Source organism: Streptomyces sp. NPDC030245 (genome assembly GCF_055572995.1).
Window position 1 is genome coordinate 112,102 of the sequence record NZ_JBVICF010000002.1, and the last position, 56,053, is coordinate 168,154.

The 56,053-nt window shown below is 69.5% G+C and carries 49 protein-coding genes and 5 pseudogenes (2 of these 54 running past the window's edge); 32 read left to right on the plus strand and 22 right to left on the minus strand.

Going from position 1 to position 56,053, the window contains the following annotated elements; genetic code table 11:
• On the plus strand, positions 1–188 hold the 3' end of the coding sequence (locus ACZ4Z4_RS05125) for a VOC family protein (protein ID WP_468322393.1). 343 nt of this gene lie to the left of the window's left edge; 188 of the gene's 531 nt are visible here — the last part of the coding sequence; the start codon falls outside the window, past its left edge; its stop codon occupies positions 186–188.
• Between the two features lie 1,148 nt (positions 189–1,336).
• Here the strand turns inward: ACZ4Z4_RS05125 and ACZ4Z4_RS05130 are convergent.
• Entirely contained in the window at positions 1,337–1,804 is a 468-nt protein-coding gene (locus tag ACZ4Z4_RS05130) for a DUF5959 family protein (RefSeq protein ID WP_468322396.1), read from the minus strand.
• Between the two features lie 179 nt (positions 1,805–1,983).
• Between ACZ4Z4_RS05130 and ACZ4Z4_RS05135 the strand changes: the two genes are divergently transcribed.
• From ACZ4Z4_RS05135 to ACZ4Z4_RS05170, 8 genes are all read left to right on the plus strand, one after another.
• A complete protein-coding gene (locus ACZ4Z4_RS05135; RefSeq protein WP_468322398.1) occupies positions 1,984–2,388 on the plus strand; it encodes a hypothetical protein in 405 nt (134 codons plus the stop codon).
• Positions 2,389–2,642: 254 nt separating this feature from the next.
• The gene (locus tag ACZ4Z4_RS05140; protein WP_468322401.1) at positions 2,643–3,164 is read left to right on the plus strand and encodes a hypothetical protein; all 522 of its coding nucleotides are present in this window, start codon (positions 2,643–2,645) and stop codon (positions 3,162–3,164) included.
• Entirely contained in the window at positions 3,161–3,595 is a 435-nt protein-coding gene (locus ACZ4Z4_RS05145) for a hypothetical protein (protein WP_468322404.1), read from the plus strand. The genes ACZ4Z4_RS05140 and ACZ4Z4_RS05145 overlap by 4 nt, the downstream gene beginning before the upstream one ends.
• 177 nt (positions 3,596–3,772) lie before the next feature.
• On the plus strand, positions 3,773–4,831 hold the full coding sequence (locus ACZ4Z4_RS05150) for a DUF6461 domain-containing protein (protein ID WP_468322407.1): 1,059 nt from the start codon (positions 3,773–3,775) through the stop codon (positions 4,829–4,831).
• 637 nt (positions 4,832–5,468) lie between these two features.
• Positions 5,469–6,365: a D-alanyl-D-alanine carboxypeptidase family protein gene (locus tag ACZ4Z4_RS05155; RefSeq protein ID WP_468322409.1), complete on the plus strand. Its 897-nt coding sequence runs from the start codon at positions 5,469–5,471 to the stop codon at positions 6,363–6,365.
• Positions 6,366–6,472: 107 nt separating this feature from the next.
• Positions 6,473–7,417: an endonuclease/exonuclease/phosphatase family protein gene (locus ACZ4Z4_RS05160; RefSeq protein ID WP_468322412.1), complete on the plus strand. Its 945-nt coding sequence runs from the start codon at positions 6,473–6,475 to the stop codon at positions 7,415–7,417.
• A 103-nt stretch (positions 7,418–7,520) separates the two neighbouring features.
• Complete coding sequence (cseB, locus tag ACZ4Z4_RS05165) at positions 7,521–8,270, plus strand: two-component system response regulator CseB (protein ID WP_468322415.1); 750 nt, start codon at positions 7,521–7,523, stop codon at positions 8,268–8,270.
• A gap of 10 nt (positions 8,271–8,280) precedes the next feature.
• On the plus strand, positions 8,281–9,552 hold the full coding sequence (locus tag ACZ4Z4_RS05170) for a sensor histidine kinase (protein ID WP_468322418.1): 1,272 nt from the start codon (positions 8,281–8,283) through the stop codon (positions 9,550–9,552).
• Positions 9,553–9,653: 101 nt separating this feature from the next.
• Here ACZ4Z4_RS05170 and ACZ4Z4_RS05175 read toward each other — a convergent pair whose 3' ends face one another.
• Positions 9,654–9,848, minus strand: a complete 195-nt coding sequence (locus tag ACZ4Z4_RS05175) for a hypothetical protein (protein ID WP_468322420.1) — start codon at positions 9,846–9,848, stop codon at positions 9,654–9,656.
• Between the two features lie 405 nt (positions 9,849–10,253).
• On the opposite strand from ACZ4Z4_RS05175, the gene ACZ4Z4_RS05180 reads away from it, so the two are divergent.
• The 5 genes from ACZ4Z4_RS05180 (at position 10,254) to ACZ4Z4_RS05200 (ending at position 16,835) form a co-directional block, all read left to right on the plus strand.
• Positions 10,254–11,489, plus strand: coding sequence for an MFS transporter (locus ACZ4Z4_RS05180; RefSeq protein WP_468322423.1), 1,236 nt, complete (start codon positions 10,254–10,256; stop codon positions 11,487–11,489).
• A 239-nt stretch (positions 11,490–11,728) separates the two neighbouring features.
• Positions 11,729–12,277 carry a DUF4262 domain-containing protein gene (locus ACZ4Z4_RS05185; protein ID WP_468322425.1) on the plus strand — a complete coding sequence of 183 codons (549 nt, stop codon included), beginning with the start codon at positions 11,729–11,731 and terminating at the stop codon, positions 12,275–12,277.
• Positions 12,278–12,494: 217 nt separating this feature from the next.
• Positions 12,495–13,661 carry an esterase-like activity of phytase family protein gene (locus ACZ4Z4_RS05190; protein ID WP_468322427.1) on the plus strand — a complete coding sequence of 389 codons (1,167 nt, stop codon included), beginning with the start codon at positions 12,495–12,497 and terminating at the stop codon, positions 13,659–13,661.
• 352 nt (positions 13,662–14,013) lie between these two features.
• A complete protein-coding gene (locus tag ACZ4Z4_RS05195) occupies positions 14,014–15,516 on the plus strand; it encodes a phosphatidylinositol-specific phospholipase C domain-containing protein (protein ID WP_468322430.1) in 1,503 nt (500 codons plus the stop codon).
• Between the two features lie 305 nt (positions 15,517–15,821).
• Positions 15,822–16,835, plus strand: coding sequence for a sporulation protein (locus ACZ4Z4_RS05200; RefSeq protein WP_468322432.1), 1,014 nt, complete (start codon positions 15,822–15,824; stop codon positions 16,833–16,835).
• 358 nt (positions 16,836–17,193) lie between these two features.
• Here ACZ4Z4_RS05200 and ACZ4Z4_RS05205 read toward each other — a convergent pair whose 3' ends face one another.
• Entirely contained in the window at positions 17,194–18,747 is a 1,554-nt protein-coding gene (locus ACZ4Z4_RS05205; protein ID WP_468322434.1) for an alpha/beta hydrolase, read from the minus strand.
• 229 nt (positions 18,748–18,976) lie between these two features.
• Here ACZ4Z4_RS05205 and ACZ4Z4_RS05210 point away from each other — a divergent pair, with 229 nt between their 5' ends.
• The 3 genes and pseudogenes from ACZ4Z4_RS05210 to ACZ4Z4_RS05220 form a co-directional block, all read left to right on the plus strand.
• Positions 18,977–20,233, plus strand: coding sequence for a M20 metallopeptidase family protein (locus ACZ4Z4_RS05210; RefSeq protein ID WP_468322437.1), 1,257 nt, complete (start codon positions 18,977–18,979; stop codon positions 20,231–20,233).
• A gap of 390 nt (positions 20,234–20,623) precedes the next feature.
• Positions 20,624–21,004, plus strand: coding sequence for a hypothetical protein (locus ACZ4Z4_RS05215; RefSeq protein WP_468322440.1), 381 nt, complete (start codon positions 20,624–20,626; stop codon positions 21,002–21,004).
• Positions 21,005–21,163: 159 nt separating this feature from the next.
• Positions 21,164–21,825, plus strand: a pseudogene (locus tag ACZ4Z4_RS05220) (hypothetical protein); the annotation flags it as partial.
• 159 nt (positions 21,826–21,984) lie between these two features.
• Here the strand turns inward: ACZ4Z4_RS05220 and ACZ4Z4_RS05225 are convergent.
• The gene (locus ACZ4Z4_RS05225; RefSeq protein ID WP_468322442.1) at positions 21,985–22,572 is read right to left on the minus strand and encodes a hypothetical protein; all 588 of its coding nucleotides are present in this window, start codon (positions 22,570–22,572) and stop codon (positions 21,985–21,987) included.
• A gap of 350 nt (positions 22,573–22,922) precedes the next feature.
• Here ACZ4Z4_RS05225 and ACZ4Z4_RS05230 point away from each other — a divergent pair, with 350 nt between their 5' ends.
• Genes ACZ4Z4_RS05230 through ACZ4Z4_RS05240 form a run of 3 tightly spaced genes read left to right on the plus strand, consistent with a single transcriptional unit; the run spans position 22,923 to position 23,716 of the window.
• Positions 22,923–23,204 carry a hypothetical protein gene (locus tag ACZ4Z4_RS05230; protein ID WP_468322445.1) on the plus strand — a complete coding sequence of 94 codons (282 nt, stop codon included), beginning with the start codon at positions 22,923–22,925 and terminating at the stop codon, positions 23,202–23,204.
• Between the two features lie 42 nt (positions 23,205–23,246).
• Complete coding sequence (locus tag ACZ4Z4_RS05235) at positions 23,247–23,480, plus strand: hypothetical protein (RefSeq protein WP_468322448.1); 234 nt, start codon at positions 23,247–23,249, stop codon at positions 23,478–23,480.
• Positions 23,481–23,497: 17 nt separating this feature from the next.
• The gene (locus ACZ4Z4_RS05240; protein ID WP_468322450.1) at positions 23,498–23,716 is read left to right on the plus strand and encodes a hypothetical protein; all 219 of its coding nucleotides are present in this window, start codon (positions 23,498–23,500) and stop codon (positions 23,714–23,716) included.
• A gap of 905 nt (positions 23,717–24,621) precedes the next feature.
• Here ACZ4Z4_RS05240 and ACZ4Z4_RS05245 read toward each other — a convergent pair.
• A complete protein-coding gene (locus ACZ4Z4_RS05245; RefSeq protein ID WP_468322453.1) occupies positions 24,622–24,768 on the minus strand; it encodes a hypothetical protein in 147 nt (48 codons plus the stop codon).
• A gap of 338 nt (positions 24,769–25,106) precedes the next feature.
• On the opposite strand from ACZ4Z4_RS05245, the gene ACZ4Z4_RS05250 reads away from it, so the two are divergent.
• On the plus strand, positions 25,107–26,027 hold the full coding sequence (locus ACZ4Z4_RS05250; protein ID WP_468322455.1) for a sensor histidine kinase: 921 nt from the start codon (positions 25,107–25,109) through the stop codon (positions 26,025–26,027).
• Between the two features lie 21 nt (positions 26,028–26,048).
• On the opposite strand, the gene ACZ4Z4_RS05255 is transcribed toward ACZ4Z4_RS05250, so the two are convergent.
• Positions 26,049–26,882: a hypothetical protein gene (locus ACZ4Z4_RS05255; RefSeq protein WP_468322457.1), complete on the minus strand. Its 834-nt coding sequence runs from the start codon at positions 26,880–26,882 to the stop codon at positions 26,049–26,051.
• 182 nt (positions 26,883–27,064) lie between these two features.
• Between ACZ4Z4_RS05255 and ACZ4Z4_RS05260 the strand changes: the two genes are divergently transcribed.
• Positions 27,065–29,029 (plus strand): sensor histidine kinase, encoded by a 1,965-nt coding sequence (locus ACZ4Z4_RS05260; protein ID WP_468322460.1) that lies wholly within the window; start codon positions 27,065–27,067, stop codon positions 29,027–29,029.
• Complete coding sequence (locus ACZ4Z4_RS05265; protein WP_468322463.1) at positions 29,026–29,706, plus strand: response regulator; 681 nt, start codon at positions 29,026–29,028, stop codon at positions 29,704–29,706. Before ACZ4Z4_RS05260 ends, ACZ4Z4_RS05265 begins: the two co-directional genes overlap by 4 nt.
• 8 nt (positions 29,707–29,714) lie before the next feature.
• Here ACZ4Z4_RS05265 and ACZ4Z4_RS05270 read toward each other — a convergent pair whose 3' ends face one another.
• From ACZ4Z4_RS05270 to ACZ4Z4_RS05280, 3 genes and pseudogenes are all read right to left on the minus strand, one after another.
• Entirely contained in the window at positions 29,715–30,581 is an 867-nt protein-coding gene (locus ACZ4Z4_RS05270) for a phenylalanine 4-monooxygenase (RefSeq protein WP_468324123.1), read from the minus strand.
• A gap of 270 nt (positions 30,582–30,851) precedes the next feature.
• Positions 30,852–31,240, minus strand: a pseudogene (locus tag ACZ4Z4_RS05275) (response regulator); the annotation flags it as partial.
• The gene (locus tag ACZ4Z4_RS05280; RefSeq protein WP_468322466.1) at positions 31,237–32,292 is read right to left on the minus strand and encodes a sensor histidine kinase; all 1,056 of its coding nucleotides are present in this window, start codon (positions 32,290–32,292) and stop codon (positions 31,237–31,239) included. The gene ACZ4Z4_RS05280 and the pseudogene ACZ4Z4_RS05275, both read right to left, overlap by 4 nt.
• A gap of 219 nt (positions 32,293–32,511) precedes the next feature.
• On the opposite strand from ACZ4Z4_RS05280, the gene ACZ4Z4_RS05285 reads away from it, so the two are divergent.
• The 3 genes and pseudogenes from ACZ4Z4_RS05285 to ACZ4Z4_RS05295 form a co-directional block, all read left to right on the plus strand.
• Complete coding sequence (locus ACZ4Z4_RS05285) at positions 32,512–33,204, plus strand: ABC transporter ATP-binding protein (RefSeq protein ID WP_468322468.1); 693 nt, start codon at positions 32,512–32,514, stop codon at positions 33,202–33,204.
• On the plus strand, positions 33,201–34,562 hold the full coding sequence (locus ACZ4Z4_RS05290; RefSeq protein WP_468322471.1) for an ABC transporter permease: 1,362 nt from the start codon (positions 33,201–33,203) through the stop codon (positions 34,560–34,562). Before ACZ4Z4_RS05285 ends, ACZ4Z4_RS05290 begins: the two co-directional genes overlap by 4 nt.
• A gap of 198 nt (positions 34,563–34,760) precedes the next feature.
• Positions 34,761–35,199, plus strand: a pseudogene (locus tag ACZ4Z4_RS05295) (NF041680 family putative transposase); the annotation flags it as partial.
• 308 nt (positions 35,200–35,507) lie between these two features.
• Here ACZ4Z4_RS05295 and ACZ4Z4_RS05300 read toward each other — a convergent pair.
• Both ACZ4Z4_RS05300 and ACZ4Z4_RS05305 read right to left on the minus strand, forming a co-directional pair.
• Positions 35,508–36,410: an alpha/beta fold hydrolase gene (locus ACZ4Z4_RS05300; RefSeq protein ID WP_468322473.1), complete on the minus strand. Its 903-nt coding sequence runs from the start codon at positions 36,408–36,410 to the stop codon at positions 35,508–35,510.
• Between the two features lie 326 nt (positions 36,411–36,736).
• Positions 36,737–38,293 (minus strand): class I adenylate-forming enzyme family protein, encoded by a 1,557-nt coding sequence (locus ACZ4Z4_RS05305; protein ID WP_468322476.1) that lies wholly within the window; start codon positions 38,291–38,293, stop codon positions 36,737–36,739.
• A 588-nt stretch (positions 38,294–38,881) separates the two neighbouring features.
• On the opposite strand from ACZ4Z4_RS05305, the pseudogene ACZ4Z4_RS05310 reads away from it, so the two are divergent.
• Together ACZ4Z4_RS05310 and ACZ4Z4_RS05315 are read left to right on the plus strand one after the other, a co-directional pair.
• A pseudogene (locus ACZ4Z4_RS05310) lies at positions 38,882–39,157 on the plus strand (RICIN domain-containing protein); the annotation flags it as partial.
• Between the two features lie 102 nt (positions 39,158–39,259).
• A complete protein-coding gene (locus ACZ4Z4_RS05315; RefSeq protein ID WP_468322478.1) occupies positions 39,260–40,486 on the plus strand; it encodes a beta-ketoacyl-[acyl-carrier-protein] synthase family protein in 1,227 nt (408 codons plus the stop codon).
• A 569-nt stretch (positions 40,487–41,055) separates the two neighbouring features.
• Here ACZ4Z4_RS05315 and ACZ4Z4_RS05320 read toward each other — a convergent pair.
• Together ACZ4Z4_RS05320 and ACZ4Z4_RS05325 are read right to left on the minus strand one after the other, a co-directional pair.
• Positions 41,056–41,420: pseudogene (locus ACZ4Z4_RS05320) on the minus strand (transposase); the annotation flags it as partial.
• A 795-nt stretch (positions 41,421–42,215) separates the two neighbouring features.
• Positions 42,216–43,163, minus strand: coding sequence for a pirin family protein (locus tag ACZ4Z4_RS05325; protein ID WP_468322481.1), 948 nt, complete (start codon positions 43,161–43,163; stop codon positions 42,216–42,218).
• Between the two features lie 110 nt (positions 43,164–43,273).
• On the opposite strand from ACZ4Z4_RS05325, the gene ACZ4Z4_RS05330 reads away from it, so the two are divergent.
• The gene (locus tag ACZ4Z4_RS05330) at positions 43,274–43,771 is read left to right on the plus strand and encodes a carboxymuconolactone decarboxylase family protein (RefSeq protein WP_468322484.1); all 498 of its coding nucleotides are present in this window, start codon (positions 43,274–43,276) and stop codon (positions 43,769–43,771) included.
• On the opposite strand, the gene ACZ4Z4_RS05335 is transcribed toward ACZ4Z4_RS05330, so the two are convergent.
• From ACZ4Z4_RS05335 to ACZ4Z4_RS05350, 4 genes are all read right to left on the minus strand, one after another.
• The gene (locus tag ACZ4Z4_RS05335) at positions 43,764–44,501 is read right to left on the minus strand and encodes a YoaK family protein (protein ID WP_468322486.1); all 738 of its coding nucleotides are present in this window, start codon (positions 44,499–44,501) and stop codon (positions 43,764–43,766) included. The two genes, ACZ4Z4_RS05330 and ACZ4Z4_RS05335, sit on opposite strands and share 8 nt — an antisense overlap.
• A complete protein-coding gene (locus ACZ4Z4_RS05340) occupies positions 44,482–45,012 on the minus strand; it encodes a DoxX family protein (protein ID WP_468322489.1) in 531 nt (176 codons plus the stop codon). The genes ACZ4Z4_RS05335 and ACZ4Z4_RS05340 overlap by 20 nt, the downstream gene beginning before the upstream one ends.
• A gap of 10 nt (positions 45,013–45,022) precedes the next feature.
• Positions 45,023–45,685 (minus strand): hydrolase, encoded by a 663-nt coding sequence (locus tag ACZ4Z4_RS05345; RefSeq protein ID WP_468322491.1) that lies wholly within the window; start codon positions 45,683–45,685, stop codon positions 45,023–45,025.
• 91 nt (positions 45,686–45,776) lie between these two features.
• Entirely contained in the window at positions 45,777–47,690 is a 1,914-nt protein-coding gene (locus tag ACZ4Z4_RS05350; protein WP_468322493.1) for an amidohydrolase, read from the minus strand.
• Between the two features lie 284 nt (positions 47,691–47,974).
• Between ACZ4Z4_RS05350 and ACZ4Z4_RS05355 the strand changes: the two genes are divergently transcribed.
• A complete protein-coding gene (locus tag ACZ4Z4_RS05355; protein WP_468322496.1) occupies positions 47,975–48,970 on the plus strand; it encodes an alpha/beta hydrolase in 996 nt (331 codons plus the stop codon).
• Between the two features lie 66 nt (positions 48,971–49,036).
• Positions 49,037–49,759 carry an alpha/beta fold hydrolase gene (locus ACZ4Z4_RS05360; protein ID WP_468322498.1) on the plus strand — a complete coding sequence of 241 codons (723 nt, stop codon included), beginning with the start codon at positions 49,037–49,039 and terminating at the stop codon, positions 49,757–49,759.
• 60 nt (positions 49,760–49,819) lie between these two features.
• Here ACZ4Z4_RS05360 and ACZ4Z4_RS05365 read toward each other — a convergent pair whose 3' ends face one another.
• Positions 49,820–50,983 (minus strand): low temperature requirement protein A, encoded by a 1,164-nt coding sequence (locus tag ACZ4Z4_RS05365; protein ID WP_468322501.1) that lies wholly within the window; start codon positions 50,981–50,983, stop codon positions 49,820–49,822.
• A 5-nt stretch (positions 50,984–50,988) separates the two neighbouring features.
• A complete protein-coding gene (locus tag ACZ4Z4_RS05370; RefSeq protein WP_468322503.1) occupies positions 50,989–52,356 on the minus strand; it encodes a dihydrolipoyl dehydrogenase family protein in 1,368 nt (455 codons plus the stop codon).
• Between the two features lie 241 nt (positions 52,357–52,597).
• Between ACZ4Z4_RS05370 and ACZ4Z4_RS05375 the strand changes: the two genes are divergently transcribed.
• The gene (locus tag ACZ4Z4_RS05375) at positions 52,598–53,203 is read left to right on the plus strand and encodes a Dps family protein (protein ID WP_468322506.1); all 606 of its coding nucleotides are present in this window, start codon (positions 52,598–52,600) and stop codon (positions 53,201–53,203) included.
• A 22-nt stretch (positions 53,204–53,225) separates the two neighbouring features.
• Here the strand turns inward: ACZ4Z4_RS05375 and ACZ4Z4_RS05380 are convergent, their stop codons facing one another.
• The 3 genes from ACZ4Z4_RS05380 to ACZ4Z4_RS05390 all read right to left on the minus strand — a co-directional run.
• Entirely contained in the window at positions 53,226–54,833 is a 1,608-nt protein-coding gene (locus tag ACZ4Z4_RS05380) for a chitobiase/beta-hexosaminidase C-terminal domain-containing protein (RefSeq protein ID WP_468322508.1), read from the minus strand.
• 164 nt (positions 54,834–54,997) lie between these two features.
• Positions 54,998–55,900, minus strand: a complete 903-nt coding sequence (locus ACZ4Z4_RS05385) for a SigB/SigF/SigG family RNA polymerase sigma factor (RefSeq protein WP_468322511.1) — start codon at positions 55,898–55,900, stop codon at positions 54,998–55,000.
• Between the two features lie 88 nt (positions 55,901–55,988).
• On the minus strand, positions 55,989–56,053 hold the end of the coding sequence (locus ACZ4Z4_RS05390; RefSeq protein ID WP_468322514.1) for a VOC family protein. The gene runs 721 nt beyond the window's last position; the window shows 65 of its 786 coding nt (coding positions 722–786); its start codon lies beyond the right edge, outside the window; the stop codon is at positions 55,989–55,991.

Consider the following 56,053-nt stretch of genomic DNA (forward strand, 5'->3'; position numbering starts at 1 on the left):
ACGCCCATGTAATCGACCACGGATACTGCGTCTCGCTGTACATCACGGATCCCAACGGGCTGATACTGGAGTTCGCTGTCGACCACCCCGAGGTGGAAAAGATCGACGCCGAGCGGCGAGCCACAGCACACGAGGACCTCTCCCGCTGGCTCGCCGGCGACCACACCAGCAACAACCGCTGGCGCTGACCGCTCCTCCAGCTTGGCTTTGAACCGGGACCACCCGCCGCAGAGCAGGCTGAGCGCCAGAGAGCCCACGAGCAACGCATGCGCACGCAGCTCGCTGAAGCGGAGGGAACTCCGCGCTACTCGGCATGTCGCTCCGGAACAGCGTTACGAGGCTCTTCGCGCTCACGCCGGGCTGCGCCGTGGTCCGTACCCCTCCACCCGCCAAAGCGGGCAACCAGGCACCGGGCGCGCGATGTACTAGGCCGAGAGCCCGTCGCAAGATGGGCGCCTGGTGGCCAGTCAGTGCGCGCGGCGAACGCCACGGCGGCGACGAGGGACTTTGGGCCGCCTCGGCTCCAGCCCCTCCACGTCGTGTACAGGGGCATCACCGTAGTCGGGCGCCAGGAACAGGCCTTGCCATTGCGGCTTGGGCCCCGCTGCAACCGGGCGGATGACCGGCTCCACTCGCCGTCGCTGCATTGCCTCGTGCATGTAGTACACCTCACTCGCCTACGAACTCGTGCGACCACGGGTCATGTCACGTGGCCGGGACGAGGGCTGGACGGCAGCCCATCATCAATGTCCCGTCATACCCGCGATCTGGCATCGCTCACATGGCCGACACAACCGATCCCGTGCTCGAACGACGGCCCGACGCACCTCACGGCCCGGCGGACCGCTCGTATACGTGATGGCGGGAGCGGTCTACGAGCGTGCACAGGCCCGGTGCGACCCTGCGGAGCAGGCTCCCTGACCACCGCATGGGTGCCGGGGACCCATTTGACGACCTCGACGCCTCCATATGTGAGCTCGAAAACTGCCTGGGGCTCGGCCGCCAACTCTTGGCGGCCCGGGCTACGCACCCGACTAGGCGGCGGCCTCACCACGGCGCGCCTGAACGTGCCGCTTCAGCGAGCGGCAGCGGGATTGACTCGGCCTTCCGGCGTCTGACCCGCGACGCCCCCCGCACCGCACCTTCGGCCACCCCGACAGCGTCGGCGCTGCCCTGCTCGACACCGCCACACTCCTCCCCACCCCGGCCGCTGTGGCTCTGGCTGATGTCACCGCGGCGGACGCGAAGGGAAGCTACCGAGCGGAACATGTCTTTCAGCTTGCCGCAGCGGACTCTGCCACCCCCGGTCGTGGAAACGCCCTCCGGAACAGTCCGTTCAGGCAGGGTGCTCGCACCCCATGAGGCGAGCAGTTTCCGCCAGCATCCCCCGGTGGTGTGCGAGCCAGTCGTCCGGCAGGTCGACGGGAACCCGGACCGTGACCATGGACGTGGTGACGTCCTCGACGATCACCTCAGGACAGCCGCGCTCGCCCCGGAGCCGCAGGGAGAGCGTGGGTCCGCGTTCGGCGCTCATCCACGCGGCGTCCTCACCGGCTTCGAGCCGATCCAAGACGCGCCCCCACTGCAGCAGCCTCGACGGCCACAGGGCGAACTGCAGGCGGCCACGGACGAAGTGCGTCTCGACGACGATCTCTGCCGAGCGCATGTGCGATTGCCCCGGGTACGTTCCGAGGACGGTGACGCGGATGCTGTTGCCCTCTTCGTCGGCGAAGAGGATGAGGTCCCTGGGGAAGGAAGTGGCGTCGCCGGTGGTGCTATCCGCACTGGGTCCGGGGCCTGTCATGGTCGTCCTCTCCTGCTCCGCGGCCGTCTCCCGCGGAGCAGCGTTTCGGTAACGGGTATTGGTTGTGTGCTGAGAAGCTTTCTGCGCAGGCTGGTATCTGGCTGATGAGTGGCCGGGCGTGATGCAGATCAGTCGCAACCGATGTCTGCGGGGGGGGGATCCGAATCAGAGGGAGACCTGTGCTGTTCTACGAGAGTCGCACGACTCTCCCCACCAGCGAAGACGTCCCCATCACGCACGTGTACTTCCGGGCAGCAGCGGAACCCACGGCGCTGCGCCACACGCAGCGCCTGAACGACGAGGCGGTACAGCGGTTCCTCGATGCCCGGGAGGAACTGACGTGGACCACAAAGCACCTCGGACTGCCGACCGCTGACCGCGAGGGCATCAGCCGCTTCGCCGAGGGCATGACGTGCCTCATCAGCGGGGTACACGACCTGCACCTGGAAAGCTCCCGTTACACCGCAACCGCCGGGCGCTTCTCGCCGTTGGAAGCCGGATACGTGGACGACATGCGCCTCGGTGACTTCTATCCCGCTCAGCGCCGCCTGGGCCGCCGGCCGGTCGGCGCGGGCGGCGTGTGAGGACATCAGGTATGCCGGGCGGTGCTGTGCGGCAGGCCCCGGTCGGGCGCGCGCCCCTGGGCCGGGGTCTTGCTGTCTTACGACCGTCCCCTCGCAGCTCAACCGAGTCCATCCGGCGCCCCCGCCACACAGCACAGCAACGGATAGCGGTACGTGGCGACGAGAGGGTTGACGGTACAGGGGTGCGGCAGGAACCCGGCAAGCCGTCGTCACGCACTACGCTGACATCCCCTTCCCACAGTCCAGGGAGCAGCGTGCCGCCGTCCTTCGTCCACCGGATAACCAAGTACGACCCCGCCGACCGCGATGAGCGCGGGCACTACCACGGTGCTGAGGACACGGTGAGCGACCACGGGCCGGTCGAAGCGGCGTACTTGGAGGCGGTCGCCGCCTTCGCGCAGGAGTCGGGCATCAACCGGCTGGAGATCCGTGAACCGGAGGTCACGGGCTTCGTCAACTTCGGTCTGGAGGCGCCCGTCGAGGGCCACGGCCTGGCCGGGCTGTTCCCGCCCGATCTCACCGGCTACTACGACGGTGCCGAAGTCTCCGTGCCGGTCGCGCTGGAACTGGTCCGGGCCATGCTCCGTGACCAGGGCGCCTGGTGCCGGCTGGAGCAGCAGGACACCTTCACCGTGCACGTCGGGTGGGACCAGTACCTGTACGTCGGCAGCGACAGCCCTGTGCATCAGCCGTTGCCCGGACCCGCGAGCTGGGCCTGTTCGCGGAGCCGATCACAGCGTCGCCGTACGCCGCAGATCTTGAGGAACCAGAGGTGATCCAGGCCGCGGACGAGGAGTTCTGGGAACGAGTACGCGCCGAACTGGCCCCACCGCAGGTAGGTCTCCTCCTGGAGGAGACCTACCTGCGCAATGCCACCCGCTGGCACCGTCTCACCGAGACCAACCTCGATGCCGTCCGCGCCGTGCTCGGCCCACGTGCGCTCCTGACCGTCTGGCCCGACCTCACCCCTGATGTCGATGCGGTCCTGGCCACGCTGCCCGAGGACGAATCCGTGGACTTCGTGTGGGAGGCAAAGGACGGAACGCTCCACCACGTGACCGTCGACGAGACCCGCCACCAACAGCTCACCACTTGGGCGGCAGGCGCGAGGGCGGCTTGCTTCCTGCCTCTGGCCGTCGACGAACGCCACCCACTGCTCCACGCTGCTCTGCCCGACAGTGACGGCGTGCTGCGTGCCAGGTGGTGACCTGATCTCCCATATTCCGTCTACGAGGCCGTCCCACATGACTACGCGCTCGCGGATTCGGCTTGCGAGACTCGCGAACTACGGTGCTCCGTCACAGCACCCCGCCGTCGACGAGTGGAGCGGACACGGTGCGCCCGGCCGGGCCCAGTTGTCAGTGGGAGCGGCAACAATCCCCCTATGACCTCACCCCAGCGTCTCGACGAGTTTCTCACTGACATGCACTTGGAGGAGGCGGCCACGTTCACGGCCGTGCACGGCGCCGACGAGGACGCCGTGATCCGCCTCTTCGGCGGTGACCCCGGACGAACCCGCCCCCTGAGCCTTGAGGACTTGGGCGAGTACTACGACGGGGGCTTAATCCTGGTCTCCCGGTCAGGACCGGCAGTCGTCGTCGTTGAACACAACGACTATCAAGGTGCGCGCGAGGAAGTGCTGCGCCCGCTGTCCCGCCTTGGCCGTACAGCCAGTGCCTACTGGAATGTCAACATGGCCTGCCGCCTGAGCCTGGCCGAGAACGGCCTGATCTCCTCCTCCTTCGACACGCTCGATCCCGAGAACGCCCACGGTGCGCGCCCCGGCGCCTGGCGGCCTCTGCTGCACGACCTTGACCTGGAAGGCAGGCGCGGCTGCGGAGCGAGCCTGGCAGCCGTCGAACGCGCCACGGGCGCACGGTTCGATCAGGCGTGGGTACAGGGCGCGCACCGCGCCGTACAGATCACCCCGGTGCCTGACTACCTGCTCGGGCAGGAGCTCATCCACTCCCCCCTGCTGAAGCGGGAGCCCTTCCTCACCTACCTGGCAGCTCTGGGGCCCGCCATGCTGGGGCGGATGCGCCGCCACGCCCTGGACCTGGCCCTGGCCCACGCCGACCTGCGCGAGCATCCTCTGACCCTGGCCGCCCTCACCGTGGACGCCCTCCCGGCCGCGGCGCGCGAGCGGCTGCGCGAGGACCTCGCGGCCGCCCACGACCAGGCGCTCCAGCGGGCGTTCGCGATGCTGGACAAGGAGCCTGAGGACGTCGAAGTCGAGTGGGAGCGTCCATCACATCTGGTCTTCCGCCAGGCCATCGTCTTCAACGCCCTCGCCGAGTGCGTCGCCGCCAACCTGCCCACCCCGGCCAGCCACCTGCCGGACGTCCTCAGCGACCTTGTCTCGGCGATGACCGGGGACGGTGCGCGGGTCCGTGAGTTCTCGATGGTGCAACACCTCCACAACGCAGCACAGCGCACAGCATGACAACTGGTGCACCATGCGACCCGGGCAGTCGGCCCGCGAGGGATGGCCGCCCGACCTGACCGGGCACCACGACGGGCCGGCTGGGAGCAGACTCGTCCGCATCCCCGGTGTGACGGCGTAGGCGGACGCTCTACATTCCGCCCTGTGTGGGACGGGCAACGGCACATGTCCGGATCCTCTCCACCACCGCCGCGTGGAGGGACACGAGGGCGTGTGCCGTTGAGGCTTCGAGCCGCTGGCCCTGAGCGACGACGGCACAGTCGTCGAGATCAGGATCGCCTCGACCCACTGACAGCGCGAACATCGACGCGGCGCAGGGCTGATACGCGGCTGATACACAACCGCGCGGCAGCGGAAGCTCCGCCCTGACGGCCCGGAAGCCGCCTTCCCCAAGGCTGTGCACGTACCCGATGTCCGGTGTACGCGTACCTGGCCTTGGGAGGCGGTTGACGTGTTCGTACGTGCCCACTGTGCTGTCCGCACTGTGCTGGGGGGACCTTCGCGGGGCCGCCGGCGTACGACGTGGGCCCTGACCGCTGCGCTGCTCGTCGGCTGCACCGGGGGGCTGCTCGCTTTCGTCGGCGAGAGTGACACCGGCGCGAGTGGCCGGGGAGGCGTTGTCGCACGGCATTCCTCGATGCCACGGGGTGTCGCCGACCGGCTGGAACTGCCGTGGCCCAAGGAGGGACAGGCGGCCATCGCGGTGGAGAAGGTCGGGGCCCTCGGCGTCGAGGGGGCACAGGCACGGCAATCCGTGCCCATCGCCAGTCTCACCAAGGTGATGACCGCGTACGTGATCTTGAAAGACCATCCGCTGAAGGACGGCGACGACGGGCCGGTGATCAAGGTCGACGAGCAGGCCGCTGCCGAGGCCCACTCGCTCAGCGAGTCCACCGCCCCCGTACGCCAGGGGCAGAGGCTCTCCCAACGCAAGCTGTTGGAGCTGATGCTGCTGCCGTCCGGGAACAACGTCGCCCGGCTGCTGGCCCTTTGGGACTCGGGAAGCCAGCAGAAGTTCACGGCGAAGATGAACGCCGCCGCAGCCCGGCTCGGGATGGCGGACACCACGTACACCGGCGCCAGCGGTTTCGAGACCACCACCCGGTCCACCGCCGCCGACCAGCTCACACTCGCCCGCGAGGCGATGAAGGACCCGACACTGCGTGCGACGGTGGCCCTGCGCAGCACGAAGCTGCCCGGGCACAACGAACCGGTGCTGAACACCAACAAGCTGCTGGAGCGGCCCGAGGTGATCGGTCTGAAGACCGGATCGAGCACCCCGGCGGGCGGCAACCTGATGTGGGCGGCCGAGATACCGGACGGCAAGAAGCACCATGTCGTGTACGGCGTCGTCCTCTCCCAGCGTGTGGGCACCTCCCCGACCGAGGGAAATCAGGCGGCCCTGGCCGGTAGCGGCCGACTCCTCGACGCCCTTCAGGAGCGGCTGCCCGCCGCCCTCGCGGCGAACGGCGACAGCGAGGGCTGGGCCGGGGACGGGGACAGGAACGGGCACAAGAACGGGGGCGGTCGTTGATGAGCGAGAACACCGTCACCAGCAGTACCGACTCCCGTCGTCCCACGGCAGACCCGGTCGACATACCGCACACGGGTACATGGCGCACGGGAATATGGCGCACATGTATGTGGCGCACCCGCACATGGCACACAGGTACGTGGCGACGAGGTCGGCTCGTCGCCGCTGCCGCCGTACTCTGCGCCCTGCTCATGGTCCTCAACACCCACATCCCGAACAACGTCGGGAACCTCGGCAGTCTGCTCCAGACCGTGCTGCCCTGGACGGGCCTGAGTGTGGTGGCGCTGTTGGCGGCCGCCGTGGCGCGTCGCTCCGCCCTCGCGGCCGCCGCCGTGCTGATCCCCGCCGTCACCTGGTGCTCGCTGTTCGCGGGCACGTTCCTCGACAAGCGTTCCAGTGGCGGGGACTTGGTCGTGGTCAGCCACAACGTGCACGAGGGGAACCGCGATCCGCGCGGGACCGCGCGGGCGCTGGCCGCCTCGGGTGCCGATGTCGTGGCCCTGGAGGAACTGTCCCGGCCCGCCCTCTCGGCGTACGAGGACGAACTGGCGCACGCCTACCGCTACTCCGAGGTGCGCGAGGGCGTCGGGCTGTGGAGCAAGCACCCGCTCAAGGCCGTGCGACCGGTGGAGATCATGCCCTGGACGCGGGCCCTGCGCGCCACCATCGAGACCCCGAAGGGGCCCGTCGCCCTCTACGTCGCGCACCTCGCCTCCGTGCGCGTCCTGCCGAGCTCCGGATTCACCACGGAGCGCCGCAATGAGGCGGCGGGAAAGCTGGCCGATGCCGTACGGGCTGAGCGGCTCGCACGGGTCGTCGTGGTCGGTGATTTCAATGGGGCGGCCGAGGACTCGGCACTGGACCCCCTGACCCGGCAGCTGCGTTCGGTGCAGCGGGAGGCGGGGGCCGGGTTCGGCTTCACGTGGCCCGCCTCGTTCCCCTTGGTTCGCCTCGACCAGATCATGGTCAAGGGGGTCACTCCGGTCTCCTCGTGGACCCTGCCCGCCACCGGCAGTGATCATCTTCCGGTCGCGGCCTCTCTCGGTCTGTGACGCCGCCGCCCTTACGCAGCACGCGGCCTGCCGCGGGGCGGGGCCCCACGTAGCTACGCTTCGATCATCAGTCAGTCGCCAGGAACGTTCGGAAGGTAAGTCCTTGCCCCAACCCCCCGTCCCGAGCACGGTCAGCGTGCTCGTGGTCGAAGATGACGCGGTCATCCGCCGCGCCGTTCAACTGGCCCTCGAACGCTACGGGTACGAGGTCTCGGTCGCCGAGGACGGCCTCGGGGGCCTTGAGGCGTACCGGGCAGGACAGCACGATCTGCTCATCCTGGACGTGATGCTGCCGGGCCTTGACGGCATCGGCCTGTGCCGGCGCATCCGCGACGAGAGCCTCGTACCCATCTTGATGATGTCCGCCCGCGGCGACGCCCTCGACGTCGTGTCCGGTCTTGAGGCAGGAGCGGACGACTACGTGGTCAAGCCCGTCGACATCGGCATCATGGTCGCCCGAATCCGAGTGCTGCTGCGTCGTGCCACGTTCCACCCGGGGGCCGCCGGGCCCGGCCCCGGTGCCGGACCCGGACCCGATGCCCATGCCGACAGCGGTTCCGGGGACGGCCCGCTCGTCTTCGGTGACCTGTCCATCGACCTCCGCGGGCTGACCGTGAGCCGAGCCGGGGCGGTTGTCCCCCTCACCCCCACCGAGCTGCGCCTGCTCCTGACGTTCGCCGAGCACCCCGGCATCGTGCTCGACCGGCGCCGCCTGCTGCGCGAGGTCTGGGACTACGGCTGGGAGGGCGACACCCGCGTCGTCGACCTGTGCGTGGTGCGGCTGCGCAAGAAGATCGGCGCGGACCGCATCAAGACCGTCCGCGGCTTCGGCTACAAACTCGAACGGTCCTGAAACGGCGCCCATGGGATTCCTCAACCCCCGCGCCCTGCGCTGGAAGATCGCCGCCCTGACCGCGGCCGCCTGCTGCGCGGTCGCCACCGTCATCGGCCTGCTCGTGCACCAGTCCACGCAAGACCACGGGCAGCGGGCGGGGCGCGACCGGGCTGTCACTCAACTGCACGCCGCCGAGCAGGAGTACGCCCGTACCGGCGAAAGGCCCGCCGCTGCCGACCTCATGACGCGGGGCGAGGTGCCGGGGCCCCTGGCCCGCGACCTCGCGGGGCTGGGCCGGAGCGGCGAGTACGCCCTCTGGTACGACGAGAAGCCACCGAACTGGTACTGGATGTGGGCGGCCGTGCCCGTCGGCGACAGGGTGCTCGTCGTACGCACCGACATGAGCGCCGAGGTGCGCAGCCTCCAACTCCTCGACCGCAGCATCGTCAAGGCCGTACTCGCCGCGCTCGCCGTCACCGTCCCCCTCGCCGCGCTCGCCACCGAGCCGATCAACCGGCGGCTGCGGCACGGCGCCCGCACCGCCCGCAGGATCGCCGACGGTGACCTCGACGCCCGCATCGGGCACCGCGGGCGGGCCCGTGACGAGATCACCGAGATGTCCACGGCCATGGACGTCATGGCCGCCGCTCTCCAGCAGAGGCTGGAGTCGGAACGGCGCTTCACCGCCGACGTGGCCCATGAACTGCGTACCCCGTTGATGGGCCTCGTCACCGCCGCCGGCCTGCTCCCCGACCACGACGAGGCCGCGGACCTGGTACGCACCGAGGTGGACGCGCTGCGCGGCCTGACCGAGGACCTCCTGGAGATCTCCCGCCTCGACGCAGGTGTCGAGCACGCCAGGCTCGACGAGGTTCCCTTGGGCGAACTGGTCACCGACGTGGTCCGACGCCTCGGCGGCGTCGACGAAGTGAGTGTCCGGGACGCGCACGTCGTGCGTACCGACCCGCGCCGGGTGGAACGCGTCCTCAGCAACCTCATCACCAACGCGCAGCGGCACGGCGCTGCCCCCGTCCAGGTCACCGTCACCGGGGCTCGGATCGCCGTACGCGACCACGGTCCCGGCTTCCCCGCCGAGCTGCTGGACCACGGGCCGCAGCGCTTTCGCACGGGCGCCGCCGAACGCGGACGCGGCCACGGGCTCGGACTGACCATCGCGCTCGGCCAGGCAGCGGTACTCGGCGCGCGGCTGACCTTCGCCAACGCCGCGGATGAAGGGGCGGACGCCGCAGACGGAGGGGCGATCGCCACTCTTGAACTAGCCCACTCCCCCAGCAGCTGATCCTGCGCGCCCACCCCGCCCGTGCGCGGCCCTGAGAGGGTTTCTCGGCGTTCGGCGGGGTAATTGCGCGTTCATCGCGTCCCAGACGGGACGGCCGAAGGTCAGTCGTGCGCCCTCGTTGCGAGCTTCCATCCGGTGCCGCTGCATTCCCGGTGCGGCGGCGGGAACCGGTGACCGCGGACATCGGTGCTGTACCGGTGGTGCTGCCCGCACTCGCACTCGTAGATCCCCGACTCGGGCACGATCTCGCCCGGTTTGAAGATCCGCTCGGTCTGTGCGTCGTTGCTGTCGCTCATGACTCCGGTCTAGGGGCCATGGCAGCGCGGCGCGACTCAGCGGGCGCCGGATGGGGCTGGGGCTGCGGGGTGACCTGGCCGCGGCACCGAGGGTGCATGGCCTGTGCAGCGCCGGTTCACCCGCCGCCTCACCCTCCGCCCCCCTGGCCACCCCCGTCCCACAAAAGGTGGCGGATCATGAAGGACGGGGAGCCATCGATGATCCGTCCTCGCGCCGACCACCGGTACTGGCTCCGGTGGGCATCTCGGTGACCTGGAGGGTGCCGCTGGCGCGTGATAGCCGCCCTCTCCAGTCCTCGGGAGACGGCTGGAGTCAACCAGCCGAGGCAAACCTCTTGCTCTTGCAAGTAATGTGCAACAAGCTGAGCGGACCCTTACCGCCCGACGAGGATGTGGAGCCCTGTCATGCCCCGCCTGATGCCCGACACCAGGCCACAACGCGTCCTCGCGGCCTCGAACTTCATCTACACCGTCGGCAGCGGCCTCTACCTCACCGCCGGAGTGCTGTTCTTCACCGAGGCGGTTCACCTCCCGGCAGGCCAGGTGGGGCTCGGGCTCGGCATCGCCGGTTTCCTCGCACTGGCCCTGGGCGTCGCGGTCGGCCATATGGCCGACCGGCACGGAGCACGCGGCATCTACGCGGCCACCTTGGTGGTCCAGGCGCTGGCCACGGCCTGCTTCGTCCTGGCGGACAGCTTCTGGCCGTTCGTCCTCGCCGTCTGCGCCGCCGCCGCGGCGAAGGCAGCCGGAATCGCCGCCCGCTCGCCGCTCATCAGGCACTACGGCGGCGACCGGCCGCAGGAGTTCCGGGCCTACCTCCGCGCCGTGACCAACGTCGGCATCTCCCTCGGTGCCGTACTGGCAGGCTGGGTCGTCCAGGCGGGCACGCTCACCGCCTACCAGCTCATGGTCATCGGCAACGCGATCGCCTTCGTGGTCGCCGCCGCGATCCTGGTCCTCCTGCCGCCCGTCGCGCCCGTCCCCGCCACCGGTGGTCCTCGCTGGATCGCCCTGCGAGACCGCCCCTATCTGCTGCTGACCGCCCTGGACGGCATCATGGCCATCCAGTTCAAGGTCCTCACCGTGGCCATCCCGCTCTGGATCGTCGGCGCCACCACCGCCCCGCACTGGCTCATCTCGGCCACCATGCTCACCGGCACCCTCATCGTCGTCGCCTTCCAAGTCCGGGCCAGCCGCAACATCGATTCCCCCGCCGCCGGCGCACACGCCTACCGCCGGGCAGGCGTGGCCTTCCTCATCGCCTGCGCACTGATCTCACTGTCCGCAGGCATACCGGCATGGGCCGCCGCAACCCTGCTCATCACCGCAGTGGTGATACACACGATCGGCGAACTATGGCACTCCGCCGCGGGCTTCGAGGTTTCCTTCGCTCTCGCCCCGCAGCACGCCACCGGCCAGTACCTGGGCGTGTTCGGCCTCGGTGCCGGCCTCGCCGAAGCCCTCGGACCAGGACTGCTCATCGCACTCTGTATCACCTGGGGCCGCCCCGGGTGGTACGTCACGGGAGCCATGTTCGCGTTGGCGGGCTTGGCTGCACCACCCGCTGTCCGCTGGGCACAACGCCACCAGCACCCTCAGCACACGCAGCTTGCACCTACCGAAAAGGCGTCAACCACCTGATCGACCCGAGACAACAGCTCAACTCCCGCCCAGCGGAGCCACATCAAACCGCCCTCCCGAGCGAAACGTGGGGCCGGTCGGAGTTGCCTCGACGGGTCGATAGAGGAACGGGTCGATAGAGGAACGGGGCCGATAGAGGCTCTGCCACAGATCTTGAGGAGCGGTCGCGGAGGGCTTTCTCAATGCTCGATCGGGGGCCCGACCGATCAGCTTGCATGGTCGCCTCGTAGCCTCCGTGTATGACTGTGGATCCGTTCGAGTGCCGCTGTGTTCTCTGCCATGACTACGGCGACCGTGGCGAAGCCGACCGGATGGACCTGATGATCAACTCGCACGTGCAGCAGCACGGCTGGCATGTGGTCATGGTCCCCGAGGACGAGGTCGGCCCGGGATTCGCGTACACCATCGGCCTCGCGCACACTCACGGTGTGCCTGAGCTCGCCATGTTCGGGCTCGACGTCCACGCCATGCACCGCATGCTCAACACCCTCGGCGACAAGGCTGCTGCTGGCTGCTTCCTGGAGAGCGGCCAGGAACATCACGACGTCGTGGATGGCTATCCAGTCGCTCTCAAGAGCGCGGACCGGCGTTGGTACCGGACCTTCTTCGGGCGGACCATCGCGTTTTACCGGCGACCCCCTCTGCCTGTCCTGCAAGTTGCGTGGCCCGATGTGGAAGGGTGCTTCCATTGGGAAGAGCAGGCGGTCCAGAGGCACCGTGAGTCCCAGCCGCAACTATGGCTGCCGCCCGCTGATCACCCTGCCGGGGTCTGGACCGCAGAACTCTGACCACCGTGTGAGAACTCCCAGTGACCACCGTATGAGAACTCTCAGTCCAGCTCGTCCTCATCGACTGCCACAGGCAGGTAGCCGTACGGGCGAGGCGCCTGGCGGTGCCGTGTCAGGCCAACGCCTTCCGGAGCCAGGGCCTTTCGGCGCGGCTCGTGCGACAGCCGTACCCGATCGGGTGACTGTGCCCTGCTGGGTTCCGGGCCATGATCGTCTGGTGAGCTCTCCTCTGACGCGCCGCGCGTGCGCCGTAGCCCTGCTACTGACCTCGGCCCTTGCCCCCGCCGTTACCGCCGCCGCCCAACCGGACGGTTCGGAGCGGGGGTTGGGGCGCCCGGTCCAGGCCCGCCTGCTCGGTGAAAAGACCGTTCCCCACAAACTCGCCTTCCAGAACACAACGGTCGGCGGCCTCTCCGGTGTCGACCGCGACCCGTGCACCGGCGAGTACGTGTTCATCAGCGACGACCGTTCGTACCTCCAGCCCGCCCGTTTCTACACGGCCAGACTGGACGTGGACGCCGACGGCGTGCACGCCGTCGACTTCACCGGCACCCGTGCCTTTCTCCAGCCCGACGGCTCGGTCTACCCGGCGCCGACCGCGGGCGACGGCAAGGCCGTCGACCCGGAGGAGATCCGGGTCGACCCCCGCAGCTGCACCTACTGGTGGGCGCAGGAGGGCGACCGGCCCAAGACGGAAGGTCCGCCGGTCCTCCAGCCGTCCATCCAGTACGCCTCCACCTCCGGTGAACACCTGGGGCAACTGAAGCTGCCGGCGAACTACGAGATCACGATGGAGGAGCGCGGACCGCGCCGGAACCAGGCGATCGAGGCGATCACCTTCGGCGCCAAGGGCAAGGTGCTGACCAGCGCGGTCGAGGGTCCGCTCCTCCAGGACGGCCCGGAGCCGGACATCGACAACGGCGCGCTCGTCCGCGTCACGCAGCAGAACCGCGACGGCCGGGTGCGCGGACAGTTCGCCTACCCGCTGGAGAAGATCTTCGCCGAGAACGACCCCGACAGCCCCTGGGGCCCGGACACCGGTGTCCCGTCCATCCTCGCCTTCCCCGACCAGCCCAACCGCTACCTCGTGCTCGAACGCACCTGGGTCGCCGGCGCGGGCTACAAGATCCGCCTCTTCGACGCCACCACCCGCGGAGCCACCGACGTGCGGCAGATGGAGTCGCTGGCCGGGCAGTCCGTCACCCCGATGCGCAAGAAGCTCGTCGCGGACTTCGACACCCTGGGGCTGTCCACGGTCGACAACACCGAGGGCATGACGTGGGGCCCGGAGCTGCCCTCCGGCGAGCGGCTGCTGATCCTCGTCAGCGACGACAACTTCGCCAAGGAGGCGGTCACACAGATCGTGGCTCTCGGCATTCGCTGAGCGGCGTCCCGACCAGTTCACCCGTTCTGTGCGGGGAAGGGTGCCCACCCCGGGTGCAAGCTCGGGCTCGGGCACCCTACTGGTTGTCGCCCCCCCGCATATACGCCAGCGCCGACTGCCGCAGCTGCTAACGGCCGAACCGGTGCACGAACCGCCTGTGTACCGCATCCAGTTCAGACGGCCGGGTACGCGAGCCGTGTAAGGCTGACGTAAGCGAAACGTGAGAGAAACGTGAGTGACAGGGCTGAAGCTGGGCACATATCGCCCCGCTCTGGACAGGAGTCCCATGCCCAGCCCCACCCCCCGCGCAGTCGGCGCCGGATCGCGCAGACGGTCCCGCACACTGGCAGCTTTGATCACGGCCAGTGTCGCGCTGGGCGCGGCGCTTCTGACGCCCACGGCCGCAGGGGCGGCCGGGTCGACCAACAAGGACGCCTTCAACAACCTCGGGCAGCCGGACCGGGCCGAGTGGATGTCGGGGGTCTCCAGCGAGACCAGGCTGTCGGCGATGTCCATCCCCGGCACCCATGACACGCTCTCCCTCCACGGCGGGTCGGGCGTGCAGACGCAGGAGGACTACGGCGACAGCGGGAAGACGCTGACGGCGCAGTACGAACGCGGGATCCGTGCCCTCGACATCCGGGTCCGCGTCGTCAACGGCGGCCAGGACTTCGCGATCCACCACGCCGCGTTCTACCAGAACGCCAACTTCGACGACGTCCTGGAAAAGACGCAGTCCTTCCTCAAGGCTCATCCGACCGAGACGGTCGTGATGCGACTGAAGTCCGAATGCCCCTACTCGGGTGCCAGCGCGTTCGAGTGCGAGCATGACCCGGACACGATGACCCCGCAGAACGTCAAGGACATCTTCCACATCTACGCCAACAAGAAGAAGTACGCCAACCTGTTCTGGGGGCCCTCGATCAAGGGCAGCGGCCCGGCGACCATCCCCAAGCTCGGGGAGGTACGCGGCAAGCTGGTCCTGGGCAGCTTCGACAGCGTCGGGGACTCGGGCTACGGGCTCGCGGGCTTCAACGACCGCAACGAGGACCACTACAGCGCTTCGGACATCCCGGAGAAGTGGAACTACGTCAAGAAGAACGTCGACGACGCCATGGGCGCCGTCTCCAACATGTACGTGACGTACACGTCCGCGAACAAGGTCCCCGGCGGGGGGTCGCCGCGCTACTACGCCGGCGGCTACACGAAGGTCCAGAACGGGGACTCCACCGAGGTCCCGGGTGTGAACTACCACCTCATGAAGTACCTCAACAAGACACAGGGCCGCGTCGGCATCATCATGATGGACTTCCCCGGCTGGGGCCTGGTGAACGCGATCATCGACCACAACAAGGACGATGCCCGCACCGGCGGCAACCGCATGGTCTGGCAGGTCAAGGGCGACAAGACCTACGTGAACACGCTGTACGGCCGCTGCATGGTGCGGGGCCCCGAGCTCGATGACTCGAAGACCGGCGGTCTCGTGACCCAGCGCGAGTGCCAGTCGAGCCCGCCCGGCAGCCACCAGTGGGGGGCCGAGAAGCCCCCCGCCGGCTACGACGCCAAGGGCCACTTCTGGATCAAGGCGAGCAACGGCAAGTGCCTGACCGTGCCCTACAACAACGGCACCCCGCCGGGCTCCGGAACCCAGATGTTCTGGTGGGACTGCGAGACCCGCTGGTTCTCCGGCAGCCAGATGTGGAACATCGTCCCGGTCAAGGTCACCACCTCGAATGGGGAGCAGCAGGCCTACAAGTTCGTCAACAACTGGACGGGCCTGTGCCTGTCGATGGACCCGGCCACCGCCGGCAAGGCGGGCGGCGCGGTGACCCAGGAGACCTGCCCGAGCAAGTAACTTCGCAGCACGCTTCCCGCTTCCAGGCCGCCCTTCCTTCTCGGAGGGGCGGCTTGTTCGCGTCTACCTGAACCGTCGCGCACCACGCGCGCCCCGCTCGCATCACCGCTGTGCGCAGCAGCCGTCGCCTCGTTCGGCGCGACGAGCATGGCCGCGGCAAAGGTGACCAATTGGCCCCAGCTCGTGGATCGCGCCCTGGAATTGCCCCGGCGCCACCCGGCGTCACGGAAGATCACCTTTAGACTTCTACAGACTTGTAGTGCAAGGCTTCTGATTAACACTCACGTGAAGGAGTGGACGCCGCGATGGTGTTCAAACGGTTGCTCGGCCAGCTCGGTGTAGGTGCCCCCACGGTCGACACCGTGCTCGATCCTGGTGCCGCCCTGCCCGGCCGCACGCTCTCGGGAGAGGTGCTTCTCAAGGGTGGCAGCGCCGACTTCGACATCGAGCACATCGGCCTGGAGCTGGTGGCCCGGGTCGAGGTGGAGCACGAGGAGGGAGAGGGCGAAGGAACCCTCGCCTTCGACCGGTTCAGCGTCGGCGGCGGGTTCCGGCTCGCCGAAGGTGAGCAGCGCAGTGTCCCGTTCAGCGTGACACTGCCGTGGGAGACCCCGATCACCGAGTTGTACGGCCAGGGGCTCGGCGTCGTGCTCGGCGTGCGTACCGAGCTGTCGGTGGCAGGAGCGAAGGACAAGGGCGACCTGGACTCGCTCACCGTGGGCCCTCTGCCCGTGCAGGAGGCGATTCTGGAGGCCCTCGGCCAGCTCGGTTTCGGCTTCAAGTCCGCCGACCTGGAGTACGGCCGCGTTGGTGGCACCGGGCAGCAACTGCCCTTCTACCAGGAGATCGAGCTCACCCCGGCCCCGCAGTACGCCCACGCCGTCAACGAGATCGAGCTGACCTTCCTCGCAGGGCCCGGCAGCATGGAAGTGGTCCTGGAGGCCGACAAGCGCGGCGGTCTGTTCTCCTCCGGCCACGACACCGTCACCCGGTTCACGGTGGACCACCACGAGGTGGCGCGCACGGACTGGAACGACGTGGTCGACGGTTGGATCCGGCAGTTGGTCGAGCACCGCGCGTCCTACGGCTCACATGCCTCGTACGGACACGGCGATCCTTACGGACCCGGATACGACCACGGCGACCCCCACCACGGACACGAGGGCCATCACCGCTCGGGCCCCGGCATGGGCACGGTTGTCGCGGCGGGCGCGGCCGGACTCGCGGTCGGCGTCGTCGGAGGCATGGTCGCGGCTGAAGTCGTGGACGAGGTGGGTGACTTCTTCGAGGGTGATGAAGAAGAGGGGGACGAAGGCTAGGCCGAGGCCACACGGGGTGGGAAGGGCTGAGGCATCTGAGTAACAGCCTCGCAGCAGCGCTGCCGGAAAGCCTCCGGTCAAGGACATGCGTCGCCGACCATGCTGGGCCTGATCACGGCCGCCGACTTCGGGGCGGCGGTGGGCGGGCTCCCTCATGGCTGGTCCGCCGGTTCCGCCGGATCGTCATCGGCGGCGCAAAACGCCCGGCGGCGAGTGTGAGCATCGCAGGGACGGTCAGGCATCGGGTGCAGGGTGACAACCTGACGGGCGCCGCCGATGGTCAGTGGGCGGCGCCACCTGTGAGCTGAGTGGCCGCTCCGTCGTGGGACAGGGAGCGGCCACTCACGCGGTTCACCGGCTACCGGGCGTCGCATATCTGGTCGCGCCGGGGCAGCTTGCCCGTGGCCAGGTAGTCGTTCACCTGCCCGTCCACGCAGGCGTTGCCGTAGTCACCGTAGACACCGTGCTGGTTGGCCCCGGGCACGGTGATCAGCCGGGAGCGCGACCACTGCTTCCGTGCCTGCCGCGCCCCGGAGTAGGTGGTCCGGGTGTCACCCGTGGCGTTGACCAGCAGCGCGGGGACGTCGTTGTCCACGACGGTCGGCGCCTCGGCGGGGCGGTCCCAGAACTCGCACGCCGTGATGTTGTGCGTCAGGGGACTCGCGAAGGGAGCCGTGGCCCGGTCGGCCTGAATGGCGCGCCAGTAGCTCTCGGTCCCACGCCGGGTCGCGACGTCCCCGCAGAGGATGGCCGCCTGTGCACTGCCCTGGTGCGACCCGGCCTTGGTCGTCATCGACGCCAACGCCCCCTTCAGCCAGGGCGTCGGCGTCACGCGCTCACGGTCGGCCGCCCGTGCGAGGGTGCGGGTCGCGGTGGCCAGCTCGGCCCGGGCCGCGTCGAGATCGCTTCCGAGCCCCGAGAAGAAGACGAGCGGCAGGAAGTGTTCGTCGAGGCGGAACGTCCCGACCCGCAGGGGCTTCTCAGCCGCGGCCTCCTCGATCCGGTCCACGGTGGCCAGCACGGCTTTCGGGGTGCGGCCGAGGCCGTACGTCTTGTGGCGCGCCGAGGTCCAGGCCGCCCAGTCGCGCAGGGCCCGTTCATTGGCCGCGGTGGCGTCCTGCAGAAGCGTCTGGCTGTATCTGGCGGGGTCGATCACTCCGTCGAGCACCATGCGGTCGGTGCGGCCGGGGAAGAGCTCGGTGAAGACCTGGCCGAGGTAACTGCCGTAGGAGTAACCGAAGTACGAGATCCGCTTCTCGCCCAGCGCGGCTCTGACGACATCCATGTCGCGGGCGGTGTTGCGGGTGCTGACGTACGGCAGTACGTCACCGTTGGTGCGCCGGCACCGCTCGGCGAGGTCACGCCCACGGGTGACCGACCGCTCGAACCCCGCCCGGTCCGGGCCTGCGGAGAAGACCATCGAGCCGACGTCCCAGCCGCAGTCCAGCGGCGTGGAACGGCCGACGAACCGCGGATCCATGCCGATCAGGTCGAACTTCCCGGCGGCCTTCCCCATGAAGCCGGCCATGCCGGGCGGCATTTCGAGGCTCGGCCCACCGGGGCCCCCGTTGTTGAGCAGCATCGCGCCGACGCGGTGCGCGGGATCGGTGGCGCGCAGACGGGAGATGGCGACGGTGATGGTCCGGCCGCCCGGGTCGGAGTAGTCGAGCGGCACGGTGATGTCGGCACACCGGGCGCCCGCGGCGTCGAGCTTCTTTCCGGCGGTGTCATCGGGGCCTAAGGCGCAGTCCTGCCAGTCGACGGCCTGATCGTAGTACCGGGCGAGAGGCTCGGCCGTGGACGCGGCCGAGGACAAGTCCTTGGACGAGGCCGCGGCGGGCAGCGACCCCGCCCCGACGGCCAGCATCGCCGCGGAGGCAACGGCGACCCGTGAACACACGTTGATTCTCATGCACCGCACGCTAGGCGCGGCGCCACCTCCGGCTCACTGCGGTCCGCCCCCGAATCGTCCTGGGGCCAGCCCCACCCCGCGTGCCGACGCCAGCACCCGGGCCCCCGACTACTCTGGGCATACCGACCCTGTCGGTGGATCGTGCCGGAGCTCAAACCACAACGATTCGACCGCCGTTGAGGGGTGTACTGCCGGGACAGCGCACTGCCACCCGAACCGAGGGAAACCCATGACGCTCCCACTCCACCGGGCCGAAGCCGACGCCGACCTGCTGCGCGAAGCCCGTCTCCTGCTGCCCAGGATGACTGACTGGCGCCGCACCCTGCACCGCGCCCCCGAAGTGGGCCTGGAACTCCCCCACACTCAACGCACCGTCCTGGACGCCCTGGCCGGTCTTCCCCTGACCGTGACCACCGGCAGCAGTCTGAGCTCCGTCACCGCCACCCTGGACGGTGCCCGGCCGGGCCGCACCATCGTGCTGCGTGCCGACATGGACGCCCTGCCCCTGACCGAAGCCACCGGCCTGGAGTACGCCTCCCAATCCCCGGGCGTCATGCACGCCTGCGGCCACGACCTGCACACCGCCATGCTGCTCGGCGCCTGCCGCCTTCTGGCCGCCCGCACCCACGAACTCGCGGGGCGGGTCGTATTCATGTTCCAGCCCGGTGAGGAGAGCGGAGGAGGCGCCGCCCGCATGATCGACGAAGGCCTCCTCGAAACCCCCGACCGCACCGGTGCCGACGCGGCCTTCGCGATGCACGTCACCACACGTTTCGAAGCCGGCACCGTGCACCTGCGCGAGGGCCCCGTCTACGCCGCCGCCGACCTGATCCACATCACTGTCACCGGTCGCGGCGGCCACGCCTCCGCCCCGCACCTGGCCCTGGACCCGGTCCCGGTGGCCTGCCAGATCGTCACCGCCCTGCAATCGATGGTCACGCGCACCGTGGACGTCTTCGACCCGGCGGTGGTCACGATCACCCGAATCGAGGCCGGGACCACCACCAACGTCATCCCTTCGACCGCGCACCTGCACGGCACCTTCCGCACTCTGACCCCCGAAGCCCGCACAGTCGTACGCACCCGTGTCAAACGCGTCGCCCACCACGTCGCCGAAGCCCATGGCGCCCGTGCCGAGGTCACGCTCACCGAGGGGTATCCGCCCGTGCGCAACGACCCCGACTTCACCGCTCTCGCCCGCCGGGCCGCCACCGACCTTCTCGGAACCGGTCCGGTCCACCACCTGGCGGAGCCCGTCATGGGTGCCGAGGATTTCTCCTACGTCCTTGAACGCGTGCCCGGCGCCATGGCCGTCCTCGGCGCCCGTCCACCCGGCGCCCCGGGCCCGGCCGACGGCGCCCCCGACAACCACAGCGACCAGGTCGTCTTCGACGAGGAGACGATGGCCGTCGGAGCAGCGCTTCACGCCGCCGTCGCCGTTCACCACCTGTCCCTGCACCGCAGTCGCGAGAGGGGTCAGCACTGAGAAGCGTCTCTCCCGGCACTGGGCGACACCCAGGCGCGCTGGACCTGCGAGCACAGGACCGTCGGCCGAGCTGATGCGTCATCAGGCAAGTCGTCATTGAGTCAGCATTGGGTTTGCCAGAGCAGGTAGTGAACGCTCGGCTGAGGCCTAGTCGCCCCCACGACCGTCAAGGAACGGCGGCCGCCGTCTCGACAAGCTGGTCTGGCCGTGCGGTTTGAAGGTCACTCCTTTACCTTGCTGGGTTCGCGTAGGGACGCTGGACGCCAACTCGCCCCAGCGCGCTCGAGTTTGATGGCGCCGAGGATATGGCTTGATCTTGTCTCGACCCGGTGAAAGAATGTTCCCACATCTCTTGCGCCCCACATGTTTTCGCAGACAGGGACATTTGTCATGAGCACTCTCGGGATCGCCGGAAAGTCATCCATCGCCGTGGCACTGGCCTGCGCAGCCACGCTGTTGATGCCGGCCACTCCGGCCGCCGCCTCGGACTGGGACCGGAACTGCTACAGCATCTCGGCCCCCTACAAGGGCATCAGCGAGATCATCGGCAAGGCCGGCAAGACCCGCAGCGGCTGCACGAATGCCACCATCTCCCTACAGCGTCACCGCTGGTACGGCTGGGAGGAAATGGACTGGACCACGCTTGACAGCGGCACCAAGATGGCGTGGTGGACCTGCACGGGTTCCGGCACCTACACCTACAAGACCGTCGTGAGCGTCGACTACAACCTCGCCACCTACGAAAGCGCCGAACGTCGGCTGACCTGCTAAGACACCATTCCGAGCTCGGCTACCTCGAAATCGGCCGCCGCGGCTTCGATGTCGGTGGACATGTGTCCAGTGCGGCCCAGGGCAGCAGCCGTCGCAGCCCGCGATGCCACCCTCAGCCTGCGGTGGCCGCGGCGGGAGCGACTGACGTTGCGTCGTTGGCGGGCAGCCGCTCAGCTGCGCCTGACCCGGGCCCGCGCGCTGCACGCCGGGGAGGATCTCAAAGCGGCCACGACGGAGTTCGTCACACTCGCCACCGAGTCGGCGGGCTGGGACGACGATCCGGGGAGCCACGCCATGATCGCGGCGGAGACGGCCATGCTCCTCGCCGAATTCGGTGAGTTCCGCCGGGCGCATGCCAAGGCACACGGCTCCGACGGCCTGGACCAGGCCCTCGTGCACCTCGCCACCGCTGCCCGCATCACGGAGGAGGCCGAGGAGGCCCGCGCGGCCGCGTTCGTACCGCAGGGGGCGCTCGTTGGAGATCGTCCTGGCCTACGAATTCGGTCGGGTCTACGCCTATGCCGAGCGGTGCGAGGAAGCCGTGGCCTCCTTGGACGAGGCAGCCGACCTCCTCAGCGAGCCGACCGCGGACGGGGGCGCGGACGAAGACGGGAGCCGCGCCGAGAAACGGGCGGAGTGTTGGGCGGAGTATGGGCGTGTCGCGGCCGCCGTGGAGGGCTTCCGCCTGGAGCACCGCGGAGCCGCGCCCTGGCCCGCCTGGACTCGGCGATCTCCCGCCTCGCGCTCCCGGGCCACACGGGCCACACGGAACTACGTAATCAGCTCTCCTCGTGGCGGCGCAGCTGCGCGACGAGGAGTGAGCGGCCTCCCGGGTCGGCGCGGATCGGGGGCGGGGCGTACGTGGCCCGCTGCCTGACTCAGGGCGGGGCGACGCCTGACTCAGATCCCAGGCCGTGAACGACGCTGACGTCAGACGCAGCCACACCGTGCCCCGCCGGTCGGGGCAAATGCCCTCGTCGTCAGCTGACGGTCTGGTCGCCGTCCGGCACGTCCTCGACCGTGACCATGTTGCGGGGTTGGGCGAGTCCCTGGGACACCGCATGGGCGATCCCGTCCAGGTCCTGGCCGGTCGGGACCGGCGGCTGCTCCGTGTCGCCGTAGCTCTCGATCGCCTTCACGAAGTAGCTGGGGTGCCAGGCACCCACGGCGCCCCTGACCTCGACCGCGGTCACCGGGCGGTCACCGACGCGGTCCTTGAGCGCGGCCAGGATCCGGTCCGAACGCAGTTCGCCCGGTACCTGGAACAGGCTGGCGTGCGCCCCGACAAGGCCGCCGTCCTCCAGCCGCACAGTCACGGTGAGGCAGCTGGTGACACTCGGGTAGATGAGGGTGCCGCCCTGCGTCACCTCCTTGACCTGGCCCTCCGTGATCGTCACGCGGTGGCCGGGAATCGCGAGCGGGCCCGTCACGTGCGGCCGTACTGCGACGGCTTCCCGGGCGTGGATGGCGTGGGGCGCGTCGGCTTGGGCCACGGTTCCGAGGCCGAGTTGCAGGGCCAGTAGCGTCGCCGACAGGGCCACGGCACGCACCGCAGCGGCCCTCCCCACCCGTCGCCCCTTCGTCGTGGCGGCTCGGGCCGCGGTGCGGTCGAGGGGGTGGCGCGGTGTCACAGACTCTCCAGAGGTGGCGGCTACGGCGGCGCGGCGTGCACGGATGCGGCCGCCGACTGTTCGATCACTGTACTCACGGGTCCGAGGCGGACGTTCGTCCCGGGCAGTCCGGGACATGGGCCCGTGCCGCATGTGTCCTGGACCTCATGACTCCCGCTCCCCGCGCAGGGAGAGTCAGCGGACGCAACACGAAGGAACGCAGGACGAAGGAACGAAGGACGAGGGGCGACGGTTCCGGTCGGCAGGATGGCCGGGCCGGGCCCAACGGCAAAGAAGGAGTGGTTCTCATGGCAGTGGCCAACGCGGTGGAACTGTCCGGCTACATCACGGCGATGGCGGCGTCCGCCCGCATCGCCCAGGCGGTGCTCTCCGCCGGGACCGACCCGATGACAGTGCGGGAGTTCAAGTTCAAGGTGAACATCAGCGCGGACTTCAACATCAACAGCCAGACCGACGTCGGGCTGAACATCTGGGTCCTGTCGGTCAAGGAGAAGCTGACGGTCGACTACAAGAGCCACTGGGGTCTCGAAGTCGACTGCACCATCGTCCCCACCTTCGAAACCGTCTGACCGGGGCTTGCCGTGGCTTCGGAGTACCTTCCGCTCGACCAAGTGATCGAGATCGTACAGAGAGCGGTGCTCTCGGCGGGTGGACGTCTTGACGAACGCCCGGGCAGTGCTCCGTTCGTGCTCGGGGAGTGCAGCGCCGCGCTCTCCTTGGAGCTGCGCACCGAAGGGCGGCAGGCCATGGCTCGCTTCCCCTCCATCGAGGAGAAGGTGCCGCCCGAGTACGTGTCGCAGATCCGGCTCACCTTCCGTGCCGGACTGCTCTTCGAAGACCGCTGACGGAACGGAAGGCAGGTATGACGGTGCAGATACTCCTGGTGGGCCTGCGAGGGCCGGGCGGGTTCCTGCGAGCCGACAGCGTTCCATTGAGCGACAACGACGCGCAGCTGCAACTGGCGGCCGTCGCCGAGGCCAAGAAGGCCGGCCCGGACGCGATGCTGCAACTTCCCTGGCTGGTCGTCACATCGGGCGATGTCGTCTTCGGACGCTTGGTACCAACGGCCGCATCCGGTTGAGGCGACTCGGCGTTGGCGCCGCGCGTCGGCGTTGGCGCCGCGCGCGGCGTTGGCACCGTGTCGGTGTTGCTGGCGCGCCAGTGTCCGCGGCGCATCAGTGTGGGTAGCGCGCAAGTGTTGGCGGCGCGTCAGTTTTGAGACCTGTCACCATCGGGCGCCGCGCCCGGCCGCGGAAGCCGCCGCCGGGCGCCTTCCGCGCGGGCTGCTGACAGTCCGCGTACGCCGCCGGACACTGTGCACGTGCCTTCTCCACCGCGCCCGTCCGACGCGCTGCTGCGTCGCGCGGGATGTGCTCTGGCCGGTGTCGCGCCGGCCGCCGCCGCGCTGACGATCTACCTGGGGCGTGGCTTGCGCTTTCCCGTGGAGGCGGGCGAACAGCCCGTGCCCTACGCTCAGTTGGCGGGCGTCACGCTGGCGATTCCCGCGAGTGTCGTACTGATCCTCGCGCGGCCCCGCAATCCGATCGGCTGGTTGCTGCTGGCCGTCCCGGTGTTCGGCACCGCACAGGACGTCGCCTCCGTGTACGCCGTGCGCGCGCAGGCCAGGCCCGAGGAACGGCTGCCGTGGGGCACCCTGGCCTATTCGCTGGGCAACTCGCTGTGGGTACCGGCGCTCACGCTCCTGGTCGTCCTGGTGGTCATCTATCCAGAGGGGCGGCTGCCTTCCGCCCGATGGCGGTGGGTGGTCGGCGCCCTCCTCCTCGGCGCACAGTCGGCGGCACTGGGCCTCGCCACGGCAGCGCGACCGGCCGCCGAGTCCTACCGAGGCGCCGGGCCCGTGGTCGAGTTGCCGCGACCGTGGGCCACGGGGCTGACTCTCGGCGGTGCCCTCGCCGCGGCCTGCGCGACGGCCGTGGTGCTCGGCGGCGCCTGCGTACGCGTACGACGTGCCCCGTCACCGGAGCGTCAGCAACTGCTGTGGCTGCTGGTCACGTTGACCCTGCTGCTCAGCGTGTCGTTCGTCCCGTTGCTCGGGCCGCTCATGCCCGTCGGGCTGGGTCTGGTCTCGCTGGCCGTGATGGTCGGCGTGTTGTGGTACCGACTGCTGGGCATCGAGCTCATCCTGCGGCGGACGCTGCTGTACGGCGGACTCACCGGCGTGGTCCTGTGCACGTACGCCGCAGTCACGGCCGTGGTCGCCGCGGCCGTACCGATGGGCCCTGCCCCCGAGATCCTGGCCGCGGCCGCCGTGGCCGTGCTGCTCACCCCCGTGCGCGACCGACTCCAGCGGGGCGTCGACCGGCTCGTCCACGGAGCGCGGAACGATCCGCTGTGGCCCTCTCCAGCGGGGCGTCGACCGGCTCGTCCACGGAGCGCGGAACGATCCGCTGTGGCCCTTTCAGCGGTTGGGCGGGCACGTCTCCAGCGGTCTGACCGACATCCTTCCGGCCGTGGTGACGGCTGTCGCCTCCGCGGTGCGCGCGCCGTATGCGGCGCTCAGCACGGCCGACGGCACCCTCATGGCCGAGACCGGGACGAGAACGCCGCTCTCGGTGGTGCGGCCGCTCATCGTGGCGGGCAGCCATGTCGCCGATCTCGTGCTGTGCCCGGCCCGCTCCGACGGCTTCCCGCCCGCCGACGCCCGCATCGTCGAGGCCCTCACGGCCCCGGTGGCCCTGATCGTCCACGCGGACCACCTCAACCAGCAGTTGCGGGCCGCCCGTCAGCACGCCGCGGACGCCTCCGCGGCGGAACGGGCACGCATCCGAAACGATCTGCACGACGGTCTCGGCCCCTCACTGGCCGGTGTCGCTCTGGGGCTGGAAGCGGTACGGACCCACTTCACCGGCCGGACCCACGTCACGGACCGGCCGGCGCCGCCCGTCGAGGAACTCGTCGAGCGTCTGCACGCCGAGGTCGGACGTGCGGTGCAGGAGGTGGGCCGCGTCATCGACGCGCTGCGGCCGTCGGCTCTGGACCTGCACAGCCTGGTGCCCGCGCTGCGTGAGCGGGCGCTGGCCCTGACACAGTCCGCGGGCGGGCGGCTGCAGGTCGTGGTGGAGGCACCCGACGACGTGCCGCCCCTTCCGGAATCCATCGAGACGGCCGCCTACCGGATCGCCGACGAGGCCCTCACCAATGTGATCAAGCACGCCGGCGCCACCCGCTGCCTGGTGCGGCTGACATTCGGAACGACTCTCACCCTCGAAGTGCAGGACGACGGGCGCGGCCTCTCGCCGGCCCGGGTCCGTGCCGGCCGGGTCGGGCTGGCCTCCATGCGCCGCCGCGCCGAGGAACTCAACGGCGACTTTCGCGTCGTCGGGCGGCGCCGCGGCAGCACGGTGCGCGTCGAACTCCCCCTGGTCGTCTGAGCTCCCCCGCCCCCCGGTCTCTCAGTCCTCGCTACCCTCGCGGGAAACCCTGCTCCGCGCACGCCCACGCACACGCGCCCGTGCCCTGACGCCGAGCCGCGCGTCCTCCATCGCGTCGTACCGGTCCTGCGTACGGCCCGCGACCCACAGGCCGACACGGCAGACGAGCCAGGCGAGGACCCCGTATGCCACGGGCACGTAGATGTCCTCGGGCGTGCGCACGACCTGGCCCGGAGCGATGGTCTCCCAGTGTTCGAGGAGCAGTTGGTTGAACGTGAGGACCGCAGCGGTGAAGAGCAGCACGGCGATGCTGAGCGCCGTGAGCGCCCGCGAGCGAAGCCGGTGACCGACCGCCACCGCGATGAGGAACACGACCGGGATGAAGACGGACAGGGCGCGCAGCGCCACGCGTTGCGCGACCTCCGAGGGGTCGTCGGGGACTTCGCCGTTCAGGTAGCCCAGGCTGCCGATGCCCATCCATGTGGTGAGCAGATCGGTCAGCCAGAACGCGGCCGTGGCGAGGACCACGCAGAGCGCCACGGTGGTGGGCGACGGCACGACGGTGCCGGTCCGGACGCCGGTGGTCGTATAAGGGTTGCCGTCCGGGTCCGCACCAGGAGGCACAGGACCGGCGCGCCCGGTGGCACGTTCGCCGTCCCTGCGTGTGGACCACTGGAAGAAGGGAAGCCCGACGAGGAGGGCGGCGGCCGTCCCCGCGACCTCCGCGAACTCGCCCGCGGTCACCGGGCGCAGGGCCCACATGACGCAGGCGCCGACGGCCGACGGGATCAGGGCTTTCAAGGCCGCGCCGACGACTGAGTCCCGGCCGCCGGTGGTGGGTTGAGCTGAAGACATGTGGCGCTTCCCCTCCGTGTCGGTGTGAGGCATGGCGTGGAGAACGCCGACGACCCTGCCCCGCCCGGCCGCGGCCGGGCCCGAGGCTCCGGTCCCGTGCGCGTCGGGAGGACTGCCCGAACAGACCGGGATACCGGCGCCGCGTATGTCGGGCGTGCCCTCGGATGGAGCACACTGAAGGGATGGTCGCGCGGACGGGCGCCTGGGCAGTGGTGCTGTGCAGCACCGCCGCACTGGGGTGCGCCTTCCGGATCGCGATGCTCCCCGGCTCCGAACGGGTCGAGGACCTCGACAACTTCGTGATGTTCATCGGCGCGGTCGGCGTCGAGTGGGCGGTGGCCGGCGCAGCCCTGATCACGCTGCGGCCCCGCAACATCTTGGGGTGGCTGTTCCTCGGGGCGGGTGCTGCGAGCGTGCTCCAGGTGATCCTCGCCGCGTACGGAAGCTACGGCGTCCTGGTGGCGCGGCCCGCCTGGCCGGGTGCCGAGTGGGCCGCCGCGCTGAGCACCGGGTTGTGGGTTCCCCCGGTCCTGGCCACGCCCACGCTCGTGCTGGCCCTCTACCCGAACGGCCGATTGGCGAGCCGGTGGTGGCGGTGGCCGGTCGCCGGAGTGGCGGTGGCGATCACCGTGCCCGTGCTGGCCATGCCGTTCGACCCGACGGCCTATGACGACGTCGTTCCCGGGCATGCTCCTCCGGCGGCCCTGCCGGCCTGGGTGCTCGCTCTCGTGATCGGCGTCGGCTACGTCGCGCTCCTGTCCGTGTCGACCTTGACCATCTGGGTGGGTACTGTCGTCCGGCTGGTGCGTGCGAAGCCCCCCGAGCGGCAGCAACTGGTGTGGTTCGTCTGTGCCGCGGGGCCGCTCCTGGCCGCCGCCTATCTCGATCTGCTGCCGCAGCAGGTCCTGGGCCTGTTCGTCGCACTCATCCCTGTGGTGGTGGCGATCGGTGTCCTGCGTTACCGCATGCTGGGCATCGAGATCGTGCTGCGGCGCAGCCTCGTCTACGGCGCTCTCACCGGTGCCGTGATCGCCCTGTATCTGGCGGTCACCGTCCTCGTCGGTTCCGCTCTGGCCGAGGGCCCGCTGCCCGGAGTGCTGACGGCGGCTCTGGTGGCGGTGTCGCTCACACCGGCCAGGGACCGGTTGCAACGGCTGGCGGACCGTTTCGTGTACGGCGCCCGCAAGGACCCGCTGCATGCCATCGCCCGGCTGGGCGACCAGGTGGCCGTGGCCGGGGAATCGGACCTGCTGCCGGCCGCCCTGCGGGCGGTCACCGACGCCGTGCGGGCGCCCGCGGCCTCCGTGGCGGCGGCGGACGGCCGGACCATCGGTTCGACCGGTGACGCCGGCACGGGCCCGACCTTCCCGCTACAGGTCGGAGGGCGCCTCGTCGGCATACTGCAAGTCGCCGAGCGGGCGCGAACCGACGCGTACGGCGAAACGGAGAACCGGCTGCTCGCCGCACTGGCTTCGCAAGTCGCCGTGCTGGTGCGCGCGCTGGAGCTCACCGAGGCCCTGGAGACGGAGCGTGACCGGGTCGTCGGCGCGACCCGTGCGGAGCGCGACCGGCTCCGGCACGACCTCCACGACGGCCTGGGTCCCTCCCTGTCCGGAATGGGGCTCGGGTTGCAGGCAGCCGTCGACGCCCTGCACTCCGGTGACCGTGCGGGATGTGAGGCTCTGCTCACCCGCATCCGCCGGGAAGTCGTCGTCGCCGTGCAGGAGATCCGCAGGATCATCGACGGGCTGCGCCCCACCGCACTCGACGCCCTGTCCCTCACCGAGGCCGTCCGCCGGTACGCCAAGACCGTCTCCGGCGAACTCCGCGTCGAGGTGACCGGCACCGAACCGTCCGTGATACACCCCGAGGTGGGGACCGCCGCCTACCGGATCGTCACCGAAGCGATCACCAACACCGTGCGCCACGCGAAAGCGCGCCGCTGCCACGTCGTCCTCACCGCCCTCGACGGCGCACTGCACATCACCGTCACCGACGACGGCGCCGGGATGGCCCCGGGCACCCCGTTCGGCATCGGCCTGTCGTCCATGCGCCGCCGCGTCCAGGCGCTGTCCGGCACCTTGCGCATCGAGTCCACGGCCGCCGGAACCGTCCTCACCGCGACGCTCCCCCTGGAGGCCCCGTGACCGCCGTCTCCCCCGCAGTCCGTGTGGTCCTCGGCGAGGACCACCCCATGTTCCTCTACGGCCTCAAGGCCGCCCTCGCGTCCTGTCCGGAGGTCGAGGTGGTCGGAGAGGCGGCGAGGGGGGACGCGCTGCTCACCGTCGTCGACCGGACCACCCCCGACGTCGTCATGACCGACCTGGCCATGCCCGACCTGGACGGCACGGCCGCGACCCGGGCGATCCTGGCCCGCCACCCCCGGGTGGCCGTCCTGGTCCTGACGATGCACGAGGACGACGAGGCGCTCTTCGGCGCGCTGCGCGCCGGTGCGCGCGGGTATCTCCTCAAGGGAGCCGACCGGACGGAGATCATCCGCGCGATCCTCTCGGTGGCGGCCGGCGACGCCGTCTACGGGGAAGCCGTCGCCCGCAGGATCGTCGACTTCTTCACCGGCGCCCACCGCGACTACGCGGCCCAGGTCTTCCCCGAACTCACCGACAGGGAACGGCAGGTCCTGGAGCTCGTGGCGGCCGGCTGCGGCAACTACGAGATCGCGCGACGGCTCGTCCTGTCGGAGAAGACCGTCCGCAACTACGTCTCCGCCATCCTCGTCAAACTCGGCGTCCCCCACCGCGCCGCCGCGGTCGCCAAGGCCCGCGACGCCGGCCTGGGCGCCCCGGAACGAACCGATCGCTCCTAGAGGCCCTTTCAGGACTCCGCCTCCCGTTCGTAGCGCGGCGCGCTCTCGTCGTCGAGCGTGGACAGGAAGCCGCCCAGGGTGTCGGTGACCTCGTCCAGACTGCGAGCGCTGAAGAGTACTGGCTGGTACCCGGAAATGTCGTAGTCGGTGGCCAGCATCGTGCGAATGTCGAGCGGACGGATCCGAGCCTGCCGCAGGCGGCAGATTTCCGCGGATGAGGAGAGCAGAGCCGCCCCGTACGCTTTGAGTGTTCCTCCCTCGTCGAGGACTCCGTACTCCAGGGTGAACCAGTACACGTCGCTGATCATCTGGAGGACGTCCTTGTTCTCGACGCGCATGGCCGCGTCCCCGATCATCCGGTAGATGTCGGCGAAGGCCGGCGATGCCAGGTGGATCCCGTGACCGAAGACGTCGTGGATGATGTCCGGTTCGGGGGTGAACATCGGTACGGCCGGGTGGCGGACGAACTGCACGGCGTGGAAGTAGCCGTCGGCCATGGACCCCAGGAACCTCTTGTTGGCGACCACACCGCCCGCGAGGGTGAAGTCGAAGCCCGTCAACCTCCGCAGGTGCAGCCCGACCTCGGCATGCTGCGGGATGTGGTCCGCAGGAACGGGCGCCTGTTCGCGGGCCTTGAGAGCGGCACGGCAGGCATGCTGACGTTGGGTGTCCCAGAGCTGCTGGTGGACGGCCCGCCAGGTCTGCTGCTCGGCCTCGGTGTAGTCCACTGGTGGTGAGGGGTCACCGACCCGGTGCCCGCGGGCCAGCGAGGCGATGGCCCGACGCCGCAGCAGGTAGCGGGGGTCACTGAGGCCAGGGTGGTTGGCGGCCGCGTCGAGCCGGCCGTCGGCCGCGATCGGAGTACGCACGTGCATGTCTTTCACGAACCGATTGTTTCGGTCGGCGCGCAGCCGGAGCACCTGGACACGCCTGCCCCAACGGTGCATTACCCATGTCCCCTCGGGTCACCCAGCCGTCCTGCTCGACTGCCCCATTCGAAACTCCGGCTGCCACCGTGCCAGGACCGCGTCCTCGATCGCCCGGACCTGCGCCGGGCCCGGGGGAGGGACCGACGCGCTCGTGGCTTCTTCGTCACCCAACGCTGCACGGTGCGCTGCGAGACCTCCAGCACGGCGGCCACCTGCCAGAGCGTCGCGGGTCTGCACCATGCGTAAGGCGGAGACCAGATGTTCGGGGGTGACGTCCTGGAGCAGGAAGCCGCTGGCGCCGGCCGTGAGCACAGCGTAGACGTAGTGGTCGAGGTCGTATGTGGTGAGGATGATGACCCGCGTTGCGGCCGGGCCGGCGTCGCCGATGATGTGCCCGGTGGCCTCGATGCCGTCCATCTCCGGCATCCGGATGTCCATGAGGACGCGGGCCGCGTACGGCGAACCGCTGCGACAGCCTCGGCCCCGTCGGCGGCCTCGGCCGTCACTTCGATGCCGTCCGCAGCCAGGATCATCTTGAAACCGGTGCGTACGAGGGCTTGGTCATCGGCGATGACGGCGCGCAGAGGTGGCCGGTCCGCCGTCATACCGCGCTCCGTGGGATGCGGGCCGTCACCCGGTAGCCGTCGGTCGGCGTCGGTCCGGCCGCAGCTCTCTCCAGACAGGCGGCGGTGTAACCAATGGTGACGGACGCCTGCGCGCCGCGCGCATGTTTGATCGTGTTGGTCAGTGCCTCCTGTACGACGCGATACGCCGCGAGGTCCACCCCCGGTGGCAGCGGATCCGGCGGCAACGACACCCCGACGCTCACGGGCGTACCGGCGGCGCATACTCGTGCGACGAGCGCGTCGAGCTGTGCGAGCCCCGGCTGCGACTCCAGGCCGTCGGGCTTCTCGTGGTCCGGGCCGACCAGCAGGCCCATCACGTGGCGGAGTTCGGCCATGGCGGCCCGACCGCCCGCCTCGACGGCGCGACGCGTGGCCTCCTCCTGAGCGGCCTGTAGTTCTGTCACCCGGTCCCGGCTGGACGCCAGCCGCAGTTGCAGAAAGTGGACGAGGCTGGCCAGCATCCCTGCCACCAGGAGCACGAATCCCGGGCTGGACCATCCCGGCAGCACGGGTTCCGCGTTGCGGAAAGCGAAACCGGACAGTGCTGCGGCGATCACCAGGACGGCGATCGCCGTTATCTGGTAACGGCTGTTTACGACAGCGCTGTATGCGCCGATGACACAGGCCAGGACGGTGATCCAGGAGGCGGGGCTGCCGATGGCCAGTGCTGCGCCCAGCACCACCACGAACAAGGTCAGCGGATACCGGCGCCGGGCTGCCAGCGGCAACGTCGACAGGACGACCAGGGCCCAGGGCACGGAGGAGGGTTCTTCCTCCACGGGCACCTGACCGGGGGCGGGCGGTGAGGGCGGGGCCGGGACCCCGGCCCCGATGTCCACCGTAGGGGGGTTGGTGTTCACCGGCCCGTCGCCGGGGTAGCGCACCGCCACGAACAGGGCCATGACGGTCAGTACGAACGCCAGCACCACATCGGCGCGCACCGCTCGCCGGGACAGCGGAGCGGCCTTCGTCTCCGGGCGTAGCGCGTCGATGAGTTGCTGATGCCGGCTACGCCGGCCTTCCGTCTCCATCCGTGCAGTGTGCTGCGCTCTCCGCCCGGCCCGCGTCCACCTGTCCGACCACGGCATTGCCCTGGAGGCCTACTTCTCGGGGATGGCTCCGCGGCCGAACCCTCCACGGCAGGGACCCGATGTTGGTTCCGCGGCCGATGCGCCCCATACGCGGCACCTCTACGTTCGCAGGACCGGCAACGGCATGTGTCTCTCGCACCACAAGGACGGACAACTGATATGCAGCAAGTGATCGAACTGCAGGGTGTGGCGAAGCGCTACGACAGTGCCGGCGCGTCGGCGTTCGGACCGCTCACGCTCAGTGTCGCCAAGGGTGAGGCCCTTGCCGTTACGGGCCCTTCCGGCAGCGGCAAGTCCACGCTGCTGAACCTTGTCGCCGGCCTGGACACGCCGACCGATGGCGCCGTGATCGTGGCCGGGAGACGGATCGACCGGTTGAGTGAGCATGCCCTTGCCAAGTTCCGTCGCGCGCACATCGGCATGGCCTTTCAGTTCTTCAATCTTCGCGACGACCTCACCGTTACCGACAACATTCAGCTCCCGGCCCAGCTGGCCGGGACCAGTCGGCGCAGGGCCGCGGCCCGCGCGGGTGAGCTCATGGAGATGCTGGGCATCCTGAGGCATGCCCGCGCCTACCCGGGCCGATTGTCCGGAGGTGAACGCCAACGGGCCGCCGTCGCGCGGGCGTTGGTCAACCGGCCCGCGCTGCTGCTCGCCGACGAGCCCACTGGTGCGCTCGACACCGCCTCGGGCCACGACGTCCGCCATCTGCTGATGGATCTGCACCGCGCCGGACAGACCATCGTGCTGGTGACACATGACCTGACACTGGCGGAGGCGTGCGCGACCCGCACTGTTCACCTGGTCGACGGGCACGTCGCCCTCGACTCACACGCGCAGGCCGTCCGATGAGCCTGTTCGGTACCGGCGCGCTGGGCCGGGTCGTACGTTCCGGCGTCGACCGACGGCGGGTGCAGACCGTGGTGATCGCCGTGGCCACGATGATGGCCGTGGCCTCGGCCGTGGTGACCGGGTCGCTGATGATCGCCGCGGCCGCGCCCTTCGACAAGGCCTTCAAGAAGCAGCAGGGCTCGCACATCACCGCGCAGTTCGATCCGGCCAGGGCGAGTGCGGCGCAGCTGGTGAAGACCGGGAAGCTGCCCGGCGTAGCCGCGAGCGCGGGACCGTACCCGTCCACGGCGGTCCGCCCGGTGGACCGGTCGGGCTTCCCCCTGCCGACACTGACCCTGGTGGGGCGGTCCGGTCCTGACGGCGCCGTGGACCGGGTGGATCTGAAGACGGGCCGGTGGGCGCGACAGCCCGGCGAGATCGTGCTCGACGCGTCGTTCGAGGGGCCCTCCATCGGGATCGGCACCCCCATGAAGACGTCGAACGCCAAGGACGCCCCGACCCTTTCGATCGTCGGCTTCGCCGTGTCGGCCAGCGAGACCGCCGACGCCTGGGCAGCCCCCGCGCAGGTCGACGCACTGGCAGCAAAGGGCAACCCGGTCACGAGTCAGATGCTCTACCGCTTCGACTCCGCGAGCACGAAACAGCAGATCCTCGCCCACCGGAAGAAGCTCGCCGCCTCCGTGGGATCCGGAGCACTCCTCGGCACCCAGTCCTGGCTGGACACCAAGCGCACCGCCGATCAGGGTGCGGCGGCGACCGTCCCGTTCGTGATGGCTTTCGGCGCGCTCGGCATCGTGATGTCGGTGATCACCGTGAGCAGCGTGATCAGTGGCGCGGTCGGCACCAGCCTGCGCAGGATCGGCATCCTCAAGGCCATCGGCTTCACTCCGCGCGAGGTCGTACGTGCTTCCGTGGCCCAGGCGCTGATCCCGGCCGTCGTCGGCATCGCCCTGGGTGTCGTTCTGGGCAACCTCCTGGCCATGATGCTGTTGTCCGACACCGCGTCGGTGTACGGCGGCGTCTCGCTCTCGGTGGCCTGGTGGGTGGACGTTGCCGTGCCGGCCGCGGCCCTGGTCGTCGTGGGGCTCGCGGCGCTGATTCCCGCGTTGAGGGCCGGCCGGCTGCGCACGATCGAGGCCATCGCGGTCGGCCGGGCGCCGCGCACGGGGTGCGGCCAGTGGGCGCACCGGGCGATGGGGACGCTGCCGCTGCCGCGGCCGGTGACGTGCTGGCAACCTGCGTCTGGCCGACCTCGCTGTCCAGCCAGTACCCCCTCTCGGCCTCCCCCGTTTTGTAGTCCTTCCATGCCACCGGGGTACTGGTGCAGTGGTCACAGACCGTTCCTGCGTTCCAGGTGAGGCGGACGCCAAGAAGCTGCGGGTCGATGGAGGTGGGAGTGACGAACAACTGCTGGTCGAACTCCGCGAAGTCGCTGCCGCCGGACGTCTTGTTCGGGTAAGCCTGCAGCCGCTGCTGGAAGTTGAACGTCGCCACACCGAAGGGGGGCTTGTCCGGCTCTCCGCCGGAAGTGAAGATCAACGAGGCGTTGCGACACGGACATCGACCGGGCCTGGCAGGCGTTCCTGAGACGCTTCGACCTTGAGCACACCTTCCGGCTGTTCAAGCAGACCCTGGGCTGGACCCGTCCCCGGTTACGGGACTCCGAGGCGGCCGACCGATGGACCTGGCTGATCATCGCCGCTTACACCCAGGCTCCGACTCGCCCGCCCGATCACCCACGACCTGCGGCATCCCTGAGAGAAGCCGGTCGCACCACACCGGCTCACCCCCGCCCGGGTCCGGCGGACGTTTCGAAACCTCCGCCAGCACATGCCCTGTCCCGCCAGAGCACCGAAACCTCACCGCCCCGGCCCCGGACGACCACCAGGCACCCCGAACAGACACCGGGCACCCCGCTACGACGTGGGCAAAACCGTCCGCCGCGAGAAGCCCCTCATCGCCATGGAACGGCTGAAAGGTTGCAGAACAAGCTGAGTAGCTGTTTCCGAACTTTGGCCCTGAGGCAGAGACGGCTGGATGATCTGTGGAGTGGGGATGGCGGGACGACTCGGCGGTACTGCCGGGAGTGCGGTGATCCGCTGCCAGCGGTGATGGCGCAGCCGCTGTGTTCTGCTCAGGTCGGTGCGGGTCACGGCGGTGGCGCAGGCTGCGACGTACCCGGTCGCGGGGGACGGCGATCCAGCGGGGGTGAGCAAGCTGAGGCCATGCCGCGGCGTCCGTCGGCGCGCCCGCAGTTCGAGCACTACGCTCAAACGCATAGTTATCAGATCTGCCGAACTCCCTTACTTCAGTTGTGCAGTACGGTGCTGGCGCATGATAAAAGCAGCAATAGCCTGAGCTGCTTCGACGGGGCGGTCCAGGTTGATCATGTGGCCGGCCCCAGGGAGCTGCAGAAACGAGGCATCTAGGCAATGAGCAAGCCGCCGTCCGCCGTTCACCGGGGTGAACGCGTCGTGCTCCCCGTTGATCACCAGCGTTGGACAGGGCAAGGGGCGCCACCAGAACGTGAAGTTCAGCAGCCGCTGGGTGCCTTCCGTGTAGTTTTCCAACGCAGGTCCCGACAGTTGCCGCAGCTGCCTGCGCAACAGGCGGGTGATTGCCTCGCGACGGTGACCATTCGCTGTCGGCGCCGTCGGTGGTAGATAGAGGTCTACGATGGTTTCGACGAACTGGTCCAGATTCCGGGCCCGCAATGCGTCGAGCGCTCGCTGGAATTCTGTCCGGGATTCGTCTGTCAGATTGTCCATGAGGGAGCACAGGGTGAGGCTTGCTGTGCGGTCGGGATGGCGGCTGGCGAAGTGGGCCGCTATGAGTCCGCCGTAACAGGCACCCACCACATGTGCCCGTGCGATCCCCGTCTCGTCCAGCACGGCTGCCAGGGAGTCGGCGAGGAACTCGAAGCCGTATCGTGCAGGCAGCACTGGCGAGTTACCCTGCCCCGGCAGGTCGACTGTCATGACTGCTGCGATGTCATTGAGCGTGGGCTCCATTAGCGCCCATGACTTCCGGTCCTGGAGGGCGCCACCAACCAGCACGAACGGATCCGTTGAAGGGCGGATGTGTGGCTTCAGGTAACCCGAGCATGGATAGCCTCCGAAGGTCACATTTTCTCTATGGCGGGCGTCTTGGGGCGCAGGATTCCGGTGCGGTCCGACGGCGCGAGTTTCTTTCGGAGCGTCGAACATGTGATCCTCCTTCAGTGTGACAGGGCTGGGTGCACACATTGACTTCCAGGTCATTGACCGATGGGCCCATCCGGAGCGACGCTCGATTGCAGCGGGGAAGCCGACGGCTAATTAGGGCCGCCATCCGGGCACATACCAGTGCTCTACGCCGCCCTCCGCCGGAGAGCAACGCTCAGCCCTGGTCGTCAGCGCGTCGATGTGGCTACCGGCGTTCTTAACTGGCGGCCACGGCTGTCAATGCCCGACCGTGGGCGTGCGGTCGGCGACGTACAGCAGCTGGCGGGCCAGCGCGCAGACCGTCTGCGTGTGCGGAGTGAGGTGAATGATCAGGGGAAGTTCCGTTGGCTGCTCTGGCGCAGCGCCCTTTTGTCGACCTTCCCGATACGGGTCATGGGCAGCGACGGCAGCAGTACTGTCTCATGCGGCGTGTACAGCGGCCCTAGTTCCGCAGTGACCGCCGCGGCCACAGCGTCGGTGTCGATCCCCTCGGCAGGCGTGAGGAAGACTTTCACTCTCTCGCCGAGCGTGTCATCCGGTACGCCGATGGCCGCGGCCTGGTGCACGCCTGGCAGCGTGTGCAGGAAGTCTTCCAGCACCCGGCTGTACACGTTGTTGCTGGTCGGTCCGGTCACGATGATGTCCTTCGCCCGGTCGATCAAGTACAAGTATCCGTCCTGGTCCAGGTAGCCGATATCGCCGGTGCGCAGCCACTCGGCCGGATCGAGCGCTGCCGCGGAGTGCACCGGGTCCTGCCAGTAGCCCAGCATCGCCACCGGGCTGCGGACGCAGACCTCGCCGGCCTGCCCCTGCGGCAGTGGCATGCCGTCCTTGTCCCGGATCTCCAGATGCGTGCCGGGAAGGGGCCGCCCGCAACTGCGCCATAGCGGGGAGGTGGTGTCGCTGAGCTGGGGCAGGTCCGTCGGCGGCATGGAGGTGATACCCATGCACTCGGTCTGTCCATAGCCCGGGGAGATGATCGGTCCGAATGTCGCGACCGCCTGCTGCAGACGGCCTGGTGTGATCGGCGCCCCGCCCGTGTTGATCTGCCGCAGATTCGGCAGGGTGTCAGGGTTGCAGTGCGGATGGTCCAGCAGCTGGTAGAGCATGGGGGGCACCAAGCCCGTGATGGTGATGCCTTCCTCGCGCAGGACGGTGTAGGCGGCGTCCGCCTCCCACTGCGGAAGCACCACCAGTACCGAGCCCGTCAGCAGGGCAAAGTACAGCATGACCAGGTGGCCGCCGATGTGAGTCAAGGGAGGCACGAGAAGGACGCGGTCCCCGCCCGGTGGCTGCTGAACACGCGCCTCGTCGGCACTCGCCGTCATCATCTCGTAGGCCAGCTGTCCGTATGCCACCAGCTTTGGCCGGCCCAAGGTGCCGCCGGTGTAGAGCATGGTGACGACGTCGCTCGCCTCCGGCGCCGGAGCCGCCTCGGGCCGCTCCGGCGGGCACTGTGCCGCGAGCGCCAGCACATTCGGAAAGGCGCACGACCCTGTCTCGCCAAGACTCAACCAGACCGGCGCACTTGTGCAGCGTCCGACAGCCTCGTGGGCCTGCTGCTCGTAGGCGGGGTCGACGACGATGGCCCGGGCGCCTGACTGGTCGATGGACGCGGCGAGTTCCCCTGGGCCGGGCTCTACACGCATCAGCACTGCCCGGCAACCGATCAGGTGCACTGCCAACACCAGCAGCACCGACTCCGCCCGGTTCCCTACGAATAGCCCGACGCCGTCCCCCGGGGCAAGCCCGTGACGGCGCAGCGCATGACCCAGTTGGAAGAGTTGACTTCGGGCCTGCCTGCGGGTGAGCCGGACCGTGCCGCAGACAACGGCTTCTGCGTCCTCGTCCTGTTCCCACTGAGAGACAATCCGCTCGACATACATACCTGCGGGCACCTCATTTCGCTGCGGACGTTGGGGGCGGCTTCGTGGGCCATCTACCCGTCCCCGGCGTTGCGGGAACGGCATTCTCGCGGGCGCAGTAACGTGATCGGCGCTTAAAATGATTACTGTCACGCCGGCACAATCCGCCGTTCGAACACCCAACGCTTCGACCCGGTGCGGCGCCACCTGGCACCGCTCTATCGGCACTCAACTGCCGTGTGTTTGCAGGAGAGTTGAGGGTCCCTCGGGATGGGCGCCCCGCCCCGCAGCGCGCCGAAAATGAGAAAATTAGATTTTCTCATCACCGTCTCTTACGAAGCCCGAAAAAGCACTCATGTGAGTGATGCCAAAGCATCACGGCGTCTTTACCGTGCAATAGCAGAGGGGGCCTCGGCACGTGGGTTTCCGCGAAGAAATGGTCTCCGTCCGTCCAACTAATTCACCAGGGAGGGTGACGAAGCATGCGTAAAAACATGTTCCGCCTCGCCGCGGTAGGTGCCACCATGACGGTCGCGGGAGTGTGGACCATCGGCAGCAACGCAGCCGCCCTGCCGCACAGCGAGTACACGGGACAGAACCAGGGCAACGGCCAGGTATCTGGAAGCCTCCGGCGGCGAAGGCAGCCGGGTCTACACCCACGACGGCAACGGACAGCAGAGCCAGCGGTGGACCTACACGCCCATCAGCGGCGGCAGCGGCTTCCAGGTTCGCTCCGTCCAGAACGACCTGTGCCTCACCGCCGACGAGCCGGGCAGCCCGGTCATCCTGCAACAGTGCGACCGCACGGACAAGAAGCAGCAGTGGCGCCCCTCCGGGAACATCGGCGAGAGCGTAGGTGTCGAAGGACAGGCACTGACCGCCGGTGAGGCCGACAGCCCTGCCACCCTCGCCCCCCCCTCAACGCAAATGACCCGCATCAGAAGTGGACGGTCCGGACGTAACCGTACCTCCTCGAGCGGCACGTATATGCCCCGGCCCGGCATTGCCATCAGCGGCATCGGCCTCGTCACCGCAGCGGGGGACGGCACCGAACCCACCTGGACAGGTGTCCTCGCTGGTGCCCCGACCGCCACACGCGATCCGCGCCTCGCCGGACTGCCGGTGGACTTCTCCTGCCGTGTGCCCGACCTGGGCGACCTGCGCCGCCGCCTGGGAGGCCGCAAGACCTGGCGCATGGGCCGTTTCGTCCACCTCGCGATCCTCGCAGCGCGCGAAGCGGTCCAGGACGCCCGGCTCGATCCGCACACCTGGGACAGCGCCCGGGTCGCCGTCATCATCGGCTGCAGTCTCGGCGGCACCTGGGAATGGGAGGAGCAGCACCGGCGACTGCTGAGCCAGGGCCCCGACATGGTCTCCCCACTGGCCATCGTGCATGTCCTGCCCAACATGGCCGCGGGCGAGGTCTCCATCGACCTCGGCACCCGCGGCCCGGGCCTGTGCATCACCACGGCGTGCGCGTCCGGAGCCACTGCGCTGGCCACCGCCCGCGACCTGCTGGCCAGGGACGCCTGCGACATCGCGATCGCCGGGGGCACGGAGGCCGCCACCAGCCCGTTGACGACCACGAGTTTCCACCGCACCGGAGCCCTGTCCGCCCGCCGCGACGACGTGCCCGCCGCCTCACGTCCCTTCGCGGCCGACCGCGACGGCTTCGTCATGGCCGAAGGCGCGGGCGTACTGGTCCTGGAACGGGCCGCGGACACCGCGGCCCGCGGCCACCGCCCGCGTGCCCTGCTGGCCGGATGCTCCACCACCTCCGACGCCCACCACCCCACCGCCCAGCCCGAAGGCGCAGCGGGAGCCGAACGCGCCCTGCGCGCCGCACTCGCCGACGCCGGCCTCGCCCCGCGCGACATCGACCACGTCAACGCCCACGGAACATCCACCCCCGCCAACGACATGACCGAGGCCGCCCTCATCTCCCGAGTCCTGCCGCATCAGCCCAGCGTCACGGCTGCGAAAGGAGTCCTGGGACACAGCCTCAGCGCCGCGGGAGCCATCGAAGCAGCGCTCACCGTACTGACCATCCAGCACCGGCAAGTACCACCGATCGCCAACCTCCGCACGGAAACAGCGGAGTTCGACATCGCCTGCATCACCGGACAGGCCCGCTCACAACGGGTGCGCGCGGCCGTCACCCATTCGTTCGGCTTCGGCGGCCACAACGCCGTACTTGTTCTCACCCGCGATTGACCGTCCGCGACGCGGTGGGCCCGCAATCCGGGGTTACTCGGACCGCGACACTGATCCTCGAACTGCGTGCGTCGAAATCCGCCCTGGCGACGGTGACCTCGGGGTGGGTGTCCCATATATAGCTGCGGATCCCCGGTTAGCGAAACCGGGGATCGGAGCCAATCCTTAGTGCACTCCCCACTCCAACAACACCGCTGGAGAGCTCATTCACAACGCACCACCCACACCACCGCGATGCCCTACCGATGGAAGGTCGGACAACAGGCGTTACGCAGAGCGACCATCAACGGCAGCCCTCCGGCAGGTTCTGCTCATGATCCGCACCCATAAACAGTGCTCATCACGCGCGGAAAACGCCACCCCCACAGGAGCCAGTGCTCACCAAGATGCGCTCCCTACATGCTTCTAGGTTCCCCAGTTTCGCAAGCATTTCCGCGTGATCATGGGCAGCGGTAACGTTCAGCAGCTGTCCCTCGTCGTCCGTTAGCGATCTTCTAGTTTGGGCAGTGCAATCCCTGCGCGTCGCTTCAGTATGGCGGCAGAGCACCCCAGTAGGGCCGAACGCCGGATCGATCTGCGCTGCGGAGAGCCGTCAGCTCCCCCCTTTTTGAGGCCCGGGCGCTGACGGAGTCGATCTCGCACCGCGACCAGTCCAACTCACCCCGGGCTTGGAGTTTGTTCACGACCAGGCGGCGGAGCTTCGCCCACACCCGGGCCTCAGTCCACTCGGCGAACCGCCGGAAGGCCGTCACGTCGGACAGCCGAAACCCGACGGCAGTTGGTTCCAGGTGCAGCCTGACGTAGCCACGAAGGTGCTGGCGGCCAGGACCTCCGGCGCCCCGCCCACCAGAGTCTGCCCCGAGCACAAGGCCTGCGGTGCCGGGGACACCACCGATCGCCTACCGAGGCAAGTGCGGGGCTGGGGTACGGCCATGCGGGGCACCCGCTCCCTTCTATCCCGCCGGATGGCTCTGCGACGACCACCGACCGTAGTCGATTGCACAGGCTGCCCGCAGGAGCACCCTCCCTGCTCCCGATCACTCCCACGACTTCACACAATTGACCAACCCCTGCCGCCCATGCCAGTGGCTACCAAGATCCGGACCATTGCCGGACCAGCCCCCGGGCGAAAGCCTCACAAAGCATCGTTTTCCCAGTTCAGGGTGGGTGCGGCTGCTGTACCACCAGAAGACGAAGAACCTCCTCCCAGTCGGAGCGTGTGATCACAGCCACCGCACTACGACGGCACGAGCTCGAACGGATGTGACCAGTAAACCCAACAAGGGCAGCTGCGAATTCTCGATGCGGGACGCCGAAAGAACTGGGAGGTCGGCGCGCAACAAGCTGCGGGGCGACGGAAATCGTCGAGTGTCCACAACCTGCCACATCAGTTGGCACACCGGATCAAAGCTGTCGGGCCCTCCTGTGCACCTTGACCACCGCAGCCGCGACAGGGGTCAGCATTGAGGCGAGCCTCTCCCGCCGACAGCGACACACAGACGCACTGGACCTGCGGACACAGAACTCTCAGCCAAACTGACACCCCGTCAAAAGGTCAGCATTGGCTGAGCATTGGGTTTGCCAGACTCTGCCACACAAGATCACACCCTGCACTCCGGAACCACCTCCCGCAGCCCCATACGGGGTCTTCGTCGCAGCGGCGACCGGCCGGCTCCGGCACCGAGCCTTGCATCGCCCACGCACTCCCCTCAGCGCGCATCCACGCAGATCAGCGTGCCCGACCCCGGGGCTTCAAGGGCACGGACGGGAGTTCGGGGGCGGGAAGCGGATCTCCGTTGTAACCCTTCACCTCACCAAAACGGGTTCCGGTCATCCAGTCTGAACGCGCCTGTGCGATGTCCTCGTGCGACCGGCCGATGAAATTCCACCACATGACGATCTCCTCGCCGAACGGCGGGCCGCCGAGGAGGATCAGTCTCGCCGTCGTGGCCGTCTCGTTCGTGAGTGTCAGGGTGTCGCGGCCCGGAGCGAGGTAGCCGAGTTCCGTCGCGTTCAGGGGGGTTCCCACCATGGTGACTCGGCCCTGGTCGACCAGGAGGCCGTGTTCGAAGTCGGCGTTCACGGTGAGCGTGGTCGTCGTGTGGGGTTCGAGGAGGAGTTCGGCGCCGAGCAGGGGGGTGAAGGTTCGTACCGGAGATGTGGTGCCCGCCAACTCGCCCAGGAATACTCGGACTTCGGCGCCGTCCAGGTAGACCGGGGTCGGCGCGTAGTGCTGGAAGTCCCGGGCGGCGTTGCGGTGTTCGTCGGGGAGGGCCACCCACAGCTGGACGCCGTGGAGCACGGTGGTGCGGGGTGTGGAGACCTCCGTGTGGCTGATGCCGTGACCGCCGGTCATGAGGTTCAACTCGCCGGGGCGGACGTACGCGTGGCTGCCCAGGCTGTCGCGGTGTTCGATCTCTCCGGTGAACAGCCAGCTCACCGTCTGTAGGCCGGTGTGCGGATGGGGTGCCACATCCATGCCGCCGGTGTCGGCGACGTCGTCCGGACCGTAGTGGTCGACGAAGCACCAGGCGCCGATCAGGGTCCGGGCCCGCTGCGGCAGCGTGCGGCGCACCGTCATCGAGCGCGGGCCGCCCAGCGGGACGTCACGCGCGGTCAGGATGTCGGCCTGCACGGCGGCATCGCTCGTCGGGGTTCCCGCCGTCTTTCCCGCCATCTTTTCCACCATCACTGCACCCCACCAAAGTATTTTGACTTTCAACAATCATGACAGATGATACGGGCATGGAGTCCAGGTCGAGCGGGTTGAGGAATGAATTGAACGAGTTGAGCGAGACGACAGCGGGTCGCGTGGAGCGGCGCGTCTTCGTCGACAAGCAGAGCCCGAAGGCGTACCGCGCGCTGGTCGAGACGTCCGAGGCGGTCCGCGCGGTCGCCGCCGACGCGGGGCTCGACCGCATCCTCGTCGAGCTGGTCAATCTGCGGGTGTCGCAGCTCAACGGGTGCGCCTACTGCCTGGACGTGCACACCCGGGCCGCCCTCCGCGCCGGAGAGACCACGCGCCGCCTTGGCGTGCTCGCCGCCTGGCGCGACACCGAACTGTTCACGGCGCGGGAGGGCGCCGCCCTCGCCCTGGCGGAGGCGACCACCACCCCCGCCGACGCCGACGCGCAGGAGAGCGCGTACGGCGCCGCCCGCCGATACCTCACCGAGGACGAGATATCGGCGGTCGTCTGGGTGGCGATCACCATCAACGCGTTCAACCGGGTCTCCATCATGAGCAAGCATCCCGTACGGGAAGCCCCCGGCGTCCCGGTCACTTGAGAGGCCCCGCCCAACTCGCCTCCGGCGACGACACCCGCCAGGCAGCCAGTGCCGTCACCGTGAGCGAGGCCAGGATCAGGCCCAGGGTGAGCGTGAGTTCGGCGTGCTCCAGGAGTACGGCTCCGGTCAGCGCCCCGGCGAAGATGGCCAGGACGGAGAGGATTCGCCGGCCGGGCCTCGGTGTCGCGCCGCCGGCCGGTGCGGAGTCCGCGGCGAGGCCCGTCAGGGTCAGGGTCAGTACCGTCGTCGTCAGGTCCGGTACGCCCAGGCGGCGGGCGACCGCGTTCTGAAGCCCCATGGCGAGGCCGAGAAGGACGATCAGGGTGTACTGGACCGGCGTGGTGACCCGCCCGTCCGCGACCGCGGCCGCGACGAGGGCCGCGGCGACCAGCACCGCCTGGAGCGCGGAGGCGAGGGCGAGCAGCCGCCCCCGGTGCGCCGCGCAGCGGGTGCCGAGCCGTCCTCCCGCGAGCGCGCCCGCGAGGAACGCCGCCATGGAGACCACGGAGGCGAGCGCCGACAGGCCGTCGGCGCCCGCCAGGGCGAACCCCAGGAAGACGACGTTGCCGGTCATGTTGGCGACGAAGACATGGCCGAGCGCCAGATAGCTCACGGCGTCCACCAGCCCTGTCACCACGGTCAGCGCCAGCAGGAGCGGCGGCAGCGGGCCGTGCCGGTCGTCCTTCGGCGGCACCAGGGTGTGGGCCGCGTCAGTCAGCAGCGCTCGCATACGAACTCCTCCTCCCCGAGGCTGTGTTGGGTGGACGATGCAGTGCCGCCCGGGTGAGCAGGCCGCTCGCCGGGCCGACCACGAGGGCTGTCGCCTGTACCCAGGCCGGCCAGGGGGTCAGGCCCAGGGCGTGGTCGGCCGACCAGCGGCCTGGTCCGGTGAGGACCAGGACCGCCGCGGCCGCCACGAGTACGAAGGGGTACTCGTAGCCGTCGTTCTGCACCCAGAGGCCGTTGCGCCACTTGACGGTGGCCGCGACCGTCATCACGCCCATGGCGGCCATCGCCGCCGCGGGCGTGAGGGCGCCGGCCGCCAGGAACAGGCCGGCGCCGATCTGGCTGCCGCCCGCGGCGAGCGCGGTGAGCCTGCCGCCGCGGAAGCCGTCGTGGCGGAACTCCTCCGTGCCGCCGGCCAGGCCGTTGCCGCCCAGCCGGAAGCTCACTTTCTGTACTCCGTGTCCGGCGATGAGGAGGCCCACCACCAGACGGAGGAGCAACAATCCGTTGTCCATCGTGTGCGGATCAGCCCGCCGCGTGAGCGCCGATGACGGCCTGGGCGTACACAATGCCGAGGCCGTAGGCGCCCGCGTGCTCCTTCACGACCTCGGTGACGGGGACGTACGTCTCCGTGCGCGCCCAGTCGCGCTGGAGCTCAAGGAGCACCTGCACCCAGGTCACCGGGACGGCACCGCCCTGCACCATGCGCTGGACGGCGTGCTCGTGCGCCTGCGGGCTGACGCCGCCGGAGGCGTCCGTGACGACGTACACCTCGTAGCCCTGGGCGATGGCGGAGAGCGCGGGGAGAACGACGCAGACCTCGGTCCACAGACCGGCGATGACGAGCTTCTTGCGGCCGGTGGCCTTCACCGCCTCGACGAAGGGGGCGTCCTCCCAGGCGTTCATGGAGGTGCGGTCAACGACCTCCTGGTCCGGGAAGACCTCGCTGAGCTGCGGCAGGATCGGGCCGGAGAAGGACTCGGCGGCCACCGTGCTGAGTACGACCGGGACGTCGAAGACCTTGGCGGCCTTCGCGAGTCCCACGGTCGAGTTGATGATCGCGGTGCGGTCGCCGCTGCCCGTGCCGAAGAACATCTGCGGCTGGTGGTCGATGAAGAGGACGGCGCAGTTGTCGGGGGTGAGCAGGTCGGGGCCGGGCGCCGGGGTGACCTGGGAGATGTCCATCATGAGGGTGCCTTTCCGGGCGTGATGTGATCGCGGACGGGTGTCCGCGACGTGGTGGGAGTAGGGGTTCGGGGTAAGGCGGTGGGGGGCGAGGTCAGAGGTTGAAGCAGGGGTCGAAGACGGGGTTGTCGGTCTCCGGGGTCAGGCCGCGCCGCGCACGCCACTGCCTGTGCTGCTCCGACTCGGCGACGGCTTGGCCGAGCAGTTCGGCCTGCCGGGCGCCCGACCGGCCCGTACGGGGTACGGCCTGGTAGCCGCCGAAGTGCGCGACCGGGCTCCACTCCGGGCTGACCGGCGGCAGCTCCTCGTCGATGCCCTCGTACTCCGCGGCGGCGTAGACGATCCGCCCGCCGACGACGGTCAGCAGGGACTCGATGTGCGCGATGTCCTGCTCGGGAACGGTGAAGTAGTCCTCGGACAGGACGGCGAAGTCGCCGAGGAAGCCCGGTCGCAGGACGCCCTTGACGTCCTGTTCGCCGGTGAGGGCGGCGCCCGCCTCGGTGAACATCGCCAGCGCGGTGCGCCGGTCGACGCGGTTGTGGGGCGGGCGGACGACCAGGTCGCCGATGGTGCGGCCGGTGATGAGCCAGTGCAGCGCGATCCAGGGGTTGTAGCTGGAGACGCGGGTGGCGTCGGTGCCGGCGCCGACGGTCAGTCCGCGCTCCAGCATGGCCCGGATCGGCGGGGCGTCCGCGGCGGCACCCGGGCCGTAACGGCTGAGGAACGCCTCGCCCTGGAACGACAGCCGGTTCTGCACGGACATGGCTCCGCCGAGGGCCGCGATACGGTCGAGACTGTCGGCGGAGACCGTCTCCGCGTGGTCGAACAGCCACTGGTTCCCGGCCGGGAAGAGCCCTTCCGCGGCGAGCTTCTCGAACACCGCGAGGTCGCGTCTGATGGTCTCGTCGTAGGTGGCGTGCAGCCGGAAACCCCAGCCGTTCGCCATGAGGAGGCGTACGGCGGTCTCGAATTCCCCTTCGTAGTCGGGGGCGAGTTCCGGCCGCGGCTGGGCGAAGTTCTCGAAATCGGCGGCCGCCCAGGTGAGGTTCTCGCCCGCGCCGTTGAGACGCAGCCATTCGTCCCCGTCTTCCGGGCGTGCCATCTCGATCCAGCGTTTCAGATCGGCGATTTCCTGCCCGGCCGTCTGGGGAAACAGGTGATAGGCGATGCGGAGCGACAACTCGCCGGCCTCGGCGAGTTCGACGACCGTGCTGTAGTTGTCCGGGAAATTCTGGAATCCACCGGCCGCGTCGATCGCGGAAGTGAGGCCGAAGCGGTTCAGTTCGCGCAGGAAGTGCCGGGTCGACGTCCTCTTGTCCGCGCCCTCCAGGCCGGGCGCCTTCGCCAGGGTCGAGTAGAGGACGAGGGCGCTGGGCGCGGCGAGCAGCATGCCGGTGGGCTCGCCGTCCCGTCCGCGTACGATCTGGCCGCCCCGGGGCTCGGGGGTGTCCCTGGTGTAGCCGGCGGCCTTGACCGCGGCGCGGTTCAGGATGGCCGCCTGGTACAGGTGCAGGACGAACACCGGGGTGTCCGGAGCGGCGGCGTTGAGCTCGGCCACGGTCGGCAGCCGCCGCTCGGCGAACTGCTCGGCCGACCAGCCCCCGACCACCCGGACCCACTGGCCCTTGGGGGTGCGGGCCGCCTGCTCGCGCAGCATCGCGAGCCCCTGGCGCAGGGTGGGGACGCCGTCCCAGCGCAGTTCCAGTACGTAGTTGAGGCCGCCCCGGATGACGTGCAGATGGGAGTCGTTCAGGCCCGGGATCATCCGGCGGCCGAGGGCGTCGACCACCCTCGTGGCCGGGCCGACCAGGGCCGCCATGTCCTTGTCGTCCCCGACGGCCGTGATGACGCCGTTCCGTACGGCCAGGGCCTCGGCCCGGGGACGGCCGGGGTCTCCGGTGTGGATATTCGCGTTCCGGACGACGAGATCCGCGGCATCGCCCGCGGCTCGGTCCGTCGCGTTGTCCGTGGTGCTGGGGACCAGCCCACCGACCGGCATCGTGGACACCTTTCGACAACCTCCTGATGTGTCGGAACCGCTCCATCGCTTCGCCGCAACGCTATGGCGGGCCGAAGCCGCCGTGTTTTCCAGCAGTGCACTGTTATCGGTCCGACAGTGCACGCGGTGCGCCGGCGGGCCGGCCCGGTGCGCTGTCAGGTCAGTGCCGGTGCGCTGGGGGTCAATTGGTGCCGTCCGGTCGCTCCTAGCGTGGGGACCCACAGCCCCACACCGCTTTATCCCGGGGCTTTCGCCGGAAAACCGGCGCATCACATGACACTCAGGAGAACCCCATGTCCGACGTCGTCGAGTCGTCCCAGCCGAGCCGTCCGGTGCAGCCGGTCCTGGAACCGGCGGCCGCCGCTTTCGCCGAAGCGACCGCTCAGGCGCCCTACCTCTTCGAACTGCCGCCCGCCGACGGCCGCAAGGCGGTCGACGAGGTGCAGTCCGGCAACATCGAGAAGCCGGAGATCGACGAGGAGTGGATCACGGTTCCCGGTGGCCCCACCGGCGGCGTCCGGACCCGCATCGTCAAGCCGGCCGGCGCTTCGGGAACGCTGCCGGTCATCCTCTACATCCACGGCGCCGGCTGGGTGTTCGGCAACGCCCACACGCACGACCGGCTGGTCCGTGAGCTCGCCGTCGGCGCGCACGCCGCGGTCGTCTTCCCCGAGTACGACCTCTCCCCCGAGGCCCGCTACCCGGTGGCCATCGAGCAGAACTACACCGTCGCCCGGTGGATCGTCCAGGAAGGCGCGGCCAAGGGCCTGGACGGCGCCCGGCTCGCCGTGGCCGGTGACTCCGTCGGCGGCAACATGGCCGCGGCCCTGACGCTGATGGCGAAGCAGCGCGGTGACGTGCCGCTGGTCCAGCAGGTGCTGTTCTACCCGGTCACCGACGCGCGCTTCGACACCGGCTCCTACGACCAGTTCGCCACGGGGTACTTCCTGCGCCGCGACGGCATGCAGTGGTTCTGGGACCAGTACACGACCGACGAGGCCGAGCGCGCCCAGATCACCGCGTCACCGCTGCGGGCCTCCACCGAGCAGCTGACCGGGCTGCCGCCGGCGCTGGTCATCACCGGCGAGGCCGACGTGCTGCGCGACGAGGGCGAGGCCTACGCCAACAAGCTGCGCGAGGCGGGCGTCGCGGTCACCGCCGTCCGCTTCCAGGGCATCATCCACGACTTCGTCATGCTGAACGCCCTGCGCGAGACCCACGCCGCAGAAGCCGCGATCACGCTGGCCACGGGCACCCTGCGGGCGGCTCTCCACCGCGCCGGCGCCTGACGGCATCCCGGATCACCACGGACAACCGACCCACAACCGACTGACGACAGACGAAGAGAACCCATCATGACCGCTCACCCCTCCCCCACCGTCCTGCTCGTCCACGGCGCGTTCGCCGACGCGTCCAGCTGGACCGGCGTCATCAAGGAACTCAAGAGCGACGGCATCCGCGTGATCGCGTCGCCGAACCCGCTGCGCGGCCTCGCCTCCGACGCCGCGTACATCGCCTCCGTGGCGGGCCAGATAGACGGGCCTGTCGTGCTCGTCGGCCACTCCTATGGCGGCGCGGTCATCTCCGTGGCCGGTGCCGCCGAGAACGTGGCCGGTCTGGTCTACGTCGCGGCCTACGTCACCGAAGAGGGCGAGAGCCTGGCCGAGTTGCAGGACCGCTACCCCCTCTCGCCGCTCGGCAGCAACCTGACGGAGTGGACGTACCCCGTCGCAGGCGCCGAGCCCGCGGTCGAGTTCACCATCGAGGCCAAGGCGTTCCCGGAGCTCTTCGCCGCCGACGTTCCGGCCGACGTCACCGAGGTGCTCGCCTTCGCGCAGCGCCCGCTGGCCGCCGCCGCGTTCACCGAGAAGGCCGCGACCGCCGCGTGGCACACGAAGCCCTCCTGGGCGCTCGTCGCCGGCGCGGACCAGGCCATCAACCCCGAGGTCCAGCGCTTCGGCGCGGAGCGGGCCGGTGCGACGGTCGTCGAGCTCGACGGCGCGTCGCACGCCGTCGCCGTGTCCCGGCCCAAGGAGGTCGCCGACCTGATCCGTGACGCGGTGCGCGCCGCGGGCTGACGTACGGCAGAACGCCCCGCCCTTGTCCGTCCGGACAGGGGCGGGGCGTTCTCGCGTTCGTCACCGGCGCCGCGCCCATACGGATACCGGTGCGGACGCCGACGACGAAGCCGTGACCAGGACGACCAGCACGGTGAGCACCACCCCGGCCACCAGAGCGGGCGCCGGGGACCAGGTCGCACCGAGAAGCCCGAGCACGGCAACCGGATACGGAGCACGCTCGGCCGCTGACTTGAGGTGAGGCCGCAGGTGTACGGCCCACACGGTGATCAGGAAGACCGCCGCGGGGACCGTGACGGCCGCGCCGGCCGCCGTGTCCGAGGTGTGCGCGTGGCCGGTCAGGTGATCGGCGTACGCGGCGAGACCCGCGCCCTCGGCGGCCGCCGACGCGAAGATCAGGTAGTGGCCGTAGGCCCACACGAACCGGCGGCGGTGCGCGCGGTGCGTGGTGGCCAGCAGCGTGTGCGCGGGCCTGGAGAAATACAGCCACCACAGGGCGAAGGCCGTCAGGAGGCCGCCCGCCGCCGTCGCGTACAGCTCTCCCGTGCTCTGGTGCCGGTCGAACGCGGTCCGGACGGCGACGGTGGCGGCCGCGACGGATTCGCCGAGGACGATGAGGGTGAAGAGCTCGTAGCGTTCGGCGATGTGGCGGGGGTGCCACGGCGTCATACCGGCGGACTGGGCCCACACCGGTACGGAGAGCTCGGCGGCGATCAGCACGACGATGCCGGGCAGCCGGGCCGCGTCCGGCAGGACGAGCAGTGACACCCAGCCCACCTGGCACGCCGTCACTCCGGCGGCGAAGCGCAGCGCGGTGGTCCGGCGTGCCGGGTCGGCGCGCGCCGCACGCAGCCACAGGGCGGCGAGCGCGGTGCGCAGCACGACGTATCCGATGGTGATGACCCGCAGGTCCCCCTCCGCGAACGCGTGGGGGACACCTGCGGCGAGCACGAGGGAGCCCGTGATCTGGACGAGCACCGTCAGCCGGTACGGGATGTCGTCGGGGTCGTACGCGGAGGCGAACCAGGTGAAGTTCATCCACGCCCACCAGACGGTGAAGAAGACCAGCGCGAACCGGAGGACCCCGGTGGCGGACGCCCCGTGGGTCAGGGCCTCGTGCAGGCTCTCGGAGGCCTGCGCCACCGCGAGGACGAAGCACAGGTCGAAGAGGAGCTCCAGCGACGTGGCGGTCCGGTGCCGCTCCTCGGGGTCGCGGCCCCGCATGGCGCTCAGCGGAGCGCTCCGAGCGCGGCCTCGACCGTGCGGTGGAAGGTGGGGTAGGTGTAGATCATGTGCCGGAGCGTGTGGACGGGCACTTCGGCGTGGACGGCGACGTTCAGTCCGTAGAGCACCTCTCCGCCTGCGGGGCCCGCCGAGGTGGCGCCGACCAGCACGCCCCGGTCCGCGTCCTCGACGAGTTTGACGAAGCCCTCGTTGCCCGGTCCGTGGATCCAGCCCCGGGTCGAGGAGGTGAGGGGCAGCACGCTGGTGCGCACCCGCAGGCCCTGTTCCCGTGCCTGGTGTTCCGTCAGGCCGACGGCGCCTATCTCGGGGTCGGTGAAGGTGACGCGCGGCAGTGCCCGGTAGTCGGCGTCGGGGCCGTGATCACCGAGGATGTCCCGTACGGCTATCTGTGCCTGGTACATCGAGACGTGGGTGAAGGCGCCGCGGCCGGTGATGTCGCCGACCGCCCACAGTCCGTCCGCCGCCCGCAGCTGCCCGTCCGTGGGCACGGCCCGGGCCGTGGGGTCGAGTCCCACGGTGTCGACGCCGAGCGCGCCGAGGTCCGCCATGCGGCCGGTCGCCACCAGGAGGCGTGCGGTGCGCAGCGGCTCGGCGCCGCCTTCCAGGTGGACGGTGAACTGGTCGTCGCCGTGGGCGACTTGCCGTACGCGGGCGCCCGTCAGCACGGTGACGCCGTCCGTCCGCAGTGCCGCGGCGGCCAGCTCCCCGGCCTCGGGCTCCTCCTGCGCCAGCAGTCGGTCCTGCCCCTCGATCACGGTGACCGCGCAGCCGAACCGGGCGAAGACCTGGGCGAGTTCGACGCCGATGGCGCCGCCGCCGAGGACGGCCAGTGACTCGGGCAGCTCCTTGGCCGCCATGGCGTCGCGGTTCGTCCAGTAGGGGGTCTCCCGCAGTCCGGGCACCGACGGGATGCGGGGGCGGGTGCCGGTGGCGAGGACGATGCCGCGCCGGGCTTCGATCGTGCGGTCGCCGACGGTCACGCGGCGCGGCCCGGCGAGGCGGCCGGTGCCCCGCACGAGGCGGCCGCCCTTCGCCGTGAGGCGGTCGGCCGCCACCTGGTCGTGCCAGTCGTCGGTGGCCTCGTCACGGATGCGTGCGGCGACTCTCTCCCAGTCGGGGGTCACGGTCGCCGTCCCGGCCAGGGCGGGTACCCGGCCCGCCTCAGCGAGCAGATCGCCGGCCCGGATCATCATCTTGCTGGGCACACATCCCCAGTAGGGGCACTCCCCTCCGACAAGCTCCGCCTCGACCCCCACCACGTCGAGTCCCGCTTCGGCGAGTGTCCCCGCGACGTGTTCACCGCCCGGTCCCAGTCCGACGACCACGACATCGGCGTGTTCGTGCGCGTTCATGCCTGTCTCTTCTCCGCTCGGTCCGCCCCGCGGTCGGGGCGGTGCGGCCGACGCTAGGTCGGCCGGCGCCGGCCGCCTGACCGTCAGTGCACGGGTGCTGGCCCGAGAGCGAACGACGGAAGTGCAGGTCACCGCTAGTGCACTGATCGGCAGTACGGCGTGCGCTGCCGGTCAAAAGGGGCCGTACGGACGCGCCTAGCGTTCCTCGGGCACATACAGCACAGCGCCGCAGGAGGCACACATGACCGACAAGACCCGGGCCGCGGGCAGCAGTTCCCACCCGACGGTGGACGGCAACAGCCAGCCGTGGCTGCACCAGAAGGGCGAGGTGATCCAGGAGTACGGCACGGTCAAGCAGTTCCCGATCGGCCTGTCGTACGAGGCGAGGATGTACTCCTGCCAGCGGCTGAACCGGGTCCTCGCGGACACGCAGATCCTCTACGGCCTCTACAAGAAGCACCACTGGCTCATGCGGGGCGCGACCTTCTACCAGCTGCACCTGGTCCTGGACAAGCACGCCAGTGACCAGCTCGACATCGTCGACACCCTCGCCGAGCGCGTCCAGTCCCTCGGCGGCGTCGCGGTGGGCGATGCGCGGCACGTCGCGGAGCTCACGTCGATTCCGCGTCCGCCCGACGGCGTGGAGGAGGTGCCCGCCATGCTGTCGCGGCTCCTCGAGGCCCACGAGACGATCCTCGTCCAGGCGCACGACGCGGCCGCCCGGACCGCCGAGCTGGGCGACGACGGCACGAACGACCTGCTGGTGTCGCAGGTGATCAGGACCGGTGAACTTCAGTCGTGGTTCCTGGCCGAGCACTTGGTCGACACCCCGCTCGTGCGCGCCTGAGCACTCCCCCGGCGCTCGCCGGTCAGCCCTTGAAGGTGAGCTTCACCTCCGGCGACGTGTTCCCGTGCGCGTCGACCGCGCGCACCCGCGCGACATAGCGCGCACCGTCCCGGGTGGCGGGCAGCGGGATGTCCAGGGAGTTGGGGCGCGGCATGAAGTAGTACTCGGCGAGGACCTTCGTCGAGAGGAGCTTCGCGCCGCTGCCCGTCTCCTCGATGTCGACCCGGTAGTGGTGCACCATCTGGTCGTCGCGGGCCTGCTGGACGCGGAGCGCAGGCCGCCCTCCTACCAGGGCGAGCGGCCTGCGGGTAGTGAATCGGGGCGCGGTCGTGTTGCGCCGGGCGTCCGTGTAGGTGAAGCCGTCCTTGATCTGCTGGGGAGTGGTCCCCTTCAGGCGTACGGTCCACGCCGGTCCGCTGAGCGTGCCCGCGCTGGCGTACGGGGGCTGCCAGTTGGCGGACCACTTGCCGCCGGTGTAGATGTCGTGCTTGTCCGCGGCCATGTTGACGCGTGCGATCTCCGTGCGGTCGCGGTACACCTCGACGAACAGAGCCTGCGCGGTCGGGGCCTCGAAGCGGTCGGCCAGGCCCGTCTCGGTCACCGCCTGGCAGCCGTGGTCCATCTCTACGTACGACATCGATCCGTCGTTGACGGCGGTGAAGTCACGCTGGTGGACGGAGCGTTCGTCGTTGATGTTCAGATGCGAGTGGCCGGAGAAGTAGATGACCTGCGGGTGGGCGCTCAGGTCCTCGGTGAGCCGGGGGTTCGAGGCCTGCTGGCCGTCCATCGCGGTGCCGGGCGCGGGGCGGTGGCCCTGCACGAGGATCGGCGTGCGCGCGTTCGCCGGGTCGGCGGTGAGCTCGGCGAGCCGCTTCTTCAGCCAGGAGCGCTGCGCGGCATCGGAGTTGTACGTCTCCGTGTTCACGGTGAACAGGTGCAGGCCCCGCACCGTCGACTCGTAGTAGCCGCCACCGGAGTCGGGGAACCAGTCGCGCGGGTAGTGGGCGCGGATGTCGGCGAGGCTCGCGTCGTGGTTGCCGTTGGAGAGCAGGACCTGTGTGTCGTCCATGCCCTTGCGCTTCAGGTTGGCGCGGAAGATCTCGGAGACGATGCGGTGGTCGCCGCCGCGGCCGTCGCCGTTGTCGTTGATCATGTCACCGTTGGAGAGGATCGCGTCGGGCTCCGGGTAGACCGACGCGATGGTGTCGAAGAAGCTCTCGTACTTCTTGTCGTTGTTCTCGTGGTCCCCGATGTGCACGTCGGACATGACGACGAGGCGCGCGAGGGGCTTCTCCGCGGTCCTGACGAGGTAGCCGGCCGACACCGGAGCGCTCGCCCGGCCGCCGCGGAACGCGACGGCCGTGACGTTGGTGTCCTTCGCGATACGCAGCGGACGGCCCGGCACGAACACGCGACTCGTGCGCGTGGGCGTCGTGCCGTCCAGGGTGTAGCGGATCGTGGTGCCGCGCTCGGCCCGCAGGGACAGCGATACCGGCCGCTCGTAGCGGCCGCCCGCGCTGCTGAAGGCGGGCGCCGCCGCTCCGGCCGCCGCCGGGGCGGACGCCTCGGCGGCGGCCGGGAGCAGCAGCGCCACACAGGCGGAGGTGATCACAAAGGGGGTGCGTCTCACGGGGGATCCTTGCCTCTGGCCGGGCCGGCGGTGCGCGCCGCCCGGCGTGAACTCGCGTGAACTCCCGCGACGCTAGATCCCCTTGATGAGGTAACGAGGCCAGACCAGTTACCTTTTGGTGACTTGCCCGTGAACCACTTGAACCACTTGAACCACTTCCACCGCTACTCCTGCGCCAGCAGGCCCGTGCGCAGGCGGGCCAGGGTGCGGGCGAGCAGCCGTGACACGTGCATCTGCGAGATCCCCAGCACGGTGCCGATCTCGGCCTGGGTCATCTCCTGCCCGAAGCGCATCTCTATGATGCGGCGCTCCCGTTCGTCGAGCTCCGCCAGGAGCGGCGCCAGGGCGTGGACGTTCTCGAAGACCTCGATGGCGGAGTCCGGCTCCCCCATGACGTCGGCGAGTGAGCGGCTGCTCCGGTGGGCGTCGCCGTCGTCGCTCCCGCCGTGCTGGGATTCCAGGGACCCGGCCGCGTAACCGTTGGCCGCCACGAGCACTTCGAGGATCTGCTCCTGGGTCACGTCGAGGTCCGCCGCGAGTTCGTTGACCGTCGGTTCGCGGCCGAGCTCGGCGAACAGCTGCTCCCTGGACTTCACGAGTTCGGAGCGCAGCTCCTTCAGCCTGCGCGGCACGTGCACGGCCCAACTGGTGTCGCGGAAGTGGCGCTTGATCTCCCCGAGGATGCAGGGGACGGCGAACGACACGAACTCGAACCCGCGGCTCGGGTCGAACCGGTCGATCGCCTTGATCAAACCGACGGTCCCGACCTGGACGATGTCCTCCATGTGCCCGTTGCCGCGGTTGCGGAACCGGCCCGCCACGTAGTGCACCAGCGAGAGGTTCATCTCGATCAGGGTGTTGCGCGCGTACACGTGGTCCGGCGAGCCCTCCTCCAGGGTCTCCATCCGCTCGAAGAAGAGCTTCGACAGCTCCCGGGCGTCCTTCGGCGCGACCTGGTCGGCCTCGATCCGCGGCAGCCCGACGACCTCGTCCCGCGACGGCTGGACCGCCCCGGCCGGCCGGGGTGGCTCAACGGTCTCGTCCGCACCCGTTGCCGTCGCGTCCACGTCCACTGCCCCAAGAAACATCCTCAGAATTCCCCTGCTCTCGACTTGCCCGCGACTTCCCGCGCCAGCGCTGACTCCGCTCGCGAGCTCAGCTCGCGACCACCGTGAAGGGGATGCCTTCGCGGTCCTCAAGGACGGCCTCACGCCGGTGGG

What these genes read in the sequence shown, in the direction of transcription:
- ACZ4Z4_RS05130 (WP_468322396.1), bottom strand. Translation starts at nt 1,804, where the DNA reads ATGACAGGCCCCGGACCCAGTGCGGATAGCACCACCGGCGACGCCACT.
- ACZ4Z4_RS05150 (WP_468322407.1), top strand. Translation starts at nt 3,773, where the DNA reads ATGACCTCACCCCAGCGTCTCGACGAGTTTCTCACTGACATGCACTTG.
- ACZ4Z4_RS05155 (WP_468322409.1), top strand. Translation starts at nt 5,469, where the DNA reads ATGCCACGGGGTGTCGCCGACCGGCTGGAACTGCCGTGGCCCAAGGAG.
- ACZ4Z4_RS05160 (WP_468322412.1), top strand. Translation starts at nt 6,473, where the DNA reads ATGTGGCGCACCCGCACATGGCACACAGGTACGTGGCGACGAGGTCGG.
- ACZ4Z4_RS05170 (WP_468322418.1), top strand. Translation starts at nt 8,281, where the DNA reads ATGGGATTCCTCAACCCCCGCGCCCTGCGCTGGAAGATCGCCGCCCTG.
- ACZ4Z4_RS05175 (WP_468322420.1), bottom strand. Translation starts at nt 9,848, where the DNA reads ATGAGCGACAGCAACGACGCACAGACCGAGCGGATCTTCAAACCGGGC.
- ACZ4Z4_RS05180 (WP_468322423.1), top strand. Translation starts at nt 10,254, where the DNA reads ATGCCCCGCCTGATGCCCGACACCAGGCCACAACGCGTCCTCGCGGCC.
- ACZ4Z4_RS05185 (WP_468322425.1), top strand. Translation starts at nt 11,729, where the DNA reads ATGACTGTGGATCCGTTCGAGTGCCGCTGTGTTCTCTGCCATGACTAC.
- ACZ4Z4_RS05200 (WP_468322432.1), top strand. Translation starts at nt 15,822, where the DNA reads ATGGTGTTCAAACGGTTGCTCGGCCAGCTCGGTGTAGGTGCCCCCACG.
- ACZ4Z4_RS05205 (WP_468322434.1), bottom strand. Translation starts at nt 18,747, where the DNA reads ATGAGAATCAACGTGTGTTCACGGGTCGCCGTTGCCTCCGCGGCGATG.
- ACZ4Z4_RS05210 (WP_468322437.1), top strand. Translation starts at nt 18,977, where the DNA reads ATGACGCTCCCACTCCACCGGGCCGAAGCCGACGCCGACCTGCTGCGC.
- ACZ4Z4_RS05215 (WP_468322440.1), top strand. Translation starts at nt 20,624, where the DNA reads ATGAGCACTCTCGGGATCGCCGGAAAGTCATCCATCGCCGTGGCACTG.
- ACZ4Z4_RS05230 (WP_468322445.1), top strand. Translation starts at nt 22,923, where the DNA reads ATGGCAGTGGCCAACGCGGTGGAACTGTCCGGCTACATCACGGCGATG.
- ACZ4Z4_RS05240 (WP_468322450.1), top strand. Translation starts at nt 23,498, where the DNA reads ATGACGGTGCAGATACTCCTGGTGGGCCTGCGAGGGCCGGGCGGGTTC.
- ACZ4Z4_RS05245 (WP_468322453.1), bottom strand. Translation starts at nt 24,768, where the DNA reads ATGCCCAGCAGTCGGTACCACAACACGCCGACCATCACGGCCAGCGAG.
- ACZ4Z4_RS05255 (WP_468322457.1), bottom strand. Translation starts at nt 26,882, where the DNA reads ATGTCTTCAGCTCAACCCACCACCGGCGGCCGGGACTCAGTCGTCGGC.
- ACZ4Z4_RS05260 (WP_468322460.1), top strand. Translation starts at nt 27,065, where the DNA reads ATGGTCGCGCGGACGGGCGCCTGGGCAGTGGTGCTGTGCAGCACCGCC.
- ACZ4Z4_RS05270 (WP_468324123.1), bottom strand. Translation starts at nt 30,581, where the DNA reads ATGCACGTGCGTACTCCGATCGCGGCCGACGGCCGGCTCGACGCGGCC.
- ACZ4Z4_RS05280 (WP_468322466.1), bottom strand. Translation starts at nt 32,292, where the DNA reads ATGGAGACGGAAGGCCGGCGTAGCCGGCATCAGCAACTCATCGACGCG.
- ACZ4Z4_RS05285 (WP_468322468.1), top strand. Translation starts at nt 32,512, where the DNA reads ATGCAGCAAGTGATCGAACTGCAGGGTGTGGCGAAGCGCTACGACAGT.
- ACZ4Z4_RS05290 (WP_468322471.1), top strand. Translation starts at nt 33,201, where the DNA reads ATGAGCCTGTTCGGTACCGGCGCGCTGGGCCGGGTCGTACGTTCCGGC.
- ACZ4Z4_RS05300 (WP_468322473.1), bottom strand. Translation starts at nt 36,410, where the DNA reads ATGTTCGACGCTCCGAAAGAAACTCGCGCCGTCGGACCGCACCGGAAT.
- ACZ4Z4_RS05305 (WP_468322476.1), bottom strand. Translation starts at nt 38,293, where the DNA reads ATGTATGTCGAGCGGATTGTCTCTCAGTGGGAACAGGACGAGGACGCA.
- ACZ4Z4_RS05315 (WP_468322478.1), top strand. Translation starts at nt 39,260, where the DNA reads ATGCCCCGGCCCGGCATTGCCATCAGCGGCATCGGCCTCGTCACCGCA.
- ACZ4Z4_RS05325 (WP_468322481.1), bottom strand. Translation starts at nt 43,163, where the DNA reads ATGGCGGGAAAGACGGCGGGAACCCCGACGAGCGATGCCGCCGTGCAG.
- ACZ4Z4_RS05335 (WP_468322486.1), bottom strand. Translation starts at nt 44,501, where the DNA reads ATGCGAGCGCTGCTGACTGACGCGGCCCACACCCTGGTGCCGCCGAAG.
- ACZ4Z4_RS05340 (WP_468322489.1), bottom strand. Translation starts at nt 45,012, where the DNA reads ATGGACAACGGATTGTTGCTCCTCCGTCTGGTGGTGGGCCTCCTCATC.
- ACZ4Z4_RS05345 (WP_468322491.1), bottom strand. Translation starts at nt 45,685, where the DNA reads ATGATGGACATCTCCCAGGTCACCCCGGCGCCCGGCCCCGACCTGCTC.
- ACZ4Z4_RS05355 (WP_468322496.1), top strand. Translation starts at nt 47,975, where the DNA reads ATGTCCGACGTCGTCGAGTCGTCCCAGCCGAGCCGTCCGGTGCAGCCG.
- ACZ4Z4_RS05360 (WP_468322498.1), top strand. Translation starts at nt 49,037, where the DNA reads ATGACCGCTCACCCCTCCCCCACCGTCCTGCTCGTCCACGGCGCGTTC.
- ACZ4Z4_RS05365 (WP_468322501.1), bottom strand. Translation starts at nt 50,983, where the DNA reads ATGCGGGGCCGCGACCCCGAGGAGCGGCACCGGACCGCCACGTCGCTG.
- ACZ4Z4_RS05370 (WP_468322503.1), bottom strand. Translation starts at nt 52,356, where the DNA reads ATGAACGCGCACGAACACGCCGATGTCGTGGTCGTCGGACTGGGACCG.
- ACZ4Z4_RS05375 (WP_468322506.1), top strand. Translation starts at nt 52,598, where the DNA reads ATGACCGACAAGACCCGGGCCGCGGGCAGCAGTTCCCACCCGACGGTG.